Origin of the sequence: Trinickia terrae (assembly GCF_005144415.1) — a bacterium.
In the GTDB taxonomy this organism is placed as follows: Bacteria; Pseudomonadota; Gammaproteobacteria; order Burkholderiales; family Burkholderiaceae; genus Trinickia_A; species Trinickia_A terrae.
This window is the reverse complement of record NZ_SWJE01000009.1, coordinates 1-57,671: the sequence shown is the minus strand read 5'-3', so window position 1 is coordinate 57,671 and position 57,671 is coordinate 1. Positions and strand designations below refer to the sequence as shown.

Genomic DNA, 57,671 nt, shown 5'->3' with positions numbered 1-57,671 from the left:
CCGTCGATGGCCGCATGGGTCGGCATCGTGCTGCTGTTCGCCGTGATCGCGCTGGTGCTGCGCTGGACGCTGCGCCGCGCCCGCTCGAGCGAAGACAGCCGCGCCGACGAGGATCGCCGCGCGCAGCTCAAGCGCGCGACCGATTTGCTGAACGCGGTGCGCCAGTTGAAGCTCGACGTGCGCCTGTCGGCCGCGCCGGGACATGAGGCTCTGGCGAACGAAGTCGAGGGTGCGGAGATCCAGTTGCGTCAGCTGGTCGAATCGCTGTCGAACGCGAAGAACCCGGTGCCGCCGTATCAGATCGAGGCGCTCGAAAAGCAGGTTGCGAGCCTGCAGGCGCGCGCCGAAGGCCGGCCCGATCCGAACGCGGCGCCCGCTCCCGGGCAATCCGCGTATGCGCAGGAAGCCGAGCGCTTCGGGCAGCCGCAGCCTGCGTACGCACCGCCGCAACAGCAGCCGACCGTCGTGGTTCAGCAAGGCGGCGGTTTCGGCGGCGGCATGGGCGGCCTGCTCACCGGCGTGCTGCTCGGCGAAGCGCTCTCGGGCAGCCGTGAGCGCGTGATCGAGCGCGACGTGATCGTCGACGACGAAACGCGCCGCCGTGAAGCGGGCGGCGCCGGCAACGGCAGCATCGATTTCGGCACGGGCTCGAACGACTGGAACGACGGCGGCAGCGGCAGCGTCGACATGGGCAACAACGACGACTCGGGCGGCTGGACCGATACGTGAACCCGTCCGAGCGGCGCCCGCCGCCCCGCATTGCGATCGTAGGCAGCGGCTTTGCCGGCATCGGCATGGCGATCCGCCTGAAACGCATGGGCATCACGTCGTTTACGGTCTACGAGGCGGCGCACGACATCGGCGGCACCTGGCGCGACAACACGTACCCAGGTACCGCCTGCGACATCCCCTCGCACCTCTACTCGTTCTCGTTCGAACCGAACCCGTCGTGGTCGCGTGCGTTCGGGCAGCAGCACGAGATCCTCGCCTACCTCAAAGGTTGCGCGCGCAAATATGCGGTCGAGCCGTTCATCCGCTGCAATACGCGCGTGGCGGCGGCTCGTTTCGACGACGCGCGGCGTGTCTGGCGGCTCGAATTGCGCGGCGCCGATGACGAAGCGCAAAGCGTCGAAGCGGACATCGTGATCGCCGCGAGCGGCGCGCTGTCGCGTCCGGCGATGCCGCGGATTCCCGGCATCGAGCGTTTCCGGGGCAAGCTCTTTCATTCCGCGCGCTGGGACCATGACTATCCGCTCGAAGGCAAGACGGTCGCCGTGATCGGCACGGGCGCGAGCGCGATCCAGTTCGTGCCGAAGATCCAGCCGCTCGTCGCGCGCCTGCATCTGTTCCAGCGTACGGCGCCGTGGATCATGCCGAAGCGCGACCCCATCGTCACCGAGCGCATGCGGCGGCTTTTCAAGCGCCTGCCGTTCACGCAGCGGCTCATGCGCGCCGCGCTCTACTGGCAGCACGAGTCGCGCGCGCTCGCCTTCGTCGCCCACCCGAAGCTGATGACGTGGCCGATGAAGTTCAGCCTCGGCTATCTCGAGCGGCGTGTGCCAGACCCGCTGCTGCGCGCGAAGCTCACGCCGAACTACCGGCTCGGATGCAAGCGCGTGCTGCTGTCGCGCGACTTCTATCCGGCCGTGAGCCAGCCCAATGTCGACGTCATTACGGAGCCCATTCGCGAGATCGCCGAGAACGGCGTGATCACCGGCGACGGTACGCACTACGCCGCCGACGCGATCATCTGCGGCACCGGCTTCCAGGTGAGCGACGCCGGCGCGCCGTTCGAAGTGATCGGCGCGCAAGGCGCGGATCTCGATGCGCTGTGGCGGGAACACGGACCCGAGGCCTATCTCGGCACGAGCATCGCCGGCTTTCCGAACTTCTTCATGCTGGCGGGCCCGAACACGGGGCTCGGCCACAACTCGATGATCTACATGATCGAGTCGCAGATCGCGTACATCGCCGATTGCCTGCGCGCGCTGCGCCGGCGCGGCGCGCGCACGATGCAACTCAAGCACGAGGTGCAGCACGCATTCAACGCGCGGCTGCAGCACGACATGCGGCGCTCGGTGTGGGCCACCGGCTGCCATAGCTGGTATCTGTCGACGAGCGGCAAGAACACGGCGCTGTGGCCCGGCTTCACGTTCACGTTCCGGCGCCGCACGCGGCGCGTGTGCGCAGCCGATTATCACTTCGCGCGCTGAGCGGGCCTTGAGCCTTGAGGGCGCTCAATGCGCCGGGCGCCCCACGTACACGAACGTGTCGTAGACGAGATCGACGCGGCCGTCCTGCGCGTCCTTGTCGAACAGCTCGCGCAGCGCCGCCAGCATCGGCTCGTGGCTCGGATGTCCCGGCTTCGGCGCATACGAAGATGACGCGAGCCGTCCCTTGAGGCCGTCGAAATCGAGCCGCTGCACGTTGTCGAACGTGCCCTTCTTCACGAAATTCTCGCCGAACCAGGCTGCCATCCAATCGTCGCCCGGATAGCGGTCGGCGACTTGCGCATAGTCGACCGAATAGCGCCGCAACAGCGCCTCGTAGCCATCGAGGAACGGCGAACCCGTCACGCGCCGGAAATTCCAGAACAGCGCGATCGAGCCGCCCGGTTTCAGGATTCGCGCGAACTCGCGCTTGGCCGTGGCGGGATCGAACCAGTGGAACGCCTGCGCGGCGATGACGAGATCGACGCTCGCATCGGGCAGCGTCGTCGCCTCGGCGGTGCCCGGCACGCTCCGGTAGGCGGCATGGCCGGCGAGCCGGACATCGGCGGCCCGGCGCATCGCATCGTTCGGCTCGACGGCGACGACCGGATGCCCCGCATCGAGAAAGAGCTTCGTGGAAATGCCCGTACCCGCGCCGATGTCGGCAATGCGCGCATCGGCGGCGAGGCCGCATGCGTCGCGCACGAACGCGACGACTTCGCGCGGATAGGTCGGCCGGTACTTGACGTAGTCGGCGACGCGGTCGGTGAAGCGCTGAGTGGAATCGGTGATCATGGGCGGGGTCCTCGGTCGGATCGGCGGACTGGATGCGCGTCAAGGCGCTGAAGGGGCTGACGCCGAACGTTACCGCAACGGCGCGCCGCCCGCACCCGGCCTCGCCGCCGTGACTCAGTCAACCTGACTCAGCCGCCGCCCAGCAGCCGCAGCAAGCGCCACAGGAACTTGCACACCAGCACGATCAGCTCCCACAACTGCGCGAGCTGGTGCCAGCCTGCGGCACTCGGCGGATCGATCACGTAGAGAATGCGGCCGCGCTTGCCCGCATCGGCGCCGCGAGCCGCGGCTCGCCGCCCGCGGCCTCGCTCGTGCGGAATACGGCCACCGCGGCGTCGAGCTGCGCCGCCTGCTCTTCGAGCGACGCGGCGGCAGCGGCCGCCTGTTCGACGAGCGCGGCGTTCTGCTGCGTGACCTGGTCCATCTGCGCGACGGCCTGGTTGACCTGCTCGATCCCGGTCGACTGCTCGGACGACGCCGAGCTGATCTGCTCGATGATGGCGGTCACGCGGCGCACCGAGGCGACGACCTCGTCCATCGTCGAGCCCGCGCGCGCCACGAGCGCGCCGCCCGCCTCCACACGCTCGGCCGACGCGCCGATCAGCGCCTTGATCTCCTTGGCGGCGCTCGCGCTCCTCTGCGCCAGCGTGCGCACCTCGCCCGCGACGACCGCGAAGCCGCGCCCTTCTTCGCCGGCGCGCGCCGCTTCGACCGCGGCGTTGAGCGCCAGGATGTTGGTCTGGAACGCGATCCCTTCGATCACGCCGATGATGTCGCCGATCTGATTCGAGCTCGACGCGATCTCGCTCATCGTGCGCACGACTTCGCCGACGACTTCGCCGCCGCGCTCGGCCGTATGCGACGCTTCGGACGCGAGCCCGTTCGCCTCCCGGGCATGATCGGCGTTCTGCTTCACCGTCGAGGTCAATTGCTCCATGCTCGCGGCGGTCTCCTGGAGCGACGCGGCCTGCTGCTCGGTGCGCTGCGACAGGTCGGCGTTGCCGGCGGCGATTTCGCGCGCGCCGTGCGTGATCGCCGCCGAGCCGCCGCGCACCTGCGCGACGGTCTTGGAAAGCGCCGCCTGCATGCGCGCAATCCCTGCGAACAGACGCCCCATTTCGTTGCGCTGCGAGGTATTGACCGCGCCGGTGAGATCGCCCGACGCGATGCGCTCGAAGTGGCGCACGGCCGCATCGATCGGCCGCACGACCGCCGCGACGAGCGCCCCGCGCGCAAACACGCCGATGACGAAAGCGGCCGCCGCCAGCACGGCCGCGGCGATTACGAGCCGATGAAACTGCGCCTGCGCGTTGTCGAAGCGCGCCTGCTGATGCGCGACCTGCTGCGCCTCGAGCGCCGTCATCGCCTGCTCGTAGCGCGCATAGAGCGCATCGGCGGTTTGCGCCTGGATCGTGCGGAACGTGTTGAAGTCGTTTTGCTGGAGCGCCTGGAACTCCGGCTCGATCGCCTGCGCGACGAGCGCTTCGCGCGCCGCCTTGACGGCGTCGGCGAGGCGCGCTTCGTCGTCGGCGCGCGGCTTGTCGAGGTAGGCGGCCCAGTTCGCGTCGCTGTCCTTGAGCACGGCGTGCGCCTTCGGCAGCAAGTCGTCGCCCGCGCGGCCCAGCGAAAACAGCGTCTCGAAGTTGCCGAGCGCAAGACGCACCTGCAAGAGGCGCTCGGAGCTCGTCTTCAGATGCGTGAGCGCGGCCGTATCGGTCGCGTACATCTGCTCGAGCGCGTCGTTGCTCTGCCTGAGTCCCAGCATGCCGACGAACATCGCGGCAATCAGCGCGAGCGTATAGCCCGCAATCGTGAGCGTGAGCCCGCCCCGGATCGTGAAGCGTTTGAACATGACAATCGGCGTGCGGCCGCTCGCGTCGAGACGGCGCACGTTCCCCCTCCGTAGTGGTGTGATGCGCGCACGGAGGGCTCTCTGAAGGAGCGTCTGGGCTGGCTGACCCGACCTGCTGCGAGTGGTCTGTTCGGGCGCGTCGTGCGTGCGGCGCCGCCCAATCTAAGCGTTTCCTCGGGATTGCGCAATGCCTGAAAGCACGGGCGTTGCAAGCGCCCTCAAGTCCTGCGCGCCGCTGCCGTAAAAGCGGTTTAGAGAGCCTGCATCGCGCGCAAACAAGCAGGTCCGCAACGCCAACTGGAGACATTCCCATGACGCGCTTCAGCTTCAAACGGGTCCGCAAATCGCATTCGCTCGTCGGCGATATCGCCGTGCAGGCGGGCAAGCTCGGCATCGAGATCTGCGATGTCTCGGGTCATGTCGACGAAGTCGCGCAGCGCGTCGCGCGGCAGGCGCAGGTGTGCCGGACGCTGCGCGAATCGGCCGCGGTGACGATGCAAGGCAATCACCAGATCGCCGAGGCGGCGCGCCAGGTGCGCGTCGTGAGCGCTCAGGCGTCGTCCGAGGTCGAGCAGTCGCAAGCCACGCTCGACGCGGCGCTCGGCGATATCCACGGGCTCGTCGAAGGCGTGACCGTCATCGAAAGCCAGATCGGCTCGCTGCGCGCCGCGCTCGACCATGTAAGCAAGGTTTCGGAAGAAATCTCGCTGATCGCGCGGCAGACACACCTGCTCGCGCTCAACGCGGCGATCGAGGCGGCCCGGGCCGGCGAATCGGGCAGAAGCTTCGCCGTGGTCGCCGCCGAAGTGAAGAATCTCTCCAGCAAGACTGCGCAGGCCACCGCGCAGATCGAAACGACGCTCGCGCAGCTCACCCAGCAGACCGACCGCCTGATCGCCGAAGGCACCGAGAACACGGCCCGCGCGCATCGCGTGAAGGACGGCACGCGAATGATCGGCGAAGTCGTGCAATCGACGGGTCAGGCGATCACGCAGCTGCACGGACAAGCCGAGCAGATCGCGACGCTCACGGGCGAGATCGAATCGCAATGCGACGGTCTCGAAGCACAGGTGCTGGAGATCGCGAGCGACGTGGAGGATTCGAGCGAGAACTTCGCGCGTGCGAAGGACCGCTTGGGCAGCCTGCTGTCGGTATCGGAGACGTTGATCGAGCTGACCGCGGCGACCGGCGCCGAAACGCCGGACACGCGCTTCATCGCCGCCGCGCAGGAGACGGCGGCCAAGATCGGCAAGCTCTTCGAGCGCGCAGTGGAGCGCGGCGAGATCGCGCTCGCCGATCTCTTCGACACCGCCTACGCGCCGATCCCCGGCACCAACCCGCAGCAGTTCATGACGCGCTTCACCGCCTTCACGGACCGCGTGCTGCCCGCGCTGCAGGAGCCGCTGCTCTCGCTCGACGAGCGCGTGGCGTTCTGCGCGGCCGTCGACGTGCGCGGCTACCTGCCGACGCACAACCTGAAGTTCTCTCAGCCGCAGGGCTCCGACCCGGTCTGGAACGCCGCGAACTGCCGCAACCGCCGGATCTTCAACGACCGCACGGGCCTCGCCGCCGGCTCGCACACCAAGCCGTTCCTGCTGCAGACCTACCGACGCGACATGGGCGGCGGCACGTTCGCGATGATGAAGGATGCTTCAGCGCCGATTTTCGTCAGCGGACGGCATTGGGGCGGCGTCCGGATCGGCTATCGAGGATAGTTTTCCCGCTGCCGAGCCTTTATCCGAAAAAAGGTTTCGCGCCCGCCGCCTCCCTTCGCTATCATGACCGCCAACACGCGCGCGGCCTGCCGGAAGCCGCCGCGTGCGGTTCATTTCACGGAGGAAGCCACCCATGAGCATCATCAAAGAATTCAAGGAGTTCGCCCTCAAGGGCAACGTGATGGACCTCGCAGTCGGCGTCATCATCGGCGGCGCCTTTTCGACCATCGTCAACTCGGTCGTGAAAGACCTGATCATGCCCATCGTCGGCGTCGCGACCGGCGGGCTCGACTTCTCCAACAAGTTCATCCGTCTCGGCGACATTCCCGCGAGCTTCAAGGGCAATCCCGATTCGTTCAAGGACCTGCAGACGGCCGGCGTCGCTGTGTTCGGCTACGGCTCGTTCATCACGGTGCTGATCAACTTCATCATCCTCGCGTTCATCATCTTCATGATGGTGAAGTTCATCAACAACCTGCGCAAACCCGCCGAGGCCGCGCCGGCCGAGCCGCCGCCCACGCCCGAAGACGTGCTGCTGTTGCGCGAGATCCGCGATTCGCTGAAGAAGTAGCCGCTTTAATCAGCCGCATCAGTCACACGGGCGCAGCGCCGTTCATCCCCTGCGCCTTCGCATTGGCCGCGCTCTGGATCACCTCTTCGAGCTGCATGAAGTTCACGGGCTTCGTGAGGTGCGACGTAAAGCCGGCCGCGAGGCAGCGCCGCACGTCTTCGTCGGTGCCGAAGCCGGTCAGCGCGACCGCCGGCGCCTGCGAGCGTGCGCGGAACGCGCCGATGAAATCGAGCCCGGTCCCGTCGGGCAGGCCCACGTCGCTCACGATCAGGTCGAACACGACGCTCTGCGCCGCCGCCAGCGCGTCCGACACGCGCCCCGCCACCGTCACGTCGTGGCCGAGGCCGCGAATGAGCTGCGCCATCACCTCGGCAGTGTCCTCGTGGTCCTCGATCAAGAGGACCACCAGCCGCTCTTCGGCGCGCCGCTCGGCGGGCGCCGCCGGCGCCGGCTCGCGCGCCGGCGCGGGCGCGGTCGGCAGCGTGATCGTGAAGGTCGCGCCGCAGTGCGGCCCCGGGCTCGCCGCTCTCACTGTGCCGCCATGCACGTCGGTCAGCGCCTTCGTGATCGCGAGCCCGAGACCGAGCCCGCCGAACTGCTGCGTCATCGTCTGGCTGCCCTGCTCGAACGCGTTGAAGAGCTTGCCGATCTGCTCCGGCGCAATGCCGATGCCCGTGTCCTCGATCTCGATCTCGAGCTGCATGCGGCCGTCGCGCGTGCGCACGTAGATGTGGCCGCCATCGGGCGTGAACTTCGCGGCATTGCGCACGAGGTTCCAGAGCATCTGCTGCAGGCGCGCGCGATCGGCGAGCACGTGGTGATTCTCCGCGCGCTTGTCGACCTGAACGTCCTGCTGCTTGACCTGGATCTCGCTGCGAAACAGGTCGAGCACGGCGTCGATCACCTCGTGCACGTCGACCGTCTCGAGCGACAGCCGCAGCTTGCCGTTCGCGACGCGCGTGAGATCGAGCAGGTCGTCGATCAGGCGCGCCTCGAGCTCGATGTTGCGGCGGATCATCTTGACGCTCGAGCGCGCGGCGTCGGGCAGGTTCGTCATGAGCTCGAGCACGCGCGTGCCGGCCAGCACCGGCGTGAGCGGCGTGCGCAGCTCGTGCGAGAGCATTGCCAGGAAGCGGTCTTTCGCGCGGTTCGCCTCTTCGGCCGACTGGCGCGCGGCCTGCTCGGCCGCCAAGATGCGCTCGCGGTCTTCGATCGCCTCGCGCTGCGGATGGATATCGGTGCAGCTGCCGAACCATTTGCTCACGCGGCCGCTCGCGCTGCGCACCGCGACGATGTGCGCGTCGAACCAGCGGTACTCGCTGTTGCGCGAACGGATGCGCAGCTCGTGGCGGTAGTCCGACGCGTCCATGCGCACCGTATCGAGCCAGGTCCGGCGAATCTCGTCGCGATCGTCGGGATGCACGGCGTCGAGCCAGGCGAGGCCGCGCAGCAGATCGGCGTCGAGACCCGTGTACTTGCACCACTGCGTCGAGAGGAAGTCGCAGTCGCCGCTCGCATCGAAGGTCATCACGAGGTGCGGCAGCGCCTCCGACAAGCTCCGGTAGAACAGCCCGCGCTCGCGCAGCAGCGCGGCCTCCTGCGAGGCGCGCTGCATGCGCAGCTGCGAGAGCACGCGCTCGACCGCCTCGGGCAGATAGTCGAGATAGCCCTCGGACTTCGGCACGACATCGGAGATGCCCGCGCGCAGCGCCTCGATCACGCGCGATTCGTCGGCGAAGCCGGTGACGAGGATCGCCGGCAGCCGCACGCCTTCCGCGCGCAGGCGGCGGAAAAAGTCGAGCCCCGTTTCGGCGCTGTTCAGCTGATAGTCGAGCACGAGCAGATCGGGCGCGTCGTTTGCGATGCAATCGCGCGCGGCGTTCACGCTCGCGCAGGCGAACACGCGGCAGCCGGCGCGCTCGAGCGATTTGCGCGCGAGCCGCAGGATGCCCTCGTCGTCGTCGACGACGAGCACATGAGCAGGCTCGGGAATGGAGACTTCGTCGGTCATGCTGGTCTTATCGTTGAGTTCATTGTTCTTGCTGCACGCCGCGCACGCGAGCCCGCATCATGACGCCCCCCGCAGCGGCTGCTCCGGCAGCGACACGAAGAACGTCGCGCCGGCCCCTTCGATCGATTCGACCCAGGCGCGCCCGCCATGCCGCTCGGTCATGCGGCGCACGAGCGCGAGGCCGATGCCGTCCCCCTTCGCAACGTCGCCGTGCAGGCGCTGGAACGCGTTGAACATCTTGGGCATGCAGGCTTCCGGGATGCCGAGCCCGTTGTCGCGCACGAAGTAGGTGCGCAGCGGGGGCGCATCCAATGCAGGCTCGCCACCCTCCCTGCCTTCGCCGGACGCGCCCTCGGGCGCGGCAAGCGCGCCGATCTCGATGCGGCCGGGCCGCGCCGGATCGAGATAGTTGAGCGCGTTGCCGATCAGATGCCCGAAAATCTGCTCGATCGCACCGGGGTCGCCCCAGGCCAACGGCAGCTCGCCCACGCCGATCACGGCGCCACGCTCGGCAATTGCCGGCTGCGCACGCTGCACGACCTGCTCGACGACGCGCGCCACGTTCACGCGCTGCCATTGGTATTCGAGCCGGCCTGCGCGCGAAATGCGCAACAGCGCGTCGATGATCGACGCCGAGCGCGCCACGGCGGTGCGCAGAAAATACAGCGACTCGCTCAAGTCGCCGTCGAGCACTCGCGCGAGGCGGTCGCGGTCATGAGGCGGCAATTGCGCCGCATCGAGCGTCGAGCGCAATTCATCGCACGATACCTGCAGCTCGCGCGAGAACCCCTGCAGGTTCACGAGCGGCGAGCGCAAATCGTGGGACACGCTGTAGATGAACATCTCATTGTCCTGCGTCTGCTGGCGCAGGTCGCCGTTCACGCGCGTCAGCTCCTCTGCGCGCGCCTCGAGCTTCTCCTTGAGCGCCGCCTGCTCGTGCTCCGCATCGCGCAGCCGCTTGCTGGTCTGGTGCAGCACCGCATCGAGCTGCGCGATCTCGTCGTCGCCCGAAAGCGGCGTGCCGAGCGGCTGGCTGCGCCCCAGGCGCTCGGCCTTGGCCGTCAGCGCGGCGAGCCGCCGCCCGATGTTGCCCGCCAGTGCAAGCGCGGCCAGCGCCCAAATCAGCATCGAGCCCGCCAGCGCCGCGATCAGCGCATCGCGCTGCTCTTCGCGCGTGGCCGCAAGCGCCGCGCTGCGCTCGCCGTCAAGCCGCGACTCTTCGGCGACGAAGGCGTCGAGCTGCTGGCGAAACACCTGGATCTGCGGCGGCAGCGGCGTGCCCTCGAAGGCCGCCAGCACGATCGGGTGCCCGCCGCCGGAAAGCGCCTCGTAGACCTGGCTGGTCTGCGCCCGGTAAAGGTCGACCGCCTCCCGCATGCGCCGCACGCGATCGAGCTGCAAGGGGTTGTCGGCGACGAGGCTTTGCAGTTGCGAGAGCCGGTCGTTGATGTCGATCCAGACTGCGTGCTTGTCGATGAACGACGCGTCGTCGACGATGATGGCGGCCCGCAGGCGCGAGGCCTGGCGCAGCAGCGGGTCCATGATCGTGGAAGCCTGGTAGAGCACCTGCTTGCTGCGCGAGGCCCACAGCGCGGCCTGCGCCGCCTGCCCCTGCGTTTCGAACAGAACGCCGAGCAGCGCAAGCTCGACGATGCTCGGCACGGCGATCAACAACAAACCCTTGGTGAACAGTTTCATGTGCCGTTGGCAACTCTCTTGACTCGCGCCGGGCCGGTGCCGCCCGCGGGTCGGCGAAGCACAGCCGCGAGGCCTCGCCGGACGCCGCGAAAATGCTTGATAACAGCGCGCGCGAGCCCGGACCGGCCCATTATCGGGTCAGTTTTGAGATATTACAACGGAGCCCGAAGAAGCGACGCCGTACAGAAAGATGGCTTTTTTGTGTCGTCGGAGCGCACGCGGACGAAACTCGGGCCTATTATTGAGACACACGCCGAATACAGCAGGGAGCGCGAACCGCAGCGATTCGGCAGCAGCGTGCGAGTGTTTCGGAACGCGCGGGCAAGACGTCGATTCACCGTGAATCCGCCATTTTCGTATGCTATAAAAGATCGACGTGCGGCGCGCGAAGCCGGGAGTGGTCGCATGAGGACGATGTGTTTCTTGCAATCCTTTTTCAGGCGAATTTTTATGTCCTTCCCGAAAAAGCGTCGGCGTGTGCGAGTGGACAACGAGGAGTCGTTCCTCGCGGTGCTGCGTCACTTCAAGCCGTTCAGCCAGCTCGATACGAAGATCGCGCGGGCGCGTGCACAAGACGAACCGGTTCTCTATGCCCATGTGCTGCCGGGGCTCGACGTGCTGCTGTGCAGCGTGCGCGGCGCACAGCCGCCCTATCCGGCCATCGAGGAACTGCACCGCCGCTGCATCGAGTCGATCGCCAACGCGCTCGAGCAGCCGCTCGACGGGCTCGAGAACGGCGGGTACTGGTACGAGGCGAACGGGTTCGGCTTTCTCGTGTTCGCGAGCCGCGCGCGGGCGCGGATCCTGCCGGAATTCGGCGCGAGCACGACGCGGCGCGGGGTGCGCCGCCAGGATGCGGGAGACGCGGCGCCGCGTTCGTTCCGTTGACGTGACGGCCTGCCGGCGCTTCAGCGCCGCGGCCGCACCACGTCGATGAACGCGGCGAAGTCCGCGTCCGCGAGCCCCATCGCCCCCGCCAGCCGCAGCACCTGCTGCACCGCCCCCGCCACCGGCATTGCCGCGCCGACCTCGCGGGCGGCGTCGGCCACCGTGTCGACATCCTTCTGATACGTCTTCAGCGCGCCGATCGGCGCAAGCTGCGCGCCCGTCATGCGCGGCACGAAAGTCTGCAGCAGCGTCGAGTCCGCCCAGCCGCCCGCGAGCGCCTCCGTCAGGCGCGCCGCATCGATGCCGGAGAGCTGCGCGAGATTCACCGCTTCGGCGATCGCCGCGATCGTCGCGGAGACGATCGCCTGGTTGCACAGCTTCGCCGTCTGTCCCGCGCCCGCCTCGCCCATGTGCGTGACGCGCGCGGCGTAGGCACGGATCGCCGGCGTGACAGCGGCGACATCGTCGGCCGCGCCGCCCGCCATCACCGCGAGCGTGCCCGCCTCGGCGCCCGGCACGCCGCCCGAGACCGGCGCGTCGACCCAGCCCACGCCCGCTGCCGCGGCGCGCTCGGCATAGAGGCGCGTGGCCGAAGGCGGGATGCTCGAATGATCGACGATCCAGCGCACGCGGCTCGCGCCGGCGTCGGCCGTGTCTTCGCCGATCACGCCGCCCAGGCCGAAGACGACCTCTTCGACCGCATGCGCGTCCGAGACGCACAGGAACACCGCTTCCACGCGCGACACCAGCTCGCGCGGCGTATCGACGGCATGCGCGCCGTCAGCCACGAGCGCTTGCGCTTTCGCGCGCGTCCGGTTCCAGACCCACACCGTATGGCCCGCGCGCAACAAATGCCGAACCATCGGCGCGCCCATCAGGCCGGGCCCGCAAAATCCAATGTCCATTTCGACTCCTCGACTTCATGGACTGCCCGCGACCGCTTCGCCCGGCAGCGCGCTCATCATACCGATCGCGCCGCCGGCAGGCATGCCGTTGGCGCTATGGGCGGCGTCACACCGAGCAGTGCCTATACTTGTTCGAGAATCGAAGGGTCATTCACCAGGAAGGAAGAGAAAGGAGACGACCATGAGCGACCACGTCTACAAGCAGATCGAGCTGACCGGCTCGTCGACGCAATCGAGCGACGACGCGATTCGCTGCGCGATCGCGAAAGCATCGAAAACGCTGCGAAATTTACATTGGTTCCAGGTCACCGATACGCGCGGCCATATCGAGAACGACAAGGTCGTTCACTGGCAGGTGACGATCAAGGTGGGATTGCGCATCGACGATTGATCGACGCCAGGGGCCGGCGCAAGCGCGCCAGCCCCTGAAAGACGCGCGCTTACTTCGGCAGCGCGCCGTCGACGCCTTCGACGTACCAGTTGATCCGCTGCAGCTCCGGATCGGCCAGCGTCTTGCCCGCCGGAACCTTCTCCGCGCCCGACTGATCCTTGATCGGGCCCGTGAACACGTCCCACTTGCCGCTCGCGATCTGGTCGCGCTTCGCGGCCACGTCCTTCTGCCCGTTGGCCGGGATCGCCGCCGAGTTCAGGTCTTCGAGATTGACGGCCTTTTGCGGAATCCCCCACCAGACCGGCGCGTTCGTCCACTTGCCGTCGAGCACCTGCTGGATCGCGGCGGTGTAATAGACGCCCCAGTGCCCGACCACCGAGCCCAGGTGCGCGTCAGGCCCGAACTTCTTCATGTCCGAGTCCCAGCCGAACGCGTGCACGTGCTTCTCGGAGGCGGTGGCGAGCGTCGCGCTCGAATCGGTGTTCTGCAGGAGCACGTCGGCGCCCTGCCCGATCAGCGTTTCGGCGGCCTGCTTTTCCTTGCCCGGATCGAACCAGCTGTTGATCCAGATAACCTTCGTATGAATCTTCGGATTCACCGAGCGCGCGCCGAGCGTGTAGGCATCGATGTTGCGCACGACCTCGGGAATCGGCACCGACGCCACGAAGCCAAGCGTATTCGTCTTCGTCACGTAGCCCGCCACGACGCCCGCGAGGTACGCTCCCTGATACATCCGCACGTCGTAGGTGCCGAAGTTCGGCCCCTTCTTGTAGCCGGTCGCGTGCAGGAACACGACATCGGGGAAGTCCTTCGCGACCTTCAGCTCGAAATCCTGATAGCCGAAGCTCGTGCCGACGATGACCTTATTCCCTTTGCTCGCGAGATCGCGGAACACGCGCTCCGAGTCGGCCGACTCGGGCACGTTCTCGACGCGCGTGACCTTGATCTTGCTGCCGAACTTCGCCTCCGCTTCCTTCGAGCCCGCATCGTGCGCGAAGGTCCAGCCGGCGTCGCCCGGGTTGCCGAGGTAGACGAACGCCACGCTCGGCGCATCCGCGGCCTGCGCGGCCGGCGCAAGCGCGCCGGCGAGCGCGAGCGCCGCGGCGGCGAAGGTGGTCAGCATTTTTCTTCTCATCGAAATTCTCCTGGTCGTGTGATTGATGTGCGATGGGTGAACAAAACGAAAGGGACTAAATGGTAAGAGCAGGCGCTCAGCTCGTTGCGAAGAACGGCTTGCCGAGCGACGCGGGCGCATTGAGCTTGATCGTGTTCGGATTGCGCGAGATCACCGCCAGCACGACGACGGTCGCGAGATACGGCAGCATCGCGAGAAATTGCGTCGGCACCGGCACGCCGATTGCCTGCGCGTAGAACTGCAGGCCCATCACCGCGCCGAACAGCAGCGAGCCGATCAAGAGACGCCCCGGCCGCCACGTCGAGAACACCACGAGCGCGAGCGCGATCCAGCCGTAGCCGGCGGTCAGCTGCTCCTGCCAAAGATGCAGATAGACGATCGAGTAGTAGCCGCCCGCGAGCCCGGCCATGCCGCCGCCGAACAGCACCGCGCCGTAGCGCACGCCGATCACCGGAAAGCCGACCGAGTGCGCGACCTGCGGCGACTCGCCGACGGATCGCAATACGAGCCCCGCGCGCGTGCGATAGAGGAACCAGCCGACCACGCCGAACATCGCGAAGGCGAGATAGCCGAGCGGCGTCAGGCTGAAGAACGCGGGGCCGAGCACGGGAATGTGCGAGAGGCCCGGAATCGGCCAGACGCCGATCGTCTCGCGCACGGCCGCCGACGTATACGGCTTGCCGACATAGGCCGACAGACCGATGCCGAAGATCGTCAGCGACAGCCCTGTCGCGACCTGGTTGGCGAGCATCGTCAGCGTGAGGAAGCCGAACAGCAGCGCCATCGCGACGCCGGCCGCGATCGCCGCGGCGACGCCGAGCCAAGGGCTGCCGGTGATGGCGGTCACGGCGTAGCCGCTGACGGCGCCCATCAGCATCATCCCTTCGACGCCGAGGTTGAGCACGCCCGACTTTTCGGTGACGAGCTCGCCGACGCCCGCGAGCATCAGCGGAATCGCGGCGATGACGGCGGTCGAGGCGAGCGTGCTGGCTTGTTGAATGTCCATGTGTCTGAAATCTGCTTTGTGTGTCTGCGTGTCGTATCGATTGCGTGTGCGCCGTGGGCCGCGCGTGGCCGTCTCAGTGCGCCGCCGCGCTCGCCCTGCGGCGCACGCGGTAGTTGACGAACAGGTCCGCGCCGAGCAGGCAGAACAGCAGCAGGCCCTGGAACACGCCGCTCAGCGCCTGCGGCAACTGCAGCGAGGTCTGCACCGCTTCGCCGCCGAGGTACAGCAGCGCCATCAACAGGCTGGCGAGCACGATGCCGACCGGATGCAGCCGCCCCACGAACACGACGATGATCGCCGTAAACCCGTAACCCGGCGACCACGTCGCCTGCAGTTGCCCGATCGGCCCCGCGATCTCGCCCATCCCGGCGAGCCCCGCGAAGCCGCCGCTGATGAGCAGCGACATCCAGATCGTCTTTTTGTCAGAGAAGCCCGCATAGCGCGCCGCGAGCGGCGCGAGCCCGCCGACGTTCATCCGGTACCCCGCAAAGCTCTTGCGGATAAAGAGCCAGACGAGCGGAATCGCGGCGAGCGTGAGGAAGATCGATGCGTTCAGCCGCGTGCCGCGCAGGAATTTCCAGTGCCAGTCGCCGCCGAAGGCCGGATAGAGCGCATCGCCCGAGAACATCTCCGAGAGCGGGAAGTTCATCCCTTGCGGATCGCGCCACGGGCCGCTCACGAGGTAGATCAGCAGTTGCGTCGCGACATAGGTGAGCATCAGGCTCGTCAGGATCTCGCTCGTGTTGAAGCGGCTCTTCAGGAATGCGGGAATCGCCGCCCACACCATGCCGCCCGCGACGCCCGCGAGCATCATCAGCGCGAGAATCCACCAGCCCGCCGATTGGTCGAAGTAGATCGCGACGCCGCTCGCCGCGATGCCGCCAAGCAGCATCTGCCCTTCGGCGCCGATGTTCCAGACGTTCGCGCGATAGCCGATCGCGAGCCCGAGGCCGATCAGGCACAGCGGCGAGGCCTTGAGCAGCAGCTCGGACCAGCCGTTGATGCTCGACAGCGGCTCGATGAAGAACGCGTGCATCGCGTCGACCGGGTCCTTGCCGACGAGGCCGAAGATCAGGAAGCCGATCGCGAGCGTGAGCAGCGCGGCGATCAGCGGCACCGCGAGCTGCATCTTGCGTGACGGCGTGGTGCGCGCTTCGAGTTGATAGGGAAAGTGCATGGTTCGGTCTAGATAGCGTGTCGTTTTATCTGTCGATGCGCGCCGGGCGCGGCGCGCGAATCGCGTGAAGCAGGCGCGCTGCTAGGCATGCGCCGGCTCTTCGGCAGGCGGCGGCACGGCCCCCTTGCCGTCGAACAAGCCCGCCATCCAGAGGCCGATCTCCTCGGCGTTGGTCTCGCCGGTCTTGCGCGACGGCGACAGGCGTCCGCGCGCGAGCACGGCGATCCGGTCGCAGATGTCGAACAGCTCGTCGAGCTCCTCCGAGATCACCAGCACCGCGACGCCGCGCGCCGACAGGTCGAGCAACTGCTGCCGGATGAACGCCGACGCGCCCACGTCGACGCCCCAGGTCGGCTGCGCGACGACGAGCACCTTGGGCGCTTGCAGCATCTCGCGCCCGACGATGAACTTCTGCAGATTGCCGCCCGAGAGCGACTGCGCGAGCGCGCCGGGGCCGCCGCAGCGCACGTCGAAGGCCTCGATGCAGCGTGTCGCGAACGCCTGCATCGCGCGGGCGCTGATCCATCCCGAGCGCACCATCTGCTGGCGGTGGCCGGTCAGGAGCGCGTTCTCGGCGAGCGACATCGCCGGCACCGCGCCGCGCCCCAGGCGCTCTTCCGGCACGAACGCGAAGCCGAGCCGGCGCCGTCCGCCCGCGCCAAGCCGGCCCGCGGGCTTGCCGCAGATCGTCACGGCGTCGTCCTTGGCGCCGCTGTGCTTCTCGCCCGAGAGAGCCGCCAGCAGTTCCGCCTGCCCGTTGCCCGACACGCCCGCGATGCCGAAGATCTCGCCCGCGTGGACATCGAACGAGACGTGCTCGAGCGAGGTGCCGAACGGGTCGTCGCTCGCGACCGAGAGGTTCTTCACCGAAAGCAGCACCTCGCCCGGCTGATGCGGGCGGCGCGTGTAGTCGGGCAGCGAGTGCCCGACCATCAGCTGCGCGAGCGACGCAGGCGTTTCGTTGCGCGGCGCGACGTTGCCGGTCACGCGGCCGCCGCGCATCACGGTGGCCGTGTCGCAAAGCTCCTGGATCTCGTCGAGCTTGTGGCTGATGTAGAGAATGCTGCAGCCTTCGGCCGCGAGCCGCCGCAGCGTCTCGAAGAGCTTGCGAACCGCCTGCGGCGTGAGCACCGAGGTGGGCTCGTCCATGATCAGGAGCCGCGGATTCTGCAGCAGGCAGCGCACGATCTCGACGCGCTGCCGCTCCCCGACCGTCAGGCTGTGCACGTGGCGCTGCGGATCGATGTCGAGTCCATACTCGGCCGACACCTCCTTGATGCGCTTGCCGAGCGCCTTCATGTCGAACTTCTCGTCGAGCGCGAGCGCGATGTTCTCGCCGACGGTCAGCGTCTCGAACAGCGAGAAGTGCTGGAACACCATGCCGATGCCGAGCTTGCGCGCGGCCGCCGGATTGGCGATCTCGACGGCCTGTCCTTCCCAGCGGATCTCGCCGGCATCGGGCCGCACCGCGCCGTAGATGATCTTCATCAGCGTGCTCTTGCCCGCGCCGTTCTCGCCGAGCACGGCGTGGATCTCGCCGGGCAGGACGACGAGGTTCACGTCGTCGTTCGCGCGCACGGCCGGGTATTGCTTGCTGATGCCCGCGAGCGCGAGACGCGGCACTTGGGGCGCGCCGCCTGTGCCCGTGGTGCGTGAGTCGAGAGTGGTGGAGTCGCCCATGTAATCCAGTCGCTAAGCCGAATAAATCCAAAACGAAAATATTTCTAAAACGCCGCCGCGCCCCGCCAATCCACGCGCCCGGCGCGCGGCCGCCGGGTGACGATACCCAAATCGGGCCATACCGTCGAGCCGACAATAATCACTGCGCCCCCGCCGCAAAGCCGCGCCGCGCCGTGCTTTGGGGGTATCCCACCCTTGACGCGCCTTTATGACCATATTAAAAACGATATAACCCCTCCCCAGTTCGATCAGCCGAAACATATAAACCGGAGAAATCATGAGTCAGCAACGCGAGGCGATCGACACTTATCTACTGCGCGTCTTGCACACCCTCTTGATGGAGCGCAGCGTGACGCGCGCCGCCGTCAAGCTCAATCAGTCGCAACCCGCAATCAGCGCGGCGCTCAGGCGCCTGCGCGACATCACCGGCGATCCGCTGCTCGTGCGCGGCAAGTCCGGCATGGTCCCGACCGAATACGGCCTGCGTCTGCTCGAGCCCGTGCAGAACGCGCTGCGCGAGATCGAGCGCATCAAGTTCCAGCAGCACAACTTCGATCCGGCCACTTCGATCCGCTGCTACCGGATCGGCTGCCCCGACTACCTCAACGTGCTGTTCGTGCCGACCGTCGTCGAGCGCTTCCGGCTGGCCGCGCCCAATGCGACGCTCGAATTCCATTCGCTCGGCCCCGCGTTCGACTACGAGCTCGCGCTCGAGGACGGCAAGCTCGACATCGTCGTCGGCAACTGGCCGGAGCCGCCCGAGCAGTTGCACCTGTCGAACCTGTTCGTCGACAAGATCGTCTGCCTGATGAGCAACACGCATCCATTCGCCAAGCGCGGCAGCCTCACGCTCGACCAGTACCTGAACGCCCCGCATCTCGCGCCGACGCCCTACTCGGTCGGCCAGCGCGGCGCGATCGACGTGCACCTTGCGCGCGAGCGCCTGAAGCGCCACGTGGTCGTCACGCTGCCGTACTTCAATCTGGCGCCGTACGTGCTCGTCAAATCCGACCTGATCTTCACGACCACGCGCCTCTTCGCCGACCATTACGCGAAGTTCCTGCCGCTGACCGTCGTGCCGGCGCCGCTCGATTTTCCGCCGATGCAGTACTACCAGCTGTGGCACGAGCGCTGCCACTATTCCGACGAGGTGCGCTGGCTCCGCGGGCTCGTCGCCGAGGCGACCAGGACGCTGATCGATCCGTCGTCAGGTTCCTGACCGCGCCGCGCGGCAAGCCGCCGGCGCACGATGCCCCGGCGGCTTGCCAACCTCATCCGCGCTCAGCGCGCCGCTTCGAACAACACCTTCGCCAACCGGTTGTGCCGCTCGATCACGGGCCCGAGATCGAGCGTCGTCAGCCGGCCTTCCCGCACTACCACCTTCCCGCCGATCACGCTGTACGCCACCTGCGACGGCGCGCAAAACACGAGCGCCGCGACCGGGTCGTGCAGCGCGCCCGCAAAGAGCGGCTGCCGCAAGTCGAAGGCGGCGAAATCGGCCGCCATGCCCGGCGCCAGCGCGCCGATGTCGTCGCGATTGAGCACCGTCGCACCGCCGAGCGTCGCGATCTCGAGCGCCTCGCGGGCCGTCATCGCATCCGGCCCGAAGCCGACGCGCTGCAACAGCAACGCCTGCCGCACCTCGGCGACCATCTGCGCGCCGTCGTTGGACGCCGAGCCGTCGACGCCCAGCCCCACCGGCACGCCCGCCAGCCGCATCTTGCGCACGGGCGCGATGCCGGAGGCGAGCCGCATGTTCGAGCACGGACAGTGCGCAACGCCCGTGCCGGTGCGCGCGAACAGCGCGATGCCCGGCTCGTCGAGCTGCACGCAGTGCGCATGCCACACGTCGCGCCCGACCCAGCCCAAATCCTCCGCATACTCGGCGGGCGTCATGCCGAACTTCTCGCGGCTGTAGGCGATGTCGCTGACGTTCTCCGCCAGATGCGTGTGCAGCGACACGCCGTACTGCCGCGCCAGCGCCGCCGACTCGCGCATCAACTCGCGGCTCACCGAGAACGGCGAGCATGGCGCGACCACGACGCGCAGCATCGCGTAGCGTCCATCGTCGTGATACGTCTCGATCAGGCGCTGCGTGTCCTTCAGGATGTCGGCCTCGCGCTCGACCACCGCATCCGGCGGCAGGCCGCCATCTTTCTGTCCGACGCTCATGCTGCCGCGGCTTGCATGAAAGCGCATGCCGATGCGCCGCGCCGCCGCGATGCTGTCGTCGAGCCGGCTGCCGTTCGGGTAGATGTAGAGATGGTCGCTCGACGTCGTGCAGCCCGAGAGCAGCAGCTCGGCCATCGCGGTCAGCGTCGAGACTTCGATCATCTCCGGCGTCAGGTTCGCCCAGACCCGGTACAAACTCGTCAGCCAGCCGAACAACTCGGCGTCCTGCGCGGCGGGAATCGCGCGCGTCAGGCTTTGATACATGTGGTGATGCGTATTGACGAGCCCGGGGATCACCAGGTGCCCGCGCAGGTCCAGCACTTCGTCGGCCGTCTGCGGCAGCTCGGCCGTTGGGCCCACCGCGACGATCCGGTTGTCCTCGATGTAAAGGCCCGCGTCGCTCAATTCGCGCCGCGCGCCGTCCATCGTCACGAGCACGTCGGCGTGCCTGACGAGCATCGTCTTGCCGCGCGGCTCGCCGGCCGCGCCCTGGCGGCCCGCCTGAGCCGCGGCTCCGTTTTGCTGCTCCATCGTCATTCGTGTCTCCGCTTGAAACTTGCCGCTATGGCGGTAAGCAAAGGCGTCCGAACGCGATTTGCGGGGCACGCCGCCGTGCCCTCGCGTTCGTTCGAACGCACTGGCCCGGTTACCCAGCGTGCTGCGCCGTCTTCGGGATACGCAGCCGCGCTGCCGCTGCACATGTAGCTAAGATCCAGGGCCAAAATAGCGCTGACAACGTGTGCCGCCGCGATACTCGCCTTCACTGTCTCGATATATTCAGCGAATTTTGGCGTGGATAGGATCGGAAACAGGGCGGCATGGCGTACCGGAAATCCGCCGAAGCCGCTCGGCGATACCGCGCCGCGCCTTGCCCGGCAAGGCTTCGGGCTTACTCTCATGCGCCGTCTATTATCTTTCTTATCGCTCTCGCACACGCCGACACAAATTTCTACAATGGCCTCCACGGCGCTCGCTTCAACTCGCCGACGGGTATGTAGCCACTGACGTGGAGCCTCGATCCGCCGCACATGTATTGGATCGGGCCGCCGCCGAAACCTCGCATTCATCACAAGGAAAATTGCGAATGGGAAAGCTGACTACCCACGTGCTCGACACTTCGCACGGCCGCCCCGGCGCCGGCATCAAGATCGAACTCTTCGCGCTTGACGGCGACGCGCGCCGCGCGCTCAAGACCGTCACCACCAACGGCGACGGCCGCTGCGACGCGCCGCTGCTCGAAGGCGCCACGCTCGTCGCGGGCGAGTACGAGCTGGTGTTCCACGCGGGCGACTACTTCGCTGCGGCCGGCGTGAAGGTGCCCGAGCCGCGCTTCGTCGACCGCGTCGTGCTGCGCTTCGGCATCGCCGACGCCGCCGCCCACTATCACGTGCCGCTCCTGGTTTCGCCGTGGGCGTACAGCACGTATCGCGGCAGCTGACGCAGAGCAGCTGCTCTCAGTACAAAAATCAGGAGTTTGGAGGCATTACATGGAAGGCTTCATCACCGACGGCCTGAATCTCGTGATTCGCTGGCTGCACGTCGTCGCCGCGATCGCGTGGATCGGCGAGTCGTTCTACTTCGTCGCGCTCGACAACAGTCTGAAACCGCCGGCCGACGCGAACCTGCGCAAGCGCGGCGTGTTCGGCGAGCTGTGGCACGTCCACGGCGGCGGTTTCTACAACATGCAGAAGTACACGGTCGCGCCGCCCGAGATGCCGGAAGACCTGCACTGGTCGAAGTGGCCGTCGTACACCACCTGGATGTCCGGCTTCGGCCTCTTCACGGTGCTCTACCTGTTCGCGCCGAACACCTACCTCATCGACAAGAACGTGCTCGACATGGGCCCCGTCGTCGCGATCTTCTCGGCGCTCGGCTTCCTTCTTGCGGGCTGGATCGTCTATGACTCGCTGTGCCGCATGCTGGCGGGCAAGGACAACGTGCTCGGCGTCTGCGTCGCCGCTTACGTGCTGATCGCCGCCTGGCTCGCGTGCCATATCTTCGCGGGGCGCGCCGCGTTCCTGATCGTCGGCGCGATGATGGCGACGATCATGTCGGCGAACGTGTTCTTCGTGATCATCCCCGGCCAGCGCAAGATGGTCGACAAGATGCTCAAGGGCGAGGAGCCTAACCCGATCTACGGCAAGCGCGGCAAGCAGCGCTCGGTGCACAACACCTACTTCACGCTGCCCGTGGTGTTCGCGATGCTGTCGAACCACTATGCGATGACCTACACGCATCCGTACAACTGGGCCATCCTCGCGCTGATCATGGGCGCCGGTGCGATGATCCGCCAGTTCTTCGTGATGCGCCATCGCGGCCAGGTGCTCTGGTACCTGCCGGCGGGCAGCGTTGCACTGATGGCCGGCGCGCTCGTGTGGATGCTGCCCAAGCCGATCACGCCGGAAGCGCAGGCCGCCAATGCGCCGGTCGTCAAGGTCGCCGACATCGCGCCCGTGCTGCAGCAGCGTTGCGTGGCCTGCCACTCGGCGCACCCGACGCTGATGGGCGCAGCGCCCGCGGGCGTGCTGCTCGACACGCCCGACGAGATCTCGAAGAACGCGCAGCGCATCTATCAGCAGGCCGTAACGCTGAAGGCGATGCCGCTTGGCAATGTCACGCACATGACCGATGACGAGCGCATGAAGATAGCGGCTTGGTTCCAGGAGGGAGCAAAGCAGTAGGCTTCTTGTCTTTGGCAGTGCCGCCGGGGGATGCTGCCGGTCCCCCTGGCTGATCCGATCGTGCAAGGCCCGCTCGCGTAGCGGGCCTTTTCATTTGCTCCGCGTCGCGGTGAGCTGATTTAAGGGCTGATTGAGCCAATTTGAGCTAATGCGCCTCACCATGCCAAAGGAAGGACAAGGCTCGAGACTAGGCTGAATGCCGACGGTGTCCGAAGACGCCGGCGAGCTAGTGATGGCGCTGCACGTGGGCCCGTGCAGCTATCCGATGAAAAGCATTGAAGTACAGACGCTGGCCGAAGCGATCCGCAAAGCGGCGAACGGCCAACGGGTGATCACCGACGACATAACGGCGGTCGGCGCACTGCAGTTGACCACAGCGCCGCCCAATCGCCCGGCGACCTCAAACGGCCACCGCGCTGAGCGCCTCCTCGGTCAGCCAGAGCGATTCAACCAGATCCTGCTCGTTGAGATTGAGCCCCTCGCCGCCGCGATCGACGACGATGAAATCGCTCACCTCGCTGAGCGCGATCAGCGGATGGTGCCAGACGCCCTTCGCGTAGTTCACGCCCTGCCAGCCGCTCGTCACGAACGCGCGGATCCTCGCCGGATCGAGCTCGCCGGCCGGCGCCACGACGACCAGATACGGCTTGTCGTTCAACGGCACGAAGGCCTGGCTGCCGAGCGGATGCCGCTCGAGCATCCTGACCTCGAACGGCAACGTGCGCGGCTGGCCACGGAACAAGTTCACGAGCGGCCTGCCGCCCTCGTCGGCGACATCGACCTTCGCGAGATCGTGATAGCGGATCGTCGTGCCCAGGTTGATCGGAATCTGCTTCGCGCCCTCCAGCTCGACGACATCGCCGAAGGGCGCGAAGGCCTCGCGCGTGAGCGGTTCGATTGCGAGCGCTTTCATGGCCGCCTCAATCCAGCGTGCCCCACAGACGCAGGCGCGAAACGCCGCCGTCCGGGATGATGTTGAAGCGCACGTGCGTGACCGGGCCGAGCGCGGCGACTTCCGTTTCGAAGTAGTGCTGCTTGTCCATCTGCAGCTTCTGCTCGCCAAGCAGAACCGGCCAGAACATCGCCTGCGTAATGAGCGAGCTGTCGGTGCCGCCTTGCACGTAGGCGGCCTGAATCGAGCAGCGATCCGGGAAGTTGCCCTTGAAGAACGCGGTGTCGACTTCGATCTTCTTGATGGTGCCCGGCTGCGCGAGCGCGATGATCGCCCAGTCGTTGCCCGGCTCGCGCCGGCGGCGGGTTTCCCAGCCGTCACCCATGTTCACGCCGCGGCCCGGCATCAGGAGGTTCGAAGCCATGCCGAAGTGCTGGTTGTTCGCGGCGACCACATAAGCGCCGTTCTCCATCGCGGCCAGATCGAACAGTTCGCTGCGGCTCGCGCCTGCCCAGTCCATCTGCGGCTGGCCGTAGACGCGCAGGCGCGCGATGCCGCCGTCCGGATAGATGTTCACGCGCAGGTGCGTATAGGCGAGCGCATCGCTCACTTCGACGTAGTGGTGGCTGTTGCCTTGCAGCGTCGTCGACGTGACGATCTCGGTCCACTGCGTCGACGCGCTCGGCGCGCCCTCCACCACGCGCGCCGCCTCGACGGACGCAGCCGGCGGGAAGTTGCCGGTGAAGTGGCTCGTATCGATGTCGAGGCCCTTGATGACGCCCGGGCGCGCGAGCTTCACGATGCACCAGTCGTAGCCGGTCGTACGCTTGCGGCGCGTTTCCCAGCCGTCCATCCACTTGCCGTGATCGTCGTACTTGCCCGGGATGAACACGGCCGGCTCGGGGTTCAGCATGCGGTCTTTCGGCGCGAAGAAATCGTCGCTCGCTTCGAGCGCCTGCGCCCCGAGGCGCGGGTCCGCGAGGTTCACGTAGCGGCGCGTGAATTCGGGGGCGTTGGGGTCGAGAGTCGGGAGAGCCATTGTTGTCGTCCTTCCAGTCTGTTTATGCTTGAGGAAACACTTGCGTGTTGCGAATGCTTGGCGGCCGGCGCGCTGAACGTGCCGGCCGCAAGGGAGATTTACGTTGACGCGCCCGCCAGATCGTCGAGCCGGAAACGCGCGATGCGGTAGATCTGATCGAGGCTCGCGCGCAACTCGTCGGCGCGGCTGTGGTTCACGCGCGCCTCGAAGTTGGCGATGATGCCGTGGCGGTCGTAGCCGCGCACCGCGAGAATGAACGGGAAACCGAACTTCTCGCGATACGCGCGGTTCAAGCCCTGCAGCTTGTCGAACTCGTCCTGCGTGCATTGGGACAGACCCGCGCCGCTTTGCTCGCGCGTCGACTCCTCGGTCAGCTCGCCGCGCACGGCCGCCTTGCCCGCGAGCTCCGGGTGAGCGTTGATGAGCGCGAGTTGCCTCGCCTCACCCGCCGCCTCGACGATGCCCGACATCGTCTTGTGCAAAGCCTCGACGCTCGCGAACGGCCGCTTGCCCGCCGCCTCGGCGGCCACCCACGGCGAGTGCTCGAAGATGCCCGAGAGCGCCGCCGTGAAAGCGTCGGCCGACATCGTGTTCAGTTGTTCCAAGGTGTATCGCATCGCTTTCATGCGGTCGCCCCGCGGCTCGTCTGGGATGGGTAAGGATGATGCTCGCGCCAGTGCCTGGCGATGTCGACGCGCCGGGCGACCCACACGCGCTCGTGCTGCTCGATGTGATCGAGAAAGCGCTGCAGCGCGCGGAACCGGCCAGGACGGCCGAGCAGCCGGCAATGCATGCCGATCGAGAGCATCTTCGGCGCTTCGTCGCCTTCTTCGTAGAGCACGTCGAACGCGTCGCGCAGATAGGTGAAGAAGTGGTCCGCTGTGTTGAAGCCTTGCGGCGACGCGAAGCGCATGTCGTTGGTGTCGAGCGTATATGGCACGATCAGTTGCGGCGTGCGCTCGCCGCCCGTCACTTCGACGTCCATCCAGAACGGCAGGTCGTCGCCATAGTAGTCGGAGTCGTACAGGAAGCCGCCGTATTCCGCGACGAGCCGGTGCGTGTTCGGGCTGTCGCGCCCGGTGTACCAGCCGAGCGGCCGCACGCCTGTCACACGCTCGATCGCCTCCATGCCTTCGCGCATCAGCTCGGCTTCGCGCTCGGGAGACATGTCCTGGTAGTGAATCCAGCGATGGCCGTGGCAGGCGATCTCGTGGCCCAGCTCGACGAACGCGCGGCTCAGCTCCGGATGCCGCTCCATCGCCATGCCGACGCCGAACACCGTGAACGGCAGGCCGCGTTTCTCGAACTCGCGCAGGATGCGCCAGACGCCTGCGCGCGAGCCGTATTCGTAGATCGACTCCATGCTCATGTGCCGCGCCGGGTAGGCGGCAGCGCCGACAATCTCGGAGAGGAACTGCTCGGAAGCGGGATCGCCGTGCAGCACGCAGTTTTCGCCGCCCTCTTCGTAGTTGAGAACGAACTGGACGGCGACGCGGGCGCGGCCGGGCCAGTTGGCCTGTACCGGATGGCGGCCGTAGCCGATCAGGTCGCGCGGATAGTTGGGATCGAGTGACATGGTTGGGCAATGCCTTAGTGCGCGTGATTGCACGGAACGAAAGACGCGGGCAAATCCAGGGCCGTGAAAAAAGGCTCGGGGACTCGGACGCCTCGAAAGCCTGCGGAAATCCGGGCGTTTTCGAGACGGCAGCAGGATGGGGCCAGTGTAGCCAAAACGCCCGGGTGCGCCCATACACCCGGACGGATAGTGCGAGTCAGACGGAATGTATATGCGGCAGCGCAGCAGCCTCGCCGGTCGCGGCGGAGGGCGGGTTTTCCCCATTTTTGGCGCTGTCGCGCCCGTGACCAGGCGCGCGATCGCGGGCGCCGGCAACGCCGCTCAGCGGCCCGGTAGCTCGACGCAGCCCGACAAAAGCGCTCCGGCGAAATCGGCGTCGCTCATACCGTACTTGGAGCACGTTTTCATACAGTTCCGCAAACCAACCGGATCTCCATTTGCCGACATTAGTCCGGCATCGTCACTCGAAGATGATTTGTCAGCGCAACCTGTAACGAATCGGTTTGGTTTCGGGCCCGACTCGTCATTCGCGAATGGGCCATGTTACCGAAAAACAAAAAGGTTAATAAAAACAAAACTGAAATTGCGCAAGACACAAAGAAGGCGCTTGCCGAAGCCTAGCCACATCTCACCGGTGAATCAATGGGTAATTGTTCGAGTATAAAAAATGCCTTCATTTTTCTCCCCCGCCTTGCAGTTGCACGTGATGCAAACTATATAAATATCATAATCCTCTTTTGCTACGCCGTCGGTGCGGCATGCCGTGGGTGCATCATCAATTCAGCATAATCGCCTGACTGAGAATCGCTAACGGAATGATCTTTCGAGATTGTCGCCAGTAGATGAAGCCGGCAGCGATTTTCATGAAGGCATGGCGCATGGCAGCGAGGCGTTCGAACCGGACGAGCGGCCGCCTGAAGGCGTGGATTGCCAGAAGAGGCGGGATGGCCTCATGGAGAACGAATCGATGACCATACGGGACCAGCCGATGAGCTCCGCTGCCCGAAACTTCGCCAGTAGTACTTCGTGCAATCGATTCAAGAGGAACGCAGCATGAAAGATGGCACGTCTTTCCCATGGCGCCTTTCCGGCATCGTCAGGCGGCGGATTGCTTGCTCCCCGCACGTGCCATCCCCGCCCGCTCACCCCGACAGCCTGCAGTTCTCCCCCGCCTCCCCATATGGAAATTCGTCCGGCCCGAGCGCCGCGCTGCCGTCTATCTCGCGCGTGCACGATCGCGCTGTCCGGCAGAAACTGCGACACGCGGCGTTGTGCCGAAAGCTGACGCTTATCGCGTGCCTCGCCGCGATGACCGGCCCCATCGCCTGCTTCGCGGCGGAAGCCGGCGTGAACGACGACGAAATCCGCCTCGGCATGGTCAATGCGCAGACCGGCGCCGCGTCAGGTCTGGGACGTGCCATACGCGCGGGCGCCGAAGCCGTATTCGACGACGCGAACGCGCACGGCGGCGTGCACGGCAGGAAGATCGACCTGCTCGTCGCCGACGATCAGTACGAGCCCGACAAGACCATCGATGCCACGCTCGAGATGATCGAACAGCACCAGGTGTTCGCGTTATTCGGTTATGTCGGCACGCCGACGACCACGGCGGTGCTGCCGATCATCAAGGACGCCCAGATACCGCTCGTCGGCGCATTTACCGGGGCGATGTCGTTGCGCAAACCGGTCATTCCCGAAGTCTTTAACATTCGCGCCAGCTATGAAGACGAGACGCGAACGCTGGTCGATCATTTCATCGCGCGCGATGGCGCCAAACGCTTCGCCGTGTTCTACCAGGACGATGGTTTCGGGCTGGCGGTGCTGGCAGGAACGCGATTGGCGCTTCAGCGTCATGGCCTGGACGTCGTTGCGACCGGCACCTTCCGCCGCGGGACAACAGCGGTCGAAACAGGTCTCGTGTCAGTGATGGAGGGCCGGCCAGACGTCGTCATCATGGTCGGCCCGTACACACCGATCGCTGCCTTCATCCGCGCAGCACACCACGAAGGCCTCAAGGCCCGGCTCGCCACCGTTTCCTTCGTCGGCACCGACGACCTGCTGCGCCTCGTGGGCACCGACGGCGACGGCACGCTGATTTCCCAGGTGGTGCCGCTCCCGCGAAACGACTATGACGTGACGCAGGACTGCAAAAGGCTGATCTCGGGCCGCTTCCCTGGGGAAAGCGTCGGCGTAGTGGACCTCGAGGGCTGCATTTACGCGAAGGTCATGTTGATCGGGCTGGAACGCGCCGGCCCGTCCCCGACCCGGGCGGCATTGCTGCGAGCGCTCGAATCGATCAAGCATCTCGACCTCGGCGGTGTGGTGATCGACCTGGGCGCAGACAATCATCAAGCGTTGAACTCGGTTTTTCTCACCGAAATCGCGCACGGCCGGGTTGCGCCACTGGACGAGCCGCCGAAATAAAACATCCGAATGGCCTCGCGCGGGCCATCCACATCCGGGGAGCTGCATGGACATCAAGGCCAAGCTTGTCGCCAGCACGAGCGTGATGCTGCTGGGCGTCCTGGCGATATCGGCGACCAGTCTACTCGCCGTGCGCGGCATTGCATCCGGCGTGCGCACGTTGACGACCGAATCGCTGCCGTTGCAGATGCGCAGCAACGAACTCCAGCGCGCCTATGTCGATCTCGCTCTGGATTTCAGCCGGCTCGAGCAGGCGCAAAGCGTGTCTCAGCAGCAACAAGCGACGTCGGCGATCGAAGCGCAATTGCAACGGATCGCGGCCACGACGGCAGCCGTGCGCGCGATCGACAAGCGCAGCGTCGAGGAGCCGTCCGCCGAACTGCGGGTGATGCTCAAGTCGATGAACCAAGGCGTCAGTCAGCGTCTGCGGGACAACGCGATACTCGATACCGAAAGCAAACTGATTGCCGACGTCCAGGAAACGGGCTCCGACTTGCTGACCACCATCGGCAAAAAAACCGGACGGCTCGACCATGAGGCGGTGGCAGCCGTGACCTCCGCGCAAGCAGCCAACACCGCCTTCAACAAGACGATTCACGCGGTGGACAATATCCGTGCGGACGTCAAGGACATCATCATCATCGTCGCGGAAGTCGACGTCGCGCCGACGCGATATCGGCTCGCCCCGCAGAAGGAACGGCTGAGGGCCGCAATCGACCACGCACGCAATGCGATGATGATCGCGAAAACGGACGGAGATTCCGCCGCGACCCGCGATGTCGCGGACAGGCTCGCGCAACTGGCGACGGACATGCTCGACGGCAACGACGGCCTGGTCGCGCTGCGCAGCAGGATGTTCGCGGAGCCGTTTGCCGCGGCGCCCTATCAGGCGAAACGGGCGGCGGTCTCGACGTCGCTCCAGACGCTGGACACCATGCTGGCGGAGATAGAGGACCCGTTTGCGCTGCGAATCGTCAGGGCACAGCAAAGACTCAACGAAGCGGCTGCCTTCCAGCAGCGGGCAGCCCAGATCAGGTACCTTTCGGCGGTCGTCAAGGGCAGTATCGAGGAGTTGACGGCCAACTTTCGTCTGGTCACGGAAAGCACGAGCGAGGAACAGCTCAAGCGCGTCGACGACGAGATGCAGATCGATCTCGGCGAACTCGCCGAGTCGGCGAACGCGCTGCGGGCGGCGCTCGTGGCCAGCGGGCAAGGCGAACTGAACCGCACGCACGACGTGGTCCCGTTGACCGTCATACTGGCGGATTCCGCGCGCCGCATCCTGGCCGCGAAATGGCATTCGCTGTCCAATGACGCTGCCATGACGCGCATCGTCTCGGATATCAACGCCACCGCGAGCCGCCTCGTGGCCTACGGCGACCGGCAGGTTGAACGTGTCAACCTGCAGCAGAACAGCATCGTCTCGCAGGTGTACCGCGCGATGACGGGCGCGGTCGCCATGATCGCCGCCGTGTCATTTTTGCTCGCGGTCGGCGGTTTCGTGATCAGCCACCGGATTGGGACGTCCATCTCCCGCCCGCTGTCGAATCTGACTCGCACGATGGGCCGCATTCGCAGCGGCAGCGACCTGTCCCTGCGCGTGCATCACAAAGGCAACGACGAAGTCGCAGCCCTGATCGACGGCTTCAATGCGATGCTCGACGAAATCGAGCGGCGCGACATCGAATTGCAAGCCGCGACCGAAGCGGCGGAAACCGCGAATTCGGCAAAGTCGGAATTCCTCGCCAGGATGAGTCACGAAATCCGCACGCCGATGAACGGCGTGCTCGGCATGACCGAACTGCTGCAGCGCACCCAATTGACGTCGAAGCAGCGGCACTTTGTCGATACCGTGTATCGATCCGGCGAGACGCTGTTGATCATCATCGACGACATCCTGGATTTTTCGAAGATCGAGGCCGGCAAGCTGGCGCTGGAGTGCGTCGAGTTCAACCTGTATCAGTTGCTCGACGACGTCGTCTCGCTGCTCGAGCCCAATGCGCGGCGCAAGGAACTTGCGCTGGTGCTCCGGAGGCAGGATCCGGTTCCGGAATGGGTGCGCGGCGACCCGGTCCGGCTGCGCCAGATCCTGACGAACCTGATCGGCAACGCGATCAAGTTCACCGAGCGCGGGCAGGTCGAGCTGGCCGTATCGTGTTCGGATCGCGGTCTCGTCGTGTTCGCGTTCATCGACAGCGGCATTGGCATCTCGCCGGACGTGTCCGCGCAGTTGTTCAGGCCGTTCCAGCAGGCCGACAGCTCGACCGCCCGCAAATATGGCGGAACCGGGCTGGGGCTCGTGATTTCCCGTCAACTGGCCGAGATGATGGGCGGCACGCTCACCTTCGAATCCACGCCCGGTCAGGGCTCGGTGTTCACCGTAACGGCGCGGCTCGAGCCAGTGTCCGAGGCTGTCGGCGTTGCCTCGGGCGCCGGGCAGTCGCTGGCCGGCTTGAAGGTGCTGATCGTGGACGACAGCGAGACCGATCGCAGCGTGCTCGTCGAACATGCGATCGAATGGCAGTTGCGCGTCGCCACGGCCAGCAGCGGCGACGATGCGTTGGCGCAACTACGGGCCGCCGCCGCCAGCAATCGCCCCTTCGACCTGGCCATTATCGACGTGCGGATGCCGGGCATGGACGGCATCTCGCTCGTGCAGCACATCCGGAACGACCCGTCGCTGCGTGCGCTCCGGATCATCACGCTGACCGCGTTCGAGATGACGGACAGCATCCAGGTTGCGCACGAACTGGGCATCGACGCGCGCCTGACCAAGCCGCTCCACGGTTCGGACCTGTATGCGGGCATCGCGTCGGCGATGCCCGCCATGCCGCGCCGACTACCATCGGCAACACCGGGGTCCGACGAAGCCGGGCCGGACGAAATTTCGACGCCGGACACGGTTTCGGCGCGCGTGTTGCTGGTCGAGGACAACGCGGTCAACCGGCAGATCGCGCTGGCCATGCTCGAAGACACGGGCTATCGGGCGGCTGTCGCCGAAAACGGCCGGCAGGCGCTGAAGATGATCGCGGACGACGCGTTCGACGTGGTACTGATGGACTGCCAGATGCCGTTGATGGACGGTTTCGAAGCGACACGGCTCTTGCGCCAGCACGAAGCGGAGTCACGTGCGCCGCGCTTGCCGGTCATCGCGATGACGGCCAATGCCATTAGCGGCGACAGGGAACGTTGCCTGGCCGCCGGCATGGATGACTATCTGAGCAAGCCCTTCCGTCGCGATGCGCTGCTGAGGATGCTCGCGCGCTTTTCCCGTGCAGAGGCGCCCGGATCGGCGGTCGCCGCGAACGGCGAAGCGGACGATGCGGCGAGCGCCGATCCGGACGCCAGCGCGAACGTGATCGACCAGAAGGTGCTCGACGGCTTGCGTGCGCTGCAGCGGCCCGGCCGCCCCGACATCCTGACCAGGATCATCGATCAATTCAATCTGGATGCGCCCCGGCTGATCCGCGACATGCACGCGGCCGTCGAAGCCGCCGACGACGCCGCACTCAAGCTTGCCGCACATACGCTGAAATCGAGCAGCGCGAACGTAGGCGCACACGTTCTGTCGACCCAATGCCGGGAAATCGAGCAGTTGGCGCGCGCCGCCAACGTCGTTGGGGCTGCGGACCTGGTCGACGGTACAGACGCCGAATTCAGGCGCGTGCAGGCCGCGTTGATGGCGGAACGGGTGGAGGCAAAGGATGAGCGGCTGCAAGACGACCGCGGTGGCAATCGCGCAGTTACAGAAGCGGGAGAACAGTCGTGATCAATCGAAATTCCGATGCGCCGGTGGTCCTGATCGTCGATGACGACGCGATGACGCGCCTGCTGGTCGTGGAGACCCTCGAGCCAGAGGGTTTTCGCGTCGAGGAGACGGAGGGGCCGCAGGAAGGCATCGATGCCTTCCTGCGCCATCGCCCCGCTCTGGTGCTGCTCGACGTCGAGATGCCCGGCGGCGACGGATTCGAATGTTGCCGCCGGCTGCGCGCGTTGCCGGAAGGCCGCCTCGTGCCGATCGTCATGCTGACCGGCAACGACGATGACGAGTCGATCGCCCGGGCCTTCGATGCCGGTGCGACCGATTTCGTCTCCAAGCCGATGCGCTGGAAACTGCTCGGCTACCGGATCCGGTATCTGCTGCGGGGCGCCGCCACGCTCGAAAAGCTGGCGACCGCCCAGAGCAGTCTGACCTATGCGCAAACGCTCGCGCATCTGGGCAACTGGGAGTACCAGGCGGGACGCCCGGACGGCTACTGGTCACCGGAGCTGTACCGGATCCTGGGTCTCGACCCCGAATGCACCCCCGCTACCTTCGACCGGTTGCTGCAATCCGTTCCGGCAGACGAACAGCCGTTGCTGATCCAGTCGTTCACCAGCCTGCGCACCGAAGGCACCGCGTTCTCGCTCGAGCATCGGCTGATTCATGCCGACGGCACGGAGCACCACGTGCTGCATCAGGCGGAGTCGGACCGGGATCCGAGCCGCGCGATCGTCCTACGCGGTATCGTGCAGGACATCACGGAGCGGAAGATGCAACAGGGGCGCATCGAATACCTGGCCAACCACGACGCGTTGACCGGCCTGCCCAACCGCAACCTGCTAAGCGACCGCATGGAACAGGCGATGTTGCAGGCGCGACGGACCAGGCAGCTGGTCGCAGTCATGCTGCTCGATCTGGACCGGTTCAAGTACGTCAACGACAACTTCGGGCATTCGGTCGGCGACAGCCTGCTCCAGGCCGTCTCGGTGCGCCTCAAGGCAGCCCTGCGCGACGGCGACACAGTCGCGCGACTCGGCGGCGACGAGTTCGTCGTGATGCTGGTCAACCTGCGCGCGTCGGCGGACGCGGAAAAGATCGCGCGCCATATACTCGGGACCTTCGTCGCGCCGTTTGCGCTCGAGGGCCACGACCTGCACATGACGACGAGTGTCGGCGTCAGCGTCTATCCCGCTGACGGCGCCGACGCAGAGTCATTGCTGAAGACGGCCGACGCCGCGCTGTATTGCGCGAAGGAACGCGGGCGGAACTGCTACAGCTTCTACACGCGCGAGCTGGGCACCCGCGTGGAAGAACAGGCTGAGCTCGAAAACGCGCTGCACCAGGCCTTGGCAAACAACGAACTGGAGCTGCACTACCAGCCGAAGGTCGACCTCAAAACAGGCCAGATCAGCGGCGTCGAGGCGCTGATTCGCTGGCGGCGCCCGGGAATCGGCGTGATCCCGCCCGACCGTTTCATCCCGATTGCAGAAGAAACGGGGCTGATTCTGCCGATCGGCGAATGGGTATTGCGTGCAGCCTGTGCGCAGGCTGTCGCCTGGCATCGGGAGGGGCATCCTCCGATACCAGTCGCCGTGAATCTGTCGGCGCGTCAGTTCCGGCAACAGAATGTCGCCGACATGGTGCGCGCGACGCTCGAGGAAACCGGACTCGCCCCGGCCCGGCTCGAGCTCGAGTTGACCGAAAGCGTGCTGATGCAGGACCGCAATACGATCGCCCATACGCTGCGCGAATTGAAGGCCCTCGGCGTCATGTTATCGCTGGACGACTTCGGCACCGGTTACTCGAGCCTGTCCTACCTCAAGGATCTGCCCATCGACGTCGTCAAGATCGACAAGTCGTTCCTCAGCGACGTGACCACGAGCGCGGAAGGGGCATCGCTGACGCGCTCGATCATCGCGATGGCGGAGTCGCTTCACATGGCGACGGTCGCGGAAGGCGTGGAGACGGAAGGGCAGCTTTCGTTCCTGAACCGGCACCGTTGCCATGCAATGCAGGGCTATTACTTCAGCCATCCGGTCACGGGGCCGGAAATCGCCGAAATGCTGTCCGCCGGCACGGAACTTCCCGAGCATTGCCGGCGGCGAGAGCTATTGCACCGGACGCTGCTGCTTGTCGACGACGACCGGTCCATCCTGCAGATGCTCGGGCGGTCGTTGAACCGCGACGGCTACGAGATCCTCTGCACGACCAATCCCGACGAAGCGCTCGATCTGCTCGCGCGTCATCGCGTGGGCGTGATCGTCTCGGACTTCCGCATGCCGAGCCTGTCCGGGATCGACCTGTTGCAGAAGGTTAAGGCGCTGTACCCGGACATCGTGCGCATCCTGTTGTCCGGGTACACCGAAGTGCAGTCGATCACCGACACCATCAACGAGGGATCGGTTCAGAAGTTCCTGACCAAGCCGTGGGATGTCGCGTTGCTGCGACAGCATATCGCCGAAGCATTCCAGCGCTTCGAGCGCGGCTACGCGACGGTTCCGCCGTTGCATGACGGGAAGGACGCGGACGCCGCATGTGTCGACGTCCACCCGCCGCGCATCACCCATATCGAGGAGCCGAGACGCCGTGGACAGGCTTGAGCACGGCCGTGACGGGCGAACTACGTGAGGTACGGATAGCCCGAAGCCGTCAGCCTGAAGCCATGCGCATTGGAGACCAGATGCCCCTTCGCGCCGACCGGAATCGTCACCATGTCGTCGATATGGCCGAACTGCAATCCCGTCACGACCGGGATGCCGATCACCGAGCGCACCTGCTCGATCATCGCGTGCAGGTCGTAGCCGTTGTCGTATTCGAACGCCTGGCCGCCCGAGAAATCGCCGAGCACGAGCGCCTGCTGCTCAGCCAATATCCCGGCCAGATGCAATTGATAGATCAAACGCTCGACCCGGAACGGCTGCTCGTTGACATCCTCGATGAAGAGGATGCCGCCCTGCACGGGCGGCATGTACGGCGTGCCGACGAGCGCTGCGATCGTCGCCAGGTTGCCGCCCCAGAGCGTCCCCGACACGTCGACGGACTGCGCTTGAGGCGCCGCGGACACGAGCGTGAAGGACGGCTTCGTCACCGCGTCCCAGAAGTGATGCATCGTGAAGGCGCTCAGGTCTTGAGCGCCGAAATTGGTCGCGAACATCGGGCCGCCGAAAGTCGTCACGCCCGAGCGCGCGAGCAGCGCGAACTGGATCGCCGTGAAGTCGCTATGCCCCACCAGCACGATCGGCTGGTCGCGCAGCCGACGCTGCAATCCCTCGTAGTCGAGTCCGTGGAGGATGCGTATCGCGCCGTAGCCGCCACGCACCGCAAGCACCACGTCCGGCAGTGGCCGCGAGGCATCGACGAGGCGATTCAGGTCGGCGGCGCGCTCGCCGTCGGTGCCGCCGAAGCGCTGAAAGCGCCGGCGCGTCGCGTCAAGTCCCTTGACCTTGTGCCCTTGCGCGTGCAGCCGGGCAAGCCCGCGCTCGACGGCGGCGGGGTCCGCCGGGTATCCCGACGGAGCAATCAGTTCGATCGTACGATGAGCGACCATGGCCGTGTGCCGAGGAAACGATATTGACGATTTAGACGGGCTCCGCCGGGCCGCGTTCGCGCGCCGCGTCCGCAGCGGCGGCACGCTCGGCGCGGATCGCGCGGCGGCGGTCCGCGAAGAACGACTTGAGCGCCTGGCCGCATTCGGCTTCCAGCACGCCGCCCGTCACGGAGGTATGGTGATTGAGCTGCGGATTGGCGAACGCGTCGACGACGCTGCCGCAGGCGCCCGTCTTCGGATCACGGGCGCCGAACACCACGCGCGCGATGCGCGCATGCATGATCGCCCCGGCGCACATCAGGCAAGGCTCGAGCGTCACATAGAGCTCGCAGCCCGGCAAGCGGTAGTTCTCGAGCGCCTGGGCGGCCGCGCGCAGCGCAGCCATCTCGGCGTGGGCCGATGGATCGTGCCCGCCGATCGGATGGTTGAAGCCGGTGGCGATCACTTCCTCGCCGCGCACGAGCACGGCGCCAACCGGCACCTCGCCGGCCGCGCGCGCCTTTTCGGCGGCGGCTTGCGCGAGCGCCATGAAGCGGCGGTCGCGCTCGGAGACTTCGCGGGGAGCATCGGCCTGGCCGGGGTCCAGATCAGACGGAGGGAACAACGGATCGGCAGCGGGTTCGGCGGCGGCTGCAACGGCACACCCTGAGATCTGCGCGCCGCCGTCAGCGCACTCGCCTGACGACGGGCTCACGACGGCTCCATCACATCGCGGACTTCCGCACGCACACGCTCGGACAAGCGTTGCGCAATGCGCTCGCAATACTCGCGCGGAGCCAGCAGCGGCGCGCCGCGCAGCGACTCGAGCGCCATATCGAGCGCCAGCATCTTGGCCCGCAGCTCGCAGCGCACCGCAGGATCGCTGACGGTCTCGAGCTGCTTCTGCAAGCCGCACAGCGAGCGCAGTTGCTCGACCGCGGGCGGCACGAAGCCCGCATTCTTCAAGATCCGGTTCGCGACGCGCACTTCCTCGGGAACGAGCAGATCGTCATCGAGTTCCAGGGGCGCCCCGGCGCCGGGCAAATCGTCGAACTCGCCCCGTGCGGCGGCGGCGGAAATTCGTTGTTCGACTAACGCATCAAGCAATTTCATTTGCGATCCACTACATTGCGGCCCCCGCATTCTAGCAGGCGGGCATAAGCGGCTCCGAGCCCCTTCCTGGGAATAGGCGATATACGGGGACTTTGATCGCGCCGGCGAACCAATGGACCAACCCGTTCTATCTGTCGCAGGCAGGATTTCCCCGCTGGTGGCCGCGGCCGCGCCCATTGCCCGGCGCGGCCTGCGGCGAGCCCAGGCGGCGCGCTACTTGCCGAGCTTCACGCGCAGCTCGCGCGCGGTTTCGAGCAATCCCTCATAGCCCGAGCGCGAATGCTCGGGAAGATCGGGGTCGCCGACCAGCGCGCCGAGCGTTTCGATCAGGCTGTACAGGAGCCCTTTCGCCGCGCCCTTCGCAATGCTTCCCGACGAGATCAGCTGGTCGACATGATTGACTGCCGCGTCGAGATGTTCGAGCGGCGGTTCGTGGCCTTCAGCCGGCTTTTCCGATGGGTCGGACATGGTGTTTTCCTCGCGATGCGAGCCAGCCCCGACGGGCTGCGCTCAACTCTTTTTCTTATATACCCGCGGCGGCCGATCGTCCACCGGGCGGCGCGCCGTGTCCATTCGCCGTTGACTACGCTCAAGCGCTCGCAACAAGCACATCGCTCAACGGGCGCGATGCACGCGACGATGCCCGCCCGTCCCGCCGGGCCACCACCGCCCCGCCATCCTCGTCACCGACATGGAAACCGGCCATCGCCCCTTGCAGCTGACGCGCCTGCTCTTCGAGCGATTGCGCTGCGGCCGCCGCCTGCTCGACGAGCGCGGCGTTCTGCTGCGTGATGCCGTCCATCTGCGAGACCGCGACGTTGACCTGCTCGATGCCGGTGTTCTGCTCGGCCGCGGACGCCGCAATCTCCTGCACGATCCCGGTGACGCGCCCGATCGCGCCGCGCGTTTCGTCGATCGTAGCTCCAGTCTGCTCGACGAGTTCGGCGCCGGCGCCCACCTGATCCACGGCGTTCTGGATCAGCGCGCGGATTTCCTTCGCCGCGCTGGCGCTCTTCTGCGCAAGCATGCGCACCTCGTTCGCGACAACGGCGAAGCCGCGCCCCTCCTCGCCCGCGCGCGCGGCTTCCACAGCGGCGTTGAGCGCGAGAATGTTGGTCTGGAACGCGATCCCTTCGATCACGGCGATGATGTCGACCATCTTCTTCGATTCGCCCGAGATCGCCTGCATCGTCGACACCGCGCGCGCCGCCATCTCGCCGCCACGGTCCGCGATCTGCGCCGCGCTCGCGGCCAGCTCGCTCGCGAGGCGGGCGTTGTCGGAGGACTGACGGACCATCGACGTGATCTGCCCCATGCTCGCCGCCGTCTCTTCGAGCGACGCCGCCTGGTTCTCCGTGCGCGCCGACAAGTCCGCGTTGCCGTTGGCGATCTCGCGAGCGCCCGTCGCGACGTTGTCGGCAGCGAATTTCACCTGGCTGATCGTGTTCGTCAGCGCGTCGCGCATGTGGCGGACCGCGTGCATCAGGCTGTGGGTGTCACCCGCGCGCGTGTCGATGGCGAGCGAGAGATCGCCCGAGGCGATCGCATCGGCGATGCCGGCGGCAGTTCCGGGGTCGCCGCCGATCGCGCGCACGATGCTCCGGTTGGTGAACGCCACCAGCACGGAAAGCGCGAGCGCGAGCCCGGCGAACAGGCCGACCGCCAGATAGAGCGAACGCATGAACGCGGCGTTGATGTCGTCGACGTAGGCGCCCGTCGCGATGATCCAGTCCCACGGCGCGTAGCGCACGACATAGCCGATCTTGCCGACCGCCTCGCCCGCCGCCGACTTCGGATGCGGAAACACGTAGTCGACGAAGCCGCCCTCCGGCGCCTGCGCCGCCGCGACGAAGCTCACGTAGTGGTGGCGCCCGTCGGCGTCGGCGGTGCTGCTCAGGTCCTTGCCCTCGCTCGCCGGCTTGATCGGATGCATCACCATCCGCGGCTTGGAATCGATGACGAGGAAGTAGCCGTCCTCGCCGTAGCGCACGTTGCGCAGCCGCGCGAGCGCCTGCGCGCGCGCCTGGTCTTCGGTGAGCGCGCCGCTTTGGGCGAGCGAGGCATATTCCTGCACGATGCTCAGGCCGACGTGCGCGACATTGATCAGATCATTCTTGCGCTCCTCGATGCGCGTCTCGCGCGACAGATACGCCGCCGAGACCGACACGATCAACAGTGCGAGGAGGCTCGTCACCAAAGGCAGCCACAGTTTCTGCGTGAAGCTGAGTTTGAACATGCGGGGGTCCCGGGTACTGGCCGCCGAACGCGACCGCTTGCCTCGCTTATCGGCACAGGCGATCGAAAGTTGATAGAGGGGAACCCGTAAGCCTTACGCCAGTAAGCTCGCCAATTCAAAGCCAATTCACATTCAGCTTGATCCGGGAAATGGCGGATGGCGGCCGCTATTCGGCGCGCGGCGCCACGGAATCGAATGCCTGGTTCAAGTCATAAACGAGCAGAAACGTGCAGCCCGTGTCGCTTCTGAAGGCGCGATCGACCGTTCCCCGCTCGGCGACACCGGCCCATCCGCTCGTCAACCGCTGACCGTTCTGGATCGCTTCGCCTTCAAGGATGTAGACGAATTCCGGTCCGGTATGCAGATGGTCGGGGAAGACCGCTCCCGCGGCGAAGCGGACGAGCTGCATCGCCCGCCCATCGGCTTTGCCGAGATTCTTGACCTCGACGCCGGGTGCGAACCTCGATGGCGTCCAGGGAATTCCGGCTGAATCGCTGCGGAGGAATTGCGGCGCATTCGTCATGATCCGAGTTCTCCTTCCAGGACCCAGGCCCGCTTATGGCCCCAAAAACCTTATCAGAAACCAAAAAATCGACAATATTCATTAAATAAAACTACTCGATAGCCAATATGATGCGCGCACTGCCCATAGTTTTCCCAAAAGGCAGTGCCAAACATCCATTTCATAGTCATCATCGCCATCGGGAGCGGGTATGCGAGTCATCGTGCTGGGCAGCGGGGTTGTCGGAGTCACGAGCGCCTACTATCTTGCGCTTGCGGGCCACGAGGTCACGGTCATCGACCGTGAGGCGGGTCCGGCGCTCGAAACCAGCTTTGCCAATGCCGGGCAGATCTCGCCAGGCTACGCGGCGCCGTGGGCCGCCCCGGGGGTTCCGCTGAAGGCTGTCAAATGGATGTTCCAGAAGCACGCTCCGCTCGCGATCCGCCCCGACGACGACGACAAGCAGTTCCAGCTCCAATGGATGTGGCAGATGCTGCAGAACTGCACGGCCGAGCGCTACGCCATCAACAAGGGCCGCATGGTCCGGCTCGCGGAATACAGCCGCGACTGCCTGCAGCAGCTGCGCGCCGACACCGGCATCCAGTACGAGGGCCGCACGGGCGGCACGCTCCAGGTATTCCGCACGCAGCAGCAGCTCGACGGCGCCGCCAAGGACATCGCCGTGCTCAAAGAGGCCAACGTCCCCTACGAGCTTCTCACGCAGTCCGAACTGGCGCGGGCCGAGCCCGCCCTCGCCGCCACCTCGCACAAGCTGACGGGCGGCCTGCGCCTGCCCGGCGACGAAACCGGCGACTGCCAGCTGTTCACGACGCGCCTCGCCGCGCTGGCCGAGCAAGCGGGCGTCAGCTTCCGCTACAACACCGTCATCGACGGCCTCGTGGTCGAGGGCGGCAAGGTGGTCGGGGCGCGCCACGGCGGCAAGCTCGTGCATGCGGATGCCTTCATCGTCGCGTTCGGCTCTTACTCGACCAAGTTCCTCTCCGGCGTCGTCAAGATTCCCGTCTATCCGCTCAAGGGTTACTCGATCACGGCGCCCATCGTCAACGAGGCCGCGGCGCCGGTTTCCACCGTGCTCGACGAGACCTACAAGATCGCCATCACGCGTTTCGACCAGCGCATTCGCGTGGGCGGCATGGCGGAGATCGTCGGCTTCGACAAGCGCTTGCGGGAAGCGCGGCGCGAGACGCTCGAGATGTGCGTGAACGATCTTTTCCCGGGCGGAGGCGACACCTCTCAGGCGACGTTCTGGACCGGCCTGCGTCCGATGACGCCCGACGGCACGCCGATCGTCGGGCGCACTGCGCTGTCGAACCTCTTCCTGAACACCGGGCACGGCACGCTCGGCTGGACGATGTCGTGCGGCTCCGCTCAATTGCTGGCGGACCTCGTCTCGGGCAAGCAGCCCGCCATCCAGTTCGACGACCTGAACGTTTTCCGCTACGCCGACGAGCCGCCCGCCCCCGCGGACTTCGAGCTGAACTGAGCTACACACCGCGAGCCACGCCGCCTTTCCTTCGTCCCCAAAGGATCAACAGGATCACCATGCCCCGCCCGATCGCCGCCTATGTCCATGCCGACGCCGTCAGGCACAACCTTGATGTCATCAAGCAACGCGCGTCCCGGGCCAAGGTCTGGGCCGTCGTCAAGGCCAACGCATACGGACACGGCATCGAGCGCATCTATCCCGCCCTCGCGACCGCGGACGGCATCGCGCTGCTCGATCTCGACGAAGCCGTGCGCATTCGCGATCTCGGGTGGAAGAAGCCGATCCTCCTGCTCGAAGGCGTGTTCCAGCCCGAGGACGTCGAGACGGCGGACGCGCTCGGCTTGACGGTCGCGGTCCATTGCGACGATCAGCTCGACCTGATCGCCGCGGCCCCGCGCAGCCGCCCGATCGATATCTATTTGAAAATGAACTCCGGGATGAACCGCCTGGGCTTCGCGCCCGACACCTTCCGCGCGGCCTGGGAGCGCGCGAATGCGGCTGAATCCGTCGGCGAGATCACGCTGATGAACCATTTCGCCGCCGCCGACGAAAGCGACATCGATTGGCAGATGGACCGCTTCGAGGCGGCGACGAGCGGCATTCCGGGCCCGCGCAGCCTCTCGAACTCCGCCGCCGTGCTGTGGCACGAGCGCGCCCATCGCGACTGGGTCCGGCCGGGGATCATTCTCTACGGCGGATCGCCGTCGGGTCTGTCGCGCCATATTGCCGACGTGCCGCTGCGCGCGTCGATGAGCCTGGTCAGCGAAATCATCGGCACTCAGGCGCTGCGCGCCGCGGAAACGGTCGGCTATGGCAGGACCTTCGAAGCGGGCCATGACATGCGGATCGGCGTCGTCGCGTGCGGGTATGCGGACGGCTACCCGCGGCACGCGCCGACGGGCACGCCCATCGCAGTCGACGGCATCCCGACGCGCGTCGTGGGACGCGTGTCGATGGACATGCTGACGGTCGATCTCACGCCGTGTCCGAACGCGGGCATCGGCTCGAAGGTCGAGCTCTGGGGAGACCAAGTGAAGATCGACGACGTCGCCGCGTCGGCCGGGACGATCGGCTACGAGCTGATGTGCGCGCTGGCTCGCCGGGTGCCCGTCAAGGCCCGCTGACGGACGCGCTTTCGCGAAAGAGCCGCGCCGCGCCGAATTGCAGCGCGGAGCACAGCAACAGATAGACCAGACCGACGAACAGGAATATCTGCGCGGGGTACACCATCAGCCGGTTGTTGACCTGGTTGGCAAGAAACGTGAACTCAGGAACGCCGACGATATACGCGAGCGACGTATCCTTGACGAGCGACACCCACTGGTTCACGAACGACGGCGTCATGATCCGGACTGCCTGTGGCAGCAGCACGTGGCGCAGCGCCTGCCAGCGCGTCAGGCCCAGCGACAGCGCCGCCTGCCTCTGCCCCGCCCCGACCGCCGCGATGCCGGCGTGCACCGAATGCGACAGGTAAGCCCCCCCGACGAGCGCGAGCGCGCATACGACGGTCGCCAGCCCGGGCACGTCGACGTGCAGCAGCATCGGCATCAGGAAGAAGGTCCAGAAAACCAGCATCAGCACCGGAATGGCCCGGAAAAAGCCCACGATCGCAGTGAGCGCGAGATGCGCCGCGCCGCGCGTCATCGACAACGCAATGCCGCCCGCAAGTCCGATGACGGCGGACAGCAGCGCCGACGCCGCCGACATCACGAGGGTCAACGCCGCGCCGCCGAGCGGGCCGCTCGGAAACGTGCCGAGCAGGAGGTAACGGAGCGTGGGCAGCCACTCGGCTGCGCTCATGCCTGCCCCCGCTGCCATGAATGCGCGCTGCCGCGCTTCCAGAGCAGCAGCGCGGTTTCGATCGCGGCAATGGTCGCGATATAGAGGATGGTCGCGGCGCCGAACGCCTGAAACGTCTTGAAGGTTTCCGTATCGACCTGCCGCGACGCGTACGACAGCTCCGCCAAGCCGATCGCCATCGTCAGCGACGAGTTCTTGACGATGTTCATGCATTGCCCCGCAAGCGGCGGCGTCGCGATGCGGATCGCCTGCGGCAGGATCACGTAGCGGAACGTCGCGAGCGGCGTGAGTCCCAGCGCGGCCGCCGCTCGATACTGCGCGTCCTTGACGCCGCGTATGCCGGCGCGAAACTCTTCGCCGATGAAGGCCGTCGCATAGCACGTCAGGCCGGCCCAGCCCGCCACGAATTCGAACGACGGCCAGGCGAGCGTCGAGGCGCCCAGCGCGAACGCATGCGGCGTGTTGAGCCAGGCCATCCAGCCTTGCGGCAACAGCGTCGCCGCACCGAAGTACCAGAACAGCAGTTGCACCAGCAACGGCGAGTTACGGAACACGAGCACGTAGAGCGCCGCGGCGCGCGCGACGGCGCGGCGCCGCGCATTGCGCGCCAAGGCAAGCACGAAGCCCAGCAGCGCCGCCGCGACGATCACGCATGCCGACAGCAGCAACGTCGACAGAAAGCCATGCGCGAGCCATCCGACGTACTTCGGCGCGAGCCAATCACTCATCGATCAGCTCTTCTGCGGATCGCCGATCTTGAACAAGCGCGGCAGCGGCGCGCGGCTCGTCGGGCCGAACCACTGGTCGTAGATCTTCCCAGCGGCGCCGTTCGCTTCGAGCCCTTTGAGCGTATCGTCGACGACGCTCAAGAGACGCGTTTCGCCCTTCGGCACGCCCACGCCTTCATAGTCGTTGGAGATCGTGAACGGCGAGATTTCGTAGTTCGCCTTGTCCGGCACGTTGGCGAGCAGCGCGACGAGCTTCGGCCCGTCTTGGGTGATGGCTTGCACGTTGCCCGCGCGCAGCGCGGCGAAGGCGAACGGCGTGTCGTCGTAGGCGACGATGGCCGCATTGGGGAATTGTGCGCGGACCTGCTGCTCGTTGGTCGTGCCCTTGTCGGCGCCGATGCGCAGGCTGTTCAATTGCTGCGGCGTCTTGAGGACGCCCTTCTTGGCGATGAACTGCGTGCCCGATGCGAAGTACGGGGTGCTGAAATCGACCTCCTTCTTGCGCTCGTCGGTGATCGTGAAGTTCGCGAACACCAGATCGACCTTGCCGGACTTCAGGAACGCGATGCGGTTGGCGGGATTGGTCGGCTGGATCTCGAGCTTCACGCCGAGCTTGCCCGCGACGGCGCGCGCATAGTCGACGTCGAGTCCGACGATCTGGTTGCTCTTGGGATCGACGAAGCCGAATGGCGGATTGCTGTCGAAGGTCGCGACGCGCAGCACGCCGGCCTTCTTGATGTCGTCGAGGCGGTCGGCGTGCGCCACGCCCGATACGGTGAGCATCAACCCCGTGATGATTGCGCCGAGATGCTTGATTTTCATTTTCATGGTACGGACCTTCCGGTGGTTATACGTTCTTGCATCGCGCGCCGTACATCGCGCTTGCGATGGTGAGCCGCGACTTTAGCAACGGGTGTTCCCATGGCGAACGAATAAATCGTCAGGAGCAAAGCGGTGTGGGTCATATGTGGGCGGGGCTCGGGTTGCTAAGGATTGAGGTTTTCGCGGAAACTTTGAATTCGCGGCGGTCCGTATAGTCCGTCCCTCCCCGGGACCGGGGTCACTTTGGTCTTGCCCAAAGTAACCAAAGGCGTGTCCTGGGCGGACGGCCTCGGCCCGTTAGCACTCAGTCCTGTTGGCCGTAGCGGTCTTTGGGGTCCAGCGTCTCCGCACGACGAACCGCCGAAGCGCACGCGGCTCGTGGTCGCCCAGCTTCGAAACACATTGACGGCGTCGATTTGGCAGCGCTCCGATTTCGACCCAAAGGAGCCGGTCAAGCAGGACCTCGACATGATGATTGTCGCCAGCAAAACTGCAATGGCCGCCCCTTTAGCCTCGATCCGACTCATACCAGCCCCGGCCGCTTTCAACGTATTTATAGGCCCCTCTAGGTGAGGCCAGGTCAATTCTGGCTACAGTCGGATGCGCTCATGGCTCCCACCGACGCAACAGCGTTAGGGGGAGACACTGATTCAGCGACTGCAGCCGGAGTAATGCGCAACCACTTGCCCTGGCTCCCATCACAGCGCGTCGTCCTTCAGATCTGGTTGAACCCGACGCGGGATAGCAGTTCAGAGAATCTGGGATCGAAGCGAGCGCTGTCGAAGGTAGGTTCTGTCCTGAGCTCAATGAAGTCAGGACTGTGCTCACCGTAGGCTTTTTCCAGCCAGCCGAACGTCTGCTCTTTGTCCCCGAGCGAACCAAACACTTTCGCCATGTTGTAGGGGTGGACGTAGTGCTTTTCGGATTCCGTCTCCAGCGCATCCACGATCTGCTGCATGGCCGCTCGCATGTCGGCGGCAGCGTAGGTCTGGGCCAGCCCCGTCAGCGTCTCTGTGCTCCTCCCGGAAAGCGTGACAGCCTTCTGCATCTCCTCGATTGCCTCATGGAACAACTTCTGTTGCTGGTAAACCAATCCCAGTCTGAAGTGAAGCAGAAAGTGGTTTGGATCGATTTCCAGGGCTTTACGGAGTTCTTCCCGTGCCTGGTCGTATCGCCGAGCAAGGTACAAGATGATGGCAACCGATGAATTCAGCACCGAATTCAACGGGTCCATCTGCTGGGACTGCCTGACCCTGGCAATGGCTTCTTCGGCTCTGCCTGCCAGCATGAGATATTCCGCGTACCAGTAATAGGCGATCGCGTGTCCTGGATTCAGTTCAATGGCGCGCAGGAAATCCTGTTCCAGATCGACCCAATCCCAATCGTGCAAACGCACATGGGCCAGTGACGCATAAGCCTCACCCAAGTCAGGTTCAATCTGCAGCGCTTTCCTGGCTGCCATTTTTGCTTGATGAAACGTTTCGCGCGCAGGGCTCACGCCGCGACATGCAAGCATCGTGTAGGCATCGGCCACTCCATCGTAGGCGGCCGCAAAGTTCGGCTGGTGTCCAATAGCGAGCTGAAAATACTCAATGCTCTTTCGCATGCCTTCTTCGGTGCGCTTGGACCAGAAGTGACGCCCCTTGAGATACGCTTCGTGCGCCTGCGCATCAATGGCACGAGTACGGTCTAAACGCCCTTGCTCGTGCGGCGTGAGCTTGATCTCAATTTCGCGGGCAATTGCCTTGGCCACCTCGATCTGGAGTGCCAGGATGTCATGCCGGTTCCCCTCGTAGGTCTCGGCCCAAAGGTGCGTTTCGTCGCTTACCCGGATGAGCTGCGCCGCAACCCGTACCCGATCTCCGGCACGCCGGACGCTTCCCTCAAGCACGTGGGAAACCCCGAGGTCTTGACCGATCTGATGAATGGTCTTGGTCGTGGATTTGTAGCGCATCGCCGAAGTCCGGGCGATGACACCGAGGCGCTCCGGGCTGAGCCGGGCAAGTTGGGTGATCATGTCCTCGGTCAAGCCCTCACTGAAGTAATCATATTTGTCGCCGCCACCGAGACTTTCGAACGGAAGCACGACCAGTATCACTCGCCCCTCCGATCGCCATGGATGATTTGGGAGCGGTAATGCTTCCGGTTCACTCGGTTCGCTTTCCACCAGCGCCCTGCCGTCAGGTTGCAAACGCCCCGCTTCATCCTCAGTGAGCGGCGGCCTTCCTGGGACGGCAGTGACCGGTCGGTGCCGGTTCCGATACAGCGCATCAGCCACAATGATTGCGATTCCAACAAAGACAATCACCGGCCGGGCATCGAGCGCCAAGCGCGACAAATGCTCCACCCTCTCTGGCGCCGCAATATAGCGGATTAGTCGAGCGATGAATTCCTGCGGCGCGAAGCCGGTGATTGCCAAGAGGACGCCCCCAATGAACCATTCGCTAACCCGCGCTCGCAACATCGCCCACAGGTGCCTCGGTATTCGCTGTGGGGTTCGTCCGTCTTTTTCGTCTTCCATGGCGTCCCCGCATAGAGTCGTGTCGACCAGGCGTTACGGTCCCTGACGCGGCACAGGAAGTTGGGAGGTGGGCTGAGGCGTACACGCCGTCGCAATCTTCGCGCGGCATTCTCTAGCCTACACAAACAGCGCTCATTGTTTCTGTGGCGAGAGGTAGCGCAGCGCTGCGGTCCGCTAATAGCCTTCAAGTGACTCGAACGATTCGTGCGCGCGGGAGGATCAAGAAGATTGCAATTCGTACCACGCCAACATAGCTACATTGATAACTATCTGCTTTTCTTAGACGAAAATCTATGCACCACCGCGCAGACCACCCAGCCCCTCCAGTGGATTGGGTGGGGCAGCACTGTTGCTTCATCGGGCATGCGGAGCAATCCGTCTGACTTGATCGATAGATGATCGTATGGGCCTTCGTAATACGTGACCTCAAACCCAACTGAACGGAAGGCCACGCCCAAGAGGGCGGATTTAGGTTTGGTGGGGCATGCGTTGCAAGACGAGCCTTTTCAGGCCTTTCCCGACTGCCGCCATGGGTTTGATTCGAAGCCGAGGCGACCACGAGCCGCGTGCGCTTCGGCGGTTCGGCGTGCGGAGACGCGGGAACCCAAAGACCGCTACCGCCGACAGGACTGAGTGCGCTTCGGCCAAGGCCGTCCGCCCAGGACACGCTTTTGGTTACTTTGGGCAAGACCAAAGTGACCCCGGTCCCGGGGAGGGACGGACTATACGGACCGCCGCGAATTCAAAGTTTCCGCGAAAACCCAAACGGCAAGAAAAAAGCAGCCCTAACGCACCGCATGACGCCGAAACCCCGCCCCCGCATGCCGCACAGGCAACCGGTCGCCCGCACCGAACAGCTTGTGGCGCAGCGCCCCCTCCGCATAGGCGGTCTTGTAAATCCCACGGTCCTGCAACTCGGGCACGACGAGATCGACAAAATGCTCGTAGCTCTCCGGCACGACGGTGCGGCTCAGGTTGAAGCCGTCGACGTCCGCCTCGCCGACCCACTTCTGCAGCTCATCGGCGATCTGCGCGGGCGTGCCGACGATCGCCGGATAGCGGCCGCCCAGCGCGAACATCTCGAGCAGCTTGCGGCGCGTCCAGCCGTGCGCCTGCGCGGTGCGCGCCGCCGATTCGATCGCATTGCCGGGACGATAGTCGACCGGTTCGTCGAGGTCGTACTGCGCGTAGTCGATGCCGGTGCTCGCGGCGAAGTGCGCAAGGCCCGCCTCGCGGCTCGCGTAATGCAGATAGTCGGCGTGCCGCTCGCGCGCTTCTGCCTCGGTCGCACCCGGCACCACGGCCGCGCCCACGAACACCTTGACGTCGCCGGGACGGCGTCCCGCCTCGACAAGCTGCCTGCGCAACGTTCTCACCGTCTCCCGGGCCGCCTCACGGTTCGGCGGAGAGATGAACACGCATTCGGCGTGGCGCGCGGCAAAGCGCTGGCCGCGTCCGGAGCTGCCGGCCTGGAACAGCACCGGTGTGCGCTGCGGCGACGGTTCGGCGAGGTGGTAACCCTCCAAGTTGTAGTAACGCCCGGCATGCTCGATGCGATGGACCTTTGCGGGGTCCGCATAGACACGCCCCGCCTTGTCGCGCCGCACGGCGTCGTCTTCCCAGCTGCCTTCCCACAGCTTGTAGAGCACGTCGAGATACTCGTCTGCTCGGTCGTAGCGTTCGTCGTGCGGCAACTGCTCGGCGCGCCCCATCGCGCGCGCGGCGCTGTCGAGATAGCCGGTGACGATGTTCCAGCCGATGCGCCCCTCTGTCAGGTGATCCAGCGTCGAAAAGCGCCGCGCGAGCAGATACGGCTCCTCGTAGCTCAGATTGACGGTCACGCCAAAGCCGAGATGCCGTGTGACGGCGGCCATCGCGGGAACGAGCAGCGCCGGATCGTTGACCGGCAGCTGGATCGATTCGCTGAGCGTCACGTCGACGTTGCGCCGGTATACGTCGTAGACGCCGACGATGTCAGCCAGAAACAGCCCGTCGAAGAGGCCGCGCTCGAGCACGCGGGCAAGCTCGGTCCAGTACGGCAGCAGGCGGTAGTCCGAGGAGCGGTCGCGCGGATGGGTCCACAGTCCGTGATTGATGTGGCCCACGCAGTTCATGTTGAACGCGTTCAGCAGGATCTGCTTCTTGCCCATCACAACGCTCCATGCCGGGGCGGGAGTGTGCCGTTCAGATAGAAGTTGCCGATCGCGTGGTATTTCCAGCGCACAGGGTCGTGCAGCGTGTGCGTGCGCGCGTTGCGCCAGAAGCGGTCGAGTCCGAGATCGTCGAGCGTCGCGGCCGTGCCCGCCAGCTCGAAGAGGCGCGAGCCGGCGTCGAGCGAGACGGTCGTCGTCGCGGCCCGCGCTTCGGCGACCGCAATCGACGCCTCCGCCACGGACTGTTCAGTCGAAGCGGCCTGCGCCGCATCGACGAAGCGGCCCGCACGCCGCAGAAGGGCTTCGGCTGCGCGCAGCCGCGCCGCGAGATCGCCGAACTGCGCGATCGCGAGCGGATCGTCCGCGGCGCGTTCGACCTTCGCGTCGATCCACGGCCGCGCGTGCTCGCGCACGAACTCGAGGGCGGCCGCGAACGCGCCGCGCGCCTGGCCGAGATCGATCGCCGCATGCATGATCTGCGCGAGCGGCCCGATCGTCGTCGGGCGCTGGAACGAGCTCGCGAACGGCACGACCCACTCGGGCTCGACACGCACGTCCTCGAACTGCACGGAGCCGCTGCCGGTGACCCGCTGGCCGAAGCCGTCCCAGTCGTCGACGACGGTCACGCCCGGCGCATCGCGCGGCACGAATACGAGCCACTCGACGTCGCCGCCCGCTTCTTGCGCCACGACGAGCGTCGGGATCCAGTGCGCGTACAGCGCGCCGGTGCAGTAGAACTTGCGTCCGTCGACGCGCCAGCCTTCCTGCGCGCGGGTGAGCCGCGTGCGGCGCTTGAAGTCCTTCTGGCCGATCTCGGCGAGCGCGTTGCCGAAGCGCTCGCCTGCGAGCACGCGGTCGTAGAAGAAGCGCTGCTGCTGCGCGTTGCCGCCCACGCGCAGCACTTCGAGCGCATAGAAGTGGTTCTGCGGAATCTGGCCGAGCGAACCGTCGGCGGCGGAGATCGTCGCCGTCACTTCGGCGAGCGTGCCCGCCGAAACGCCCGGCCCGCCGTAGGCACGCGGCACGGTAATGGTCCACAGGCCGCTGGCGGCAAAGGCGTCGAGCTCGGGCCACGGCAGGCGGCGCTCGCGGTCGCGCAGCACGGCGTCGCCCGCGAACTGCGCCGCGAGCCGCCGCGCGACGTCGAGCGCCTGCGCATCGTCGGCGATGCGCTCGGGCGTGCGCGCCACACGTGGCGTGGCGGGCAAAGCGAGGGATCCGGCGCGCGCTTCAGGCGCCGGCGAAAGTTCGATTGTCATCGTTCAGTTCCACGAATGCCGCGCCGGCAGCGCGTGATTCAGGTGATAGTCGCCGAGCAGGTGCAGCTTCCAGCGCACCGGGTCGTGCAGCGTGTGGGTGCGCGCGTTGCGCCAGTGCCGGTCGAGGTTGTGCGCCGCGCGCGTGGACGCCGAGCCGGCCAGTTCGAAGAGCTTTTCGCTCGCGTCGAGCGCGATGCGCGTCGTCAGCACCTTCGCTTCCGCGACGGCGACCGAGGCGCGCGCGCTCGCCTGCGCATCGAGCGGCGCCGCGGCGATCGCATCGAGCGTATGGCCGGCTTCGAGCAGCACCTCGTGCGCAGCGTGCAGAGCCACCATCAGGCGGCCCACGTCGCCGATGATGTACGGGTCGTCGGTAGCGCGCTCGAGGCCCGAGTCGATCCACGGCCGAGCCCGCTCGCGCACGAACGAGAGGGTGTCGGCAATGGCGGCCTGCGCGATGCCTTGATCGATCGCCGCCTGGATCAGTTGGGAGGCCGGCCCGAACAGCCCGGGGCGGTCGGCAAGCTGCCAGATCGGCAGAACGTCGTCCGGATCGACGGGCACGCCGTCGAAAACGACCGTGCCGCTCGCGGTCGTCCGCTGACCGAAAGCATTCCAGTCGTCGATCACGGTGAGCCCCGGCGCATGGCGCGGCGCCCAGACCTGAACCGCGCGTCCTTCGTCGTCGGTCGCGCGCGCCGGCACGCGGTGCGCGAACAGCGCACCCGTCGAATAGAAGCGCCGGCCGGACAGGCGCAGCCCGTCAGGCGTCGCACGCAGACGCGTCGTGCCCTGCAAGATGTCCTTTGCCGCGGCCGAGCGGCGCTCCGGCCCCGCGTTGCCGAGCCGCAGCCCTGCGAGCACCTCGCGATAGAAGCGCGCCTTCTGCGCCGGCGTGCCTATCTCGCGCAACACGCCCAGCACGCCGAAATGGTTCTGCGGAATCTGGCCGAGCGCGGGATCGGCTTCGCACAGGATCACGAACACCTCGGCGAGCGTCGCGAACGACACGTCGGCTCCGCCATATTCGCGCGGCACCGTGATCGCGCCGAGCCCGCTCTCGGACCACTGATCGAGTTCGGCCCATGGCAGCAGGCGCTCGCGGTCGCGCTGCGAGGCGCCGTTCGCGAACCTCGCGGCGAGTGTGCGCGCGGCGGCAAGCGCCGCCTCGTCGTCCGCGATGCGCTGCACGCGGTTGGGGTCGGGCGGCAGCGGAATGCGGTCGCCGTGTGGTTCGTCTTCGATGATTGGCATGGCAATTCAGGTCAGGTTCAAAGGGATACTCGCCGCATGCGCGCGCAGCGCCGTCACGCAGCCGGCGCGTAGTCTTCGCGGTCGATGTCGTAGCCCGAGGGCTCCCAGCGGATCGTGAGCAGCACCGCGAGCGAGGTCAGCGGCGCGAGCGCGATCACCCAGAACACCTTCGTGCCGAGCGCGGCGGCGAGCACCGGGAACAGGAACAGCGACACCGTCGACGCCGAGCGCACCAGCGTCTGGTTGAAGCCCACCCCCATGCCGCGCAGCGAGGTCGGATAGCTGAGCGACGCATAAGTCATCGCGTGCGACCCCGGACCGAAGCCCTGCCCGAACAGATAGCCGCCGAGCAGCAGGATCGCGAGCGCGACGAACGCGCCGCTCTCCGGATGCCCGATCAGCGCGAGGCCGACCAGCGAGACGAATTGCAGCGTGTGGCCAAGCACGGTCATCTTCCATGCGCCGACCGTCGGCGCGGTCCGCACGCCGATCAGTCCGCCGACGAACGCGAACAGCAGGTTCAGCGCCAGCGACGCGACGATGGTGGTGAGCGGCCCCTGCTTCAGGAAGCTCGCGATGATGACCGGCAAGCCGAACACAATCGCGTTGTAGCCGAACGACGACGCGGCGCCGATCGTCGCGGCGAGAATCGTCCGGCGCCGGTAGGCCGCGTTGAACAGCACGCCGTAGTTGCGCCACCGCGCGGCGCGCGGCGCTGACGCCTTCGCCGCCGCATCGTGTTCAACCACCGCGTCCACGCCATACGAGCGCCGCAGGATCCGCGCGGCGCCTTCGAGGTCGCCCTGGTTCGCGGCCCACAGCGGCGATTCGCTGATGTAGCGGCTGCGCACGAGAATGATGACGAGCGCGGGCACCGCTCCGAACGCGAGCGTCACGCGCCAGAGCCAGCCGAGCTGATGCGCCGGCAGGACGGCATAGAGCCCGAGGATCAGCAGATAGCAGGTGCTGGTCGCGGCATACCAGGCGGGACACCACGCAGCGACGCTCGCCGCCTTGTTGCCCCGGCCCGCCACTTTGGAAAATTCCGCGAGAAACGCCATCGCGACCGGCAGGTCGAGCCCGACGCCGATGCCCATCAGGAAACGCGCGCCGGCAAGCGCCCAGGCGTTCGGGGCGAGCCCCGCCGCGATCGCCGCGACGACGAAGAACAGCATGTCGGCCATGAAGACCCGGTAGCGGCCGATACGGTCGGTCAGATAGCCGCCGAAGAGCGCGCCGAGGATCGCGCCGAACGTGATCGACGCGGAGACGAAGCCGACTTGCACCGGCGTGAGCGCGAACTCGCGCGCGATGTCCTTCACGCCGTACGCGAGCGACGTCAGGTCGTAGGCATCGAGAAAGACACCGCCAAGCGCGATCGCAATGACGATGCGTGCGCGGCTGCCACGCGCGGCGCCCGCGTTGACGATATCCGCGACGTCCTGCGCGGAACGGATGACGGCGCGGCTCGATACGGCGTCCGCGTCGGCGGTGCGCTCGGATTGGGACGTTATGGCGAGAGTCGACATGATGGCGGCTCGTCCTTATTCGTTGTTGTCCTTCGGGATCCACGCGGCCGTCGCCGCATCGCTCGCGCGGAACGCGGGGAACTTCGCGCCGAGCTCCGCCATCGTGCGGATGTCGTTCTTCACGAGATCGTCGCGCGTAATGAGCGCCGGCTTGATGCCGATGCGATGCCCCGGGTCCTGCCCCGCGACGAGCAGCGCCGCCGCGCGCACCGACACCGCGCCGACCACCGCCGGATTGGTCGCGGCCGTCGCCACCCACGGGCTGTCCGGCGCGCGGATCGCGGCGATGTCCGCCGTCGAGATGTCGGCGCTGTAGATGCGCAGCTTCGCGCCGAGGTTCGCCTCGCCGGCGGCGAGCGTCGCGCCGCGCGCGAACTCGTCGTACGGCGCGAACACGACGCGGATCTCCGGATGCGCGCGATAGGCGGCCGCCGCCTGATTCGCGACGGATTGCGCGATCGGGTTGTCGACGGTCCCCCAGCGGGCCTTTTCCTGCACGCCCGGATGCGCGCTCTTGAACGCGCGCCAGACGGCGTCGCGGCGGTCGAGCGGCGCGAACCCGGCCACGTAGACGTAGCCCGCCGAGAATGCGCCGCCGTTGTCCTTCACGGCCTGATCGAGCAGCAGCGTGGCGAGGTCTTCGTCGCTTTGCTCGATCTGCGGGACCTTCGGGTTGTCGAGATTGACGTCGAAGGCGACGACCTTGATGCCCTTGTCGAGCGCGCGCTGCACGACGTCCTTGAGCGACTCGGGCAAGCCGTGGTTGACGATGATCGCCGCGACGCCGAGGCTGATCGCCTGCTGGATCTGCTCGCGCTCTTCGGCGGCGTCCTGGCGCCCTTCGTAGATCCGCAAGTCGATGCCGAGCGCCTTCGCCTGCTTCTGCGCTCCGGCCTCGTAGGCCTGGAAGAAGTCGCCGGTCGACAGATAGTTGACGAGCGCGATCTTCACACCGCCCTTGTCGAACGGCGCAGGCGCGCCGGGGACGCCGGCTGCGCACGCGGCGTGGTTCCATCCCAGCGCGGCCGCCGCGAGCGCAAACGCGCCGAGCGCGGCGCGCCACGGCCGCCTGCGGTGCGCCCGCGCGGCAGCGGCGCGGGCGGCGGTAACGGCGATGGCTTCGCTTGATCGAGTCATACGGTTTTCCTCTTCCGTTGTGTCGTTATGTGCTTGTGTCGACGCCGTCAGGCCGCGGCCTGAGCGTGCCTCGCGCGATAGGCCGCGCCCGGATGCGGCTCGGCCAGCCGCGCGCCGCGGCCATGCAGCTTCTCGCGCAGCGTGCCCGGCGCGTACTCGGTCTTGTAGACGCCGCGCCGCTGCAGCTCGGGCACCACGAGGTCGACGAAATCGCTGAAGGTTTCGTGCGTCAGCGCATAGGCAAGGTTGAAGCCGTCGACGCCGGTCTCTTCGACCCAGGATTGCAGCTCGTCCGCCACCTGCTCCGGGCTGCCCACCGTCAGCGGCCCGAGCCCGCCGATGCCGCCCCACTTGGCGATCTCGCGCACGGTCCAGACCCGCGCCGGGTCCGCGCTCGACAACGCCTCGACCGCCGACTGCACCGCGTTGCTCTCGACGTAGGAGAGCGGCTCGTCGAGGCCGTACTTCGAGAGGTCGATGCCGGTCCAGCCGGACATCAGCGCGAGCGAGCCCTCGTCGCTCGCATAGCGGCGGTAGTCCGCATGCTTCGCGTGCGCTTGCGCTTCGGTCCGGCCCGTGATGACCGTATGCAGGTTGAAGATCAGGACGTCGTGCGGATCGCGTCCGAAGCGCTTCACGCGCGCCCGGATGTCGGCGACGAAGTCCTTCAGGATCGTGCGCGACGGCGCCGCGATGAAGATGCATTCGGCGTGCTGAGCGGCGAAGTCCTTGCCGCGCTTCGATGCGCCCGCCTGATAGAGCACCGGCGTGCGCTGCGGCGAAGGCTCGCACAGATGGATGCCCGGCACGTCGAAATAGCGGCCCTGGTGGCCGATCGGATGCACCTTCGACGGCTCGGTGAAAACCTGCCGCGCCGCGTCGCGCACCACGGCATCGTCCTCCCAGGAGGCCTCCCACAGCTTGTAGCAAACCTCCAGATATTCGTCGGCGAGCGCATAGCGTTCGTCGTGATTCGCCTGCGCGGGCAGCCCGACGTTGCGCGCCGCGCTGTCCAGATACGACGTGACGATGTTCCAGCCGACGCGTCCGTTGGTCAGATGATCGAGCGTCGACATGCGGCGTGCGAACGGATACGGATGCTCGTACGAGAGCGAGCAGGTCACGCCGAAACCGAGATGCTCGGTGACATTGGCCATCGCCGGGACGAGCAGGATCGGATCGTTGACGGGCACCTGCGCCGCCTGACGGATCGCCGCTTCGCCGCTGCCCTGATAGACGTCGTAGATGCCGAGCACGTCGGCGATGAAAAGGCCGTCGAACTTGCCGCGCTCCAGCAGCTTTGCGAGATCGGTCCAGTAGCCGAGCTCGCGGTAGCGCCACGAGCTGTCGCGCGGATGCGCCCATAGCCCGGGCGACTGGTGCCCGACGCAGTTCATGTCGAAAGCGTTGAGGCGGATCTGTCTCGTCATGGCCGCGCTCTCAGTTCCACGCATGACGGGCCGGTTTCACGCCGTTCAGGTAGTAGTTGCCGACGAGGTGATACTTCCAGCGCACCGGGTCGTGCAGCGTGTGCGTGCGGGCGTTGCGCCAGTGGCGGTCGAAGTTGTGCTCGGAAAGCGTGGCCTGCGTGCCCGCAAGCTCGAACAGCTTTTCGCTCGCGAGCAGCGCGATCTCGGTGGTCAGCACCTTCGCTTCGCCGACCGCCACCGAGGCGCGCGCGACGTCGTCCTCGCTCGTCTGCGGCTGCGCCGCGATCTCGTCGAGCACGCGCGCCGCGCGCTCGAGCAGAGCGTCGGCCGCATGGAGCTGGATATGCAGGCGGCCGATCTCGCGCACCGTCAGCGGATCGTCGCTGGCGCGCTCGACGTGGCTGTCGACCCACGGCCGCGAGCGCTCGCGCACGAACTTGAGCGTATCGGCAAGCGCCGCGTGCGCGATGCCCGCATCGATCGCGGCCTGGATGATCTGCGAGATCGGGCCGTTCAGCGTCGGCAGGTCGGAAACGCGCTGCGCGGGAAACACGTGCGATGCGGGCACGCGCACCTTGTCGAGCACCACCGTGCCGCTTGCGGTCGTGCGCTGGCCGAAGCCCGACCAGTCGTCGATCACGGAAAGGCCGGGCGTGCCCTTCGGAACGTAGGCGAGCCATGCCTTGCCCTCGCCGTCGAGTCCGAGCACCGGCACGTAGTGCGCAAAGAGCGCCCCCGTCGAGTAGAACTTGGTGCCGTCGACGACGTAGCTGCCGCTGTCGCCGCCGTCATCGCGCGTCACGCGCGTTTTCAGATCGAGCACGTGCTTCGTGCCTTTCTCGGAGAAACCGTTGCCGAAGCGCTTGCCCGCGAGCACCTCCGCGAAGAAATGGCGTTTCTGCTCGGGCGTGCCGGTCAATGCGATCACGTCGACGAGACCGAAATGATTCTGCGGCAGCTGTCCGAGCGACGGATCCGCTGCGGCAACGATCTTCACGACCTCGGCGAGCGTGACGAACGAGACACCCGCGCCGCCGTAGGCCTTGGGCACGGTGATCGCCCACAGGCCGGACTGCGAGAACCACTCGATCTCCTCGTGCGGCAGCCGGCGCTCGCGATCGCGCAGCGCGGCATCCGCTGCCAGACGTTTCGCGAGATCGCGCGCGACGGCGATCGCTTCTGCGTCGCTTTCTATGACGCGCGCCGCGTCTGCCGATGCCGCTTCAGGATGCAAAGAAACCGGTGCGTCGATTGCCACCATGCAGGACTCCGCTTCTGTGACTGTTTGCCCAATCTATCAGCGGCCATCGCGGTGTCCAACCGATGGTTTGGAAGATCGTTATTCATGGTTCTTAGGTTGGCTAACAATAGCTGTCATTTTTAAGGATCGTGGTTTTTTGGTCTTGCTGTTTGGGTTGTCGTGCAACTTAGGCTGTCGTGCAGCTTTGATATCGCGGCGGTCCGTATAGTCCGTCCCTCCCCGGGACCGGGGTCACTTTGGTCTTGCCCAAAGTAACCAAAGGCGTGTCCTAGGCGGACGGCCTGGCCCGTTAGCACTCAGTCCTGCCAGCGA

Annotated in this window: 45 protein-coding genes (1 of these 45 running past the window's edge); 14 read left to right on the top strand and 31 right to left on the bottom strand. The window is 66.2% G+C overall.

Features of this window, described 5'->3' with window-relative positions; genetic code table 11:
• Positions 1 to 729, top strand: partial view of a tetratricopeptide repeat protein gene (locus tag FAZ69_RS17775; RefSeq protein ID WP_136896399.1) — the 3' portion only. It extends 423 nt beyond the left edge of the window; 729 of the gene's 1,152 nt are visible here — the last part of the coding sequence; its start codon lies off the left edge, out of view; it ends in the stop codon at positions 727 to 729.
• A complete protein-coding gene (locus tag FAZ69_RS17770) occupies positions 726 to 2,213 on the top strand; it encodes a flavin-containing monooxygenase (protein ID WP_240702306.1) in 1,488 nt (495 codons plus the stop codon). Before FAZ69_RS17775 ends, FAZ69_RS17770 begins: the two co-directional genes overlap by 4 nt.
• 24 nt (positions 2,214 to 2,237) lie before the next feature.
• On the opposite strand, the gene FAZ69_RS17765 is transcribed toward FAZ69_RS17770, so the two are convergent.
• Both FAZ69_RS17765 and FAZ69_RS17760 read right to left on the bottom strand, forming a co-directional pair.
• Complete coding sequence (locus tag FAZ69_RS17765; protein WP_136896398.1) at positions 2,238 to 3,005, bottom strand: class I SAM-dependent methyltransferase; 768 nt, start codon at positions 3,003 to 3,005, stop codon at positions 2,238 to 2,240.
• A gap of 238 nt (positions 3,006 to 3,243) precedes the next feature.
• Entirely contained in the window at positions 3,244 to 4,857 is a 1,614-nt protein-coding gene (locus FAZ69_RS17760) for a methyl-accepting chemotaxis protein (RefSeq protein ID WP_136896540.1), read from the bottom strand.
• A 311-nt stretch (positions 4,858 to 5,168) separates the two neighbouring features.
• On the opposite strand from FAZ69_RS17760, the gene FAZ69_RS17755 reads away from it, so the two are divergent.
• Positions 5,169 to 6,572, top strand: coding sequence for a methyl-accepting chemotaxis protein (locus FAZ69_RS17755; protein WP_136896397.1), 1,404 nt, complete (start codon positions 5,169 to 5,171; stop codon positions 6,570 to 6,572).
• 133 nt (positions 6,573 to 6,705) lie between these two features.
• Positions 6,706 to 7,143 carry a large conductance mechanosensitive channel protein MscL gene (gene mscL / locus FAZ69_RS17750; protein WP_136896396.1) on the top strand — a complete coding sequence of 146 codons (438 nt, stop codon included), beginning with the start codon at positions 6,706 to 6,708 and terminating at the stop codon, positions 7,141 to 7,143.
• A gap of 22 nt (positions 7,144 to 7,165) precedes the next feature.
• Here mscL and FAZ69_RS17745 read toward each other — a convergent pair whose 3' ends face one another.
• Positions 7,166 to 9,154 (bottom strand): hybrid sensor histidine kinase/response regulator, encoded by a 1,989-nt coding sequence (locus FAZ69_RS17745; RefSeq protein WP_136896395.1) that lies wholly within the window; start codon positions 9,152 to 9,154, stop codon positions 7,166 to 7,168.
• A gap of 57 nt (positions 9,155 to 9,211) precedes the next feature.
• Entirely contained in the window at positions 9,212 to 10,852 is a 1,641-nt protein-coding gene (locus FAZ69_RS17740) for a sensor histidine kinase (protein ID WP_136896394.1), read from the bottom strand.
• Positions 10,853 to 11,257: 405 nt separating this feature from the next.
• Between FAZ69_RS17740 and FAZ69_RS17735 the strand changes: the two genes are divergently transcribed.
• On the top strand, positions 11,258 to 11,740 hold the full coding sequence (locus tag FAZ69_RS17735; RefSeq protein ID WP_136896393.1) for a hypothetical protein: 483 nt from the start codon (positions 11,258 to 11,260) through the stop codon (positions 11,738 to 11,740).
• A 20-nt stretch (positions 11,741 to 11,760) separates the two neighbouring features.
• Here FAZ69_RS17735 and FAZ69_RS17730 read toward each other — a convergent pair whose 3' ends face one another.
• Positions 11,761 to 12,645 (bottom strand): NAD(P)-dependent oxidoreductase, encoded by an 885-nt coding sequence (locus FAZ69_RS17730; protein ID WP_136896392.1) that lies wholly within the window; start codon positions 12,643 to 12,645, stop codon positions 11,761 to 11,763.
• A 181-nt stretch (positions 12,646 to 12,826) separates the two neighbouring features.
• Between FAZ69_RS17730 and FAZ69_RS17725 the strand changes: the two genes are divergently transcribed.
• Complete coding sequence (locus FAZ69_RS17725) at positions 12,827 to 13,036, top strand: dodecin (RefSeq protein WP_136896391.1); 210 nt, start codon at positions 12,827 to 12,829, stop codon at positions 13,034 to 13,036.
• A 49-nt stretch (positions 13,037 to 13,085) separates the two neighbouring features.
• On the opposite strand, the gene FAZ69_RS17720 is transcribed toward FAZ69_RS17725, so the two are convergent.
• The 4 genes from FAZ69_RS17720 to FAZ69_RS17705 all read right to left on the bottom strand — a co-directional run bounded on the left by FAZ69_RS17720 (position 13,086) and on the right by FAZ69_RS17705 (position 18,034).
• Complete coding sequence (locus FAZ69_RS17720; RefSeq protein WP_136896390.1) at positions 13,086 to 14,171, bottom strand: BMP family ABC transporter substrate-binding protein; 1,086 nt, start codon at positions 14,169 to 14,171, stop codon at positions 13,086 to 13,088.
• A gap of 76 nt (positions 14,172 to 14,247) precedes the next feature.
• Entirely contained in the window at positions 14,248 to 15,177 is a 930-nt protein-coding gene (locus FAZ69_RS17715) for an ABC transporter permease (protein WP_136896389.1), read from the bottom strand.
• A gap of 73 nt (positions 15,178 to 15,250) precedes the next feature.
• The gene (locus FAZ69_RS17710; protein ID WP_136896388.1) at positions 15,251 to 16,354 is read right to left on the bottom strand and encodes an ABC transporter permease; all 1,104 of its coding nucleotides are present in this window, start codon (positions 16,352 to 16,354) and stop codon (positions 15,251 to 15,253) included.
• An 81-nt stretch (positions 16,355 to 16,435) separates the two neighbouring features.
• A complete protein-coding gene (locus FAZ69_RS17705) occupies positions 16,436 to 18,034 on the bottom strand; it encodes an ABC transporter ATP-binding protein (RefSeq protein ID WP_136896387.1) in 1,599 nt (532 codons plus the stop codon).
• A 277-nt stretch (positions 18,035 to 18,311) separates the two neighbouring features.
• Between FAZ69_RS17705 and FAZ69_RS17700 the strand changes: the two genes are divergently transcribed.
• Positions 18,312 to 19,253: a LysR substrate-binding domain-containing protein gene (locus FAZ69_RS17700; RefSeq protein ID WP_136896386.1), complete on the top strand. Its 942-nt coding sequence runs from the start codon at positions 18,312 to 18,314 to the stop codon at positions 19,251 to 19,253.
• A 62-nt stretch (positions 19,254 to 19,315) separates the two neighbouring features.
• Here FAZ69_RS17700 and FAZ69_RS17695 read toward each other — a convergent pair whose 3' ends face one another.
• Positions 19,316 to 20,743: an 8-oxoguanine deaminase gene (locus FAZ69_RS17695; RefSeq protein WP_136896385.1), complete on the bottom strand. Its 1,428-nt coding sequence runs from the start codon at positions 20,741 to 20,743 to the stop codon at positions 19,316 to 19,318.
• A gap of 547 nt (positions 20,744 to 21,290) precedes the next feature.
• On the opposite strand from FAZ69_RS17695, the gene uraH reads away from it, so the two are divergent.
• Both uraH and FAZ69_RS17685 read left to right on the top strand, forming a co-directional pair.
• Entirely contained in the window at positions 21,291 to 21,644 is a 354-nt protein-coding gene (gene uraH, locus FAZ69_RS17690) for a hydroxyisourate hydrolase (RefSeq protein WP_136896384.1), read from the top strand.
• A gap of 49 nt (positions 21,645 to 21,693) precedes the next feature.
• A complete protein-coding gene (locus FAZ69_RS17685) occupies positions 21,694 to 22,887 on the top strand; it encodes a urate hydroxylase PuuD (RefSeq protein ID WP_136896383.1) in 1,194 nt (397 codons plus the stop codon).
• Between the two features lie 400 nt (positions 22,888 to 23,287).
• Here FAZ69_RS17685 and FAZ69_RS17680 read toward each other — a convergent pair whose 3' ends face one another.
• From FAZ69_RS17680 to puuE, 4 genes are all read right to left on the bottom strand, one after another.
• Positions 23,288 to 23,800, bottom strand: coding sequence for an ureidoglycolate lyase (locus tag FAZ69_RS17680; RefSeq protein ID WP_136896382.1), 513 nt, complete (start codon positions 23,798 to 23,800; stop codon positions 23,288 to 23,290).
• A gap of 7 nt (positions 23,801 to 23,807) precedes the next feature.
• Positions 23,808 to 24,818 (bottom strand): allantoicase, encoded by a 1,011-nt coding sequence (alc, locus tag FAZ69_RS17675; RefSeq protein WP_136896381.1) that lies wholly within the window; start codon positions 24,816 to 24,818, stop codon positions 23,808 to 23,810.
• Positions 24,819 to 24,916: 98 nt separating this feature from the next.
• Complete coding sequence (gene uraD / locus FAZ69_RS17670; protein ID WP_136896380.1) at positions 24,917 to 25,444, bottom strand: 2-oxo-4-hydroxy-4-carboxy-5-ureidoimidazoline decarboxylase; 528 nt, start codon at positions 25,442 to 25,444, stop codon at positions 24,917 to 24,919.
• Complete coding sequence (gene puuE / locus FAZ69_RS17665; RefSeq protein WP_136896379.1) at positions 25,441 to 26,394, bottom strand: allantoinase PuuE; 954 nt, start codon at positions 26,392 to 26,394, stop codon at positions 25,441 to 25,443. The genes uraD and puuE overlap by 4 nt, the downstream gene beginning before the upstream one ends.
• Before the next feature lie 1,053 nt (positions 26,395 to 27,447).
• On the opposite strand from puuE, the gene FAZ69_RS17660 reads away from it, so the two are divergent.
• Genes FAZ69_RS17660 through FAZ69_RS17650 form a run of 3 tightly spaced genes read left to right on the top strand, consistent with a single transcriptional unit; the run spans position 27,448 to position 35,181 of the window.
• The gene (locus FAZ69_RS17660; RefSeq protein ID WP_240702305.1) at positions 27,448 to 28,818 is read left to right on the top strand and encodes an ABC transporter substrate-binding protein; all 1,371 of its coding nucleotides are present in this window, start codon (positions 27,448 to 27,450) and stop codon (positions 28,816 to 28,818) included.
• 46 nt (positions 28,819 to 28,864) lie between these two features.
• Positions 28,865 to 32,587, top strand: coding sequence for a hybrid sensor histidine kinase/response regulator (locus FAZ69_RS17655; protein WP_136896378.1), 3,723 nt, complete (start codon positions 28,865 to 28,867; stop codon positions 32,585 to 32,587).
• The gene (locus FAZ69_RS17650; protein ID WP_136896377.1) at positions 32,584 to 35,181 is read left to right on the top strand and encodes an EAL domain-containing protein; all 2,598 of its coding nucleotides are present in this window, start codon (positions 32,584 to 32,586) and stop codon (positions 35,179 to 35,181) included. The genes FAZ69_RS17655 and FAZ69_RS17650 overlap by 4 nt, the downstream gene beginning before the upstream one ends.
• Before the next feature lie 20 nt (positions 35,182 to 35,201).
• Here FAZ69_RS17650 and ldcA read toward each other — a convergent pair whose 3' ends face one another.
• The 6 genes from ldcA to FAZ69_RS17620 form a co-directional block, all read right to left on the bottom strand.
• Positions 35,202 to 36,128 carry a muramoyltetrapeptide carboxypeptidase gene (gene ldcA / locus FAZ69_RS17645; protein WP_136896376.1) on the bottom strand — a complete coding sequence of 309 codons (927 nt, stop codon included), beginning with the start codon at positions 36,126 to 36,128 and terminating at the stop codon, positions 35,202 to 35,204.
• A 31-nt stretch (positions 36,129 to 36,159) separates the two neighbouring features.
• Complete coding sequence (gene tadA, locus FAZ69_RS17640; protein WP_136896538.1) at positions 36,160 to 36,732, bottom strand: tRNA adenosine(34) deaminase TadA; 573 nt, start codon at positions 36,730 to 36,732, stop codon at positions 36,160 to 36,162.
• Positions 36,733 to 36,818: 86 nt separating this feature from the next.
• Positions 36,819 to 37,220: a DnaJ family domain-containing protein gene (locus FAZ69_RS17635; protein WP_136896375.1), complete on the bottom strand. Its 402-nt coding sequence runs from the start codon at positions 37,218 to 37,220 to the stop codon at positions 36,819 to 36,821.
• 213 nt (positions 37,221 to 37,433) lie between these two features.
• Complete coding sequence (locus tag FAZ69_RS17630) at positions 37,434 to 37,688, bottom strand: hypothetical protein (protein WP_136896374.1); 255 nt, start codon at positions 37,686 to 37,688, stop codon at positions 37,434 to 37,436.
• Positions 37,689 to 37,809: 121 nt separating this feature from the next.
• Entirely contained in the window at positions 37,810 to 39,456 is a 1,647-nt protein-coding gene (locus FAZ69_RS17625; RefSeq protein ID WP_136896373.1) for a methyl-accepting chemotaxis protein, read from the bottom strand.
• Between the two features lie 166 nt (positions 39,457 to 39,622).
• The gene (locus FAZ69_RS17620; RefSeq protein ID WP_136896372.1) at positions 39,623 to 39,979 is read right to left on the bottom strand and encodes a cupin domain-containing protein; all 357 of its coding nucleotides are present in this window, start codon (positions 39,977 to 39,979) and stop codon (positions 39,623 to 39,625) included.
• 190 nt (positions 39,980 to 40,169) lie between these two features.
• Between FAZ69_RS17620 and FAZ69_RS17615 the strand changes: the two genes are divergently transcribed.
• A complete protein-coding gene (locus FAZ69_RS17615) occupies positions 40,170 to 41,462 on the top strand; it encodes a D-amino acid dehydrogenase (protein ID WP_136896371.1) in 1,293 nt (430 codons plus the stop codon).
• 59 nt (positions 41,463 to 41,521) lie between these two features.
• Entirely contained in the window at positions 41,522 to 42,589 is a 1,068-nt protein-coding gene (alr, locus tag FAZ69_RS17610) for an alanine racemase (RefSeq protein ID WP_136896370.1), read from the top strand.
• Here the strand turns inward: alr and FAZ69_RS17605 are convergent.
• From FAZ69_RS17605 to FAZ69_RS17550, 11 genes are all read right to left on the bottom strand, one after another.
• Positions 42,576 to 43,265: an amino acid ABC transporter permease gene (locus tag FAZ69_RS17605; RefSeq protein ID WP_136896369.1), complete on the bottom strand. Its 690-nt coding sequence runs from the start codon at positions 43,263 to 43,265 to the stop codon at positions 42,576 to 42,578. The genes alr and FAZ69_RS17605 overlap by 14 nt on opposite strands.
• A complete protein-coding gene (locus tag FAZ69_RS17600) occupies positions 43,262 to 43,993 on the bottom strand; it encodes an amino acid ABC transporter permease (RefSeq protein WP_136896368.1) in 732 nt (243 codons plus the stop codon). The genes FAZ69_RS17605 and FAZ69_RS17600 overlap by 4 nt, the downstream gene beginning before the upstream one ends.
• Before the next feature lie 3 nt (positions 43,994 to 43,996).
• Positions 43,997 to 44,815, bottom strand: a complete 819-nt coding sequence (locus tag FAZ69_RS17595) for an ABC transporter substrate-binding protein (protein WP_136896537.1) — start codon at positions 44,813 to 44,815, stop codon at positions 43,997 to 43,999.
• A 715-nt stretch (positions 44,816 to 45,530) separates the two neighbouring features.
• Positions 45,531 to 47,336, bottom strand: a complete 1,806-nt coding sequence (locus tag FAZ69_RS17590; RefSeq protein WP_136896367.1) for a TPR end-of-group domain-containing protein — start codon at positions 47,334 to 47,336, stop codon at positions 45,531 to 45,533.
• A gap of 785 nt (positions 47,337 to 48,121) precedes the next feature.
• The gene (locus tag FAZ69_RS17580; RefSeq protein ID WP_136896365.1) at positions 48,122 to 49,486 is read right to left on the bottom strand and encodes an LLM class flavin-dependent oxidoreductase; all 1,365 of its coding nucleotides are present in this window, start codon (positions 49,484 to 49,486) and stop codon (positions 48,122 to 48,124) included.
• The gene (locus FAZ69_RS17575) at positions 49,486 to 50,748 is read right to left on the bottom strand and encodes an SfnB family sulfur acquisition oxidoreductase (protein ID WP_136896364.1); all 1,263 of its coding nucleotides are present in this window, start codon (positions 50,746 to 50,748) and stop codon (positions 49,486 to 49,488) included. Before FAZ69_RS17575 ends, FAZ69_RS17580 begins: the two co-directional genes overlap by 1 nt.
• Before the next feature lie 3 nt (positions 50,749 to 50,751).
• A complete protein-coding gene (locus FAZ69_RS17570; RefSeq protein WP_136896363.1) occupies positions 50,752 to 52,002 on the bottom strand; it encodes an SfnB family sulfur acquisition oxidoreductase in 1,251 nt (416 codons plus the stop codon).
• Between the two features lie 53 nt (positions 52,003 to 52,055).
• Positions 52,056 to 53,531 carry an MFS transporter gene (locus FAZ69_RS17565; RefSeq protein ID WP_136896362.1) on the bottom strand — a complete coding sequence of 492 codons (1,476 nt, stop codon included), beginning with the start codon at positions 53,529 to 53,531 and terminating at the stop codon, positions 52,056 to 52,058.
• Positions 53,532 to 53,546: 15 nt separating this feature from the next.
• Positions 53,547 to 54,668 (bottom strand): substrate-binding domain-containing protein, encoded by a 1,122-nt coding sequence (locus FAZ69_RS17560; protein WP_240702304.1) that lies wholly within the window; start codon positions 54,666 to 54,668, stop codon positions 53,547 to 53,549.
• A gap of 47 nt (positions 54,669 to 54,715) precedes the next feature.
• Complete coding sequence (locus FAZ69_RS17555; protein WP_136896361.1) at positions 54,716 to 56,098, bottom strand: LLM class flavin-dependent oxidoreductase; 1,383 nt, start codon at positions 56,096 to 56,098, stop codon at positions 54,716 to 54,718.
• A 10-nt stretch (positions 56,099 to 56,108) separates the two neighbouring features.
• Positions 56,109 to 57,359: an SfnB family sulfur acquisition oxidoreductase gene (locus tag FAZ69_RS17550; RefSeq protein ID WP_136896360.1), complete on the bottom strand. Its 1,251-nt coding sequence runs from the start codon at positions 57,357 to 57,359 to the stop codon at positions 56,109 to 56,111.
• Between the last annotated feature and the right edge of the window lie 312 nt (positions 57,360 to 57,671).

What these genes read in the sequence shown, in the direction of transcription:
- FAZ69_RS17765 (WP_136896398.1), bottom strand. Translation starts at nt 3,005, where the DNA reads ATGATCACCGATTCCACTCAGCGCTTCACCGACCGCGTCGCCGACTAC.
- FAZ69_RS17760 (WP_136896540.1), bottom strand. Translation starts at nt 4,857, where the DNA reads ATGTTCAAACGCTTCACGATCCGGGGCGGGCTCACGCTCACGATTGCG.
- FAZ69_RS17755 (WP_136896397.1), top strand. Translation starts at nt 5,169, where the DNA reads ATGACGCGCTTCAGCTTCAAACGGGTCCGCAAATCGCATTCGCTCGTC.
- mscL (WP_136896396.1), top strand. Translation starts at nt 6,706, where the DNA reads ATGAGCATCATCAAAGAATTCAAGGAGTTCGCCCTCAAGGGCAACGTG.
- FAZ69_RS17745 (WP_136896395.1), bottom strand. Translation starts at nt 9,154, where the DNA reads ATGACCGACGAAGTCTCCATTCCCGAGCCTGCTCATGTGCTCGTCGTC.
- FAZ69_RS17740 (WP_136896394.1), bottom strand. Translation starts at nt 10,852, where the DNA reads ATGAAACTGTTCACCAAGGGTTTGTTGTTGATCGCCGTGCCGAGCATC.
- FAZ69_RS17735 (WP_136896393.1), top strand. Translation starts at nt 11,258, where the DNA reads ATGAGGACGATGTGTTTCTTGCAATCCTTTTTCAGGCGAATTTTTATG.
- FAZ69_RS17730 (WP_136896392.1), bottom strand. Translation starts at nt 12,645, where the DNA reads ATGGACATTGGATTTTGCGGGCCCGGCCTGATGGGCGCGCCGATGGTT.
- FAZ69_RS17725 (WP_136896391.1), top strand. Translation starts at nt 12,827, where the DNA reads ATGAGCGACCACGTCTACAAGCAGATCGAGCTGACCGGCTCGTCGACG.
- FAZ69_RS17720 (WP_136896390.1), bottom strand. Translation starts at nt 14,171, where the DNA reads ATGAGAAGAAAAATGCTGACCACCTTCGCCGCCGCGGCGCTCGCGCTC.
- FAZ69_RS17715 (WP_136896389.1), bottom strand. Translation starts at nt 15,177, where the DNA reads ATGGACATTCAACAAGCCAGCACGCTCGCCTCGACCGCCGTCATCGCC.
- FAZ69_RS17710 (WP_136896388.1), bottom strand. Translation starts at nt 16,354, where the DNA reads ATGCACTTTCCCTATCAACTCGAAGCGCGCACCACGCCGTCACGCAAG.
- FAZ69_RS17705 (WP_136896387.1), bottom strand. Translation starts at nt 18,034, where the DNA reads ATGGGCGACTCCACCACTCTCGACTCACGCACCACGGGCACAGGCGGC.
- FAZ69_RS17700 (WP_136896386.1), top strand. Translation starts at nt 18,312, where the DNA reads ATGAGTCAGCAACGCGAGGCGATCGACACTTATCTACTGCGCGTCTTG.
- FAZ69_RS17695 (WP_136896385.1), bottom strand. Translation starts at nt 20,743, where the DNA reads ATGACGATGGAGCAGCAAAACGGAGCCGCGGCTCAGGCGGGCCGCCAG.
- uraH (WP_136896384.1), top strand. Translation starts at nt 21,291, where the DNA reads ATGGGAAAGCTGACTACCCACGTGCTCGACACTTCGCACGGCCGCCCC.
- FAZ69_RS17685 (WP_136896383.1), top strand. Translation starts at nt 21,694, where the DNA reads ATGGAAGGCTTCATCACCGACGGCCTGAATCTCGTGATTCGCTGGCTG.
- FAZ69_RS17680 (WP_136896382.1), bottom strand. Translation starts at nt 23,800, where the DNA reads ATGAAAGCGCTCGCAATCGAACCGCTCACGCGCGAGGCCTTCGCGCCC.
- alc (WP_136896381.1), bottom strand. Translation starts at nt 24,818, where the DNA reads ATGGCTCTCCCGACTCTCGACCCCAACGCCCCCGAATTCACGCGCCGC.
- uraD (WP_136896380.1), bottom strand. Translation starts at nt 25,444, where the DNA reads ATGAAAGCGATGCGATACACCTTGGAACAACTGAACACGATGTCGGCC.
- puuE (WP_136896379.1), bottom strand. Translation starts at nt 26,394, where the DNA reads ATGTCACTCGATCCCAACTATCCGCGCGACCTGATCGGCTACGGCCGC.
- FAZ69_RS17660 (WP_240702305.1), top strand. Translation starts at nt 27,448, where the DNA reads ATGAAAGATGGCACGTCTTTCCCATGGCGCCTTTCCGGCATCGTCAGG.
- FAZ69_RS17655 (WP_136896378.1), top strand. Translation starts at nt 28,865, where the DNA reads ATGGACATCAAGGCCAAGCTTGTCGCCAGCACGAGCGTGATGCTGCTG.
- ldcA (WP_136896376.1), bottom strand. Translation starts at nt 36,128, where the DNA reads ATGGTCGCTCATCGTACGATCGAACTGATTGCTCCGTCGGGATACCCG.
- FAZ69_RS17635 (WP_136896375.1), bottom strand. Translation starts at nt 37,220, where the DNA reads ATGAAATTGCTTGATGCGTTAGTCGAACAACGAATTTCCGCCGCCGCC.
- FAZ69_RS17630 (WP_136896374.1), bottom strand. Translation starts at nt 37,688, where the DNA reads ATGTCCGACCCATCGGAAAAGCCGGCTGAAGGCCACGAACCGCCGCTC.
- FAZ69_RS17625 (WP_136896373.1), bottom strand. Translation starts at nt 39,456, where the DNA reads ATGTTCAAACTCAGCTTCACGCAGAAACTGTGGCTGCCTTTGGTGACG.
- FAZ69_RS17620 (WP_136896372.1), bottom strand. Translation starts at nt 39,979, where the DNA reads ATGACGAATGCGCCGCAATTCCTCCGCAGCGATTCAGCCGGAATTCCC.
- FAZ69_RS17615 (WP_136896371.1), top strand. Translation starts at nt 40,170, where the DNA reads ATGCGAGTCATCGTGCTGGGCAGCGGGGTTGTCGGAGTCACGAGCGCC.
- alr (WP_136896370.1), top strand. Translation starts at nt 41,522, where the DNA reads ATGCCCCGCCCGATCGCCGCCTATGTCCATGCCGACGCCGTCAGGCAC.
- FAZ69_RS17605 (WP_136896369.1), bottom strand. Translation starts at nt 43,265, where the DNA reads ATGAGCGCAGCCGAGTGGCTGCCCACGCTCCGTTACCTCCTGCTCGGC.
- FAZ69_RS17600 (WP_136896368.1), bottom strand. Translation starts at nt 43,993, where the DNA reads ATGAGTGATTGGCTCGCGCCGAAGTACGTCGGATGGCTCGCGCATGGC.
- FAZ69_RS17595 (WP_136896537.1), bottom strand. Translation starts at nt 44,815, where the DNA reads ATGAAAATCAAGCATCTCGGCGCAATCATCACGGGGTTGATGCTCACC.
- FAZ69_RS17590 (WP_136896367.1), bottom strand. Translation starts at nt 47,336, where the DNA reads ATGGAAGACGAAAAAGACGGACGAACCCCACAGCGAATACCGAGGCAC.
- FAZ69_RS17580 (WP_136896365.1), bottom strand. Translation starts at nt 49,486, where the DNA reads ATGGGCAAGAAGCAGATCCTGCTGAACGCGTTCAACATGAACTGCGTG.
- FAZ69_RS17575 (WP_136896364.1), bottom strand. Translation starts at nt 50,748, where the DNA reads ATGACAATCGAACTTTCGCCGGCGCCTGAAGCGCGCGCCGGATCCCTC.
- FAZ69_RS17570 (WP_136896363.1), bottom strand. Translation starts at nt 52,002, where the DNA reads ATGCCAATCATCGAAGACGAACCACACGGCGACCGCATTCCGCTGCCG.
- FAZ69_RS17565 (WP_136896362.1), bottom strand. Translation starts at nt 53,531, where the DNA reads ATGTCGACTCTCGCCATAACGTCCCAATCCGAGCGCACCGCCGACGCG.
- FAZ69_RS17560 (WP_240702304.1), bottom strand. Translation starts at nt 54,668, where the DNA reads ATGACTCGATCAAGCGAAGCCATCGCCGTTACCGCCGCCCGCGCCGCT.
- FAZ69_RS17555 (WP_136896361.1), bottom strand. Translation starts at nt 56,098, where the DNA reads ATGACGAGACAGATCCGCCTCAACGCTTTCGACATGAACTGCGTCGGG.
- FAZ69_RS17550 (WP_136896360.1), bottom strand. Translation starts at nt 57,359, where the DNA reads ATGGTGGCAATCGACGCACCGGTTTCTTTGCATCCTGAAGCGGCATCG.